46 protein-coding genes (1 of these 46 running past the window's edge) are annotated in these 57,671 nt (G+C 36.1%); 29 read left to right on the forward strand and 17 right to left on the reverse strand.

Features of this window, described 5'->3' with window-relative positions:
* From AC220I_RS00005 to AC220I_RS00080, 16 genes are all read right to left on the reverse strand, one after another.
* On the reverse strand, positions 1-2,037 hold a 2,037-nt coding region (locus AC220I_RS00005), incomplete at its 3' end, for a hypothetical protein (RefSeq protein WP_486721780.1).
* A 106-nt stretch (positions 2,038-2,143) separates the two neighbouring features.
* Positions 2,144-2,359 (reverse strand): hypothetical protein, encoded by a 216-nt coding sequence (locus tag AC220I_RS00010; protein ID WP_486721781.1) that lies wholly within the window; start codon positions 2,357-2,359, stop codon positions 2,144-2,146.
* A 54-nt stretch (positions 2,360-2,413) separates the two neighbouring features.
* A complete protein-coding gene (locus tag AC220I_RS00015) occupies positions 2,414-2,641 on the reverse strand; it encodes a hypothetical protein (RefSeq protein WP_486721782.1) in 228 nt (75 codons plus the stop codon).
* Positions 2,642-2,730: 89 nt separating this feature from the next.
* Positions 2,731-2,958 carry a hypothetical protein gene (locus AC220I_RS00020; RefSeq protein WP_486721783.1) on the reverse strand — a complete coding sequence of 76 codons (228 nt, stop codon included), beginning with the start codon at positions 2,956-2,958 and terminating at the stop codon, positions 2,731-2,733.
* Positions 2,959-2,960: 2 nt separating this feature from the next.
* Positions 2,961-3,263, reverse strand: a complete 303-nt coding sequence (locus tag AC220I_RS00025) for a hypothetical protein (protein ID WP_486721784.1) — start codon at positions 3,261-3,263, stop codon at positions 2,961-2,963.
* On the reverse strand, positions 3,263-4,228 hold the full coding sequence (locus tag AC220I_RS00030; protein ID WP_486721785.1) for a hypothetical protein: 966 nt from the start codon (positions 4,226-4,228) through the stop codon (positions 3,263-3,265). Before AC220I_RS00030 ends, AC220I_RS00025 begins: the two co-directional genes overlap by 1 nt.
* A gap of 98 nt (positions 4,229-4,326) precedes the next feature.
* A complete protein-coding gene (locus AC220I_RS00035) occupies positions 4,327-4,821 on the reverse strand; it encodes a hypothetical protein (protein WP_486721786.1) in 495 nt (164 codons plus the stop codon).
* Entirely contained in the window at positions 4,814-10,750 is a 5,937-nt protein-coding gene (locus AC220I_RS00040) for a PKD domain-containing protein (protein ID WP_486721787.1), read from the reverse strand. The genes AC220I_RS00035 and AC220I_RS00040 overlap by 8 nt, the downstream gene beginning before the upstream one ends.
* A gap of 2 nt (positions 10,751-10,752) precedes the next feature.
* A complete protein-coding gene (locus tag AC220I_RS00045; protein WP_486721788.1) occupies positions 10,753-20,520 on the reverse strand; it encodes a PKD domain-containing protein in 9,768 nt (3,255 codons plus the stop codon).
* Between the two features lie 71 nt (positions 20,521-20,591).
* Positions 20,592-23,663 (reverse strand): baseplate J/gp47 family protein, encoded by a 3,072-nt coding sequence (locus AC220I_RS00050; RefSeq protein WP_486721789.1) that lies wholly within the window; start codon positions 23,661-23,663, stop codon positions 20,592-20,594.
* On the reverse strand, positions 23,663-24,037 hold the full coding sequence (locus tag AC220I_RS00055; protein WP_486721790.1) for a GPW/gp25 family protein: 375 nt from the start codon (positions 24,035-24,037) through the stop codon (positions 23,663-23,665). The genes AC220I_RS00050 and AC220I_RS00055 overlap by 1 nt, the downstream gene beginning before the upstream one ends.
* Positions 24,038-24,081: 44 nt before the next feature.
* On the reverse strand, positions 24,082-25,527 hold the full coding sequence (locus AC220I_RS00060; protein ID WP_486721791.1) for a phage baseplate assembly protein V: 1,446 nt from the start codon (positions 25,525-25,527) through the stop codon (positions 24,082-24,084).
* Between the two features lies 1 nt (position 25,528).
* Entirely contained in the window at positions 25,529-27,334 is a 1,806-nt protein-coding gene (locus tag AC220I_RS00065) for a hypothetical protein (RefSeq protein WP_486721792.1), read from the reverse strand.
* Positions 27,334-27,666: a baseplate wedge protein 53 gene (locus AC220I_RS00070; protein WP_486721793.1), complete on the reverse strand. Its 333-nt coding sequence runs from the start codon at positions 27,664-27,666 to the stop codon at positions 27,334-27,336. Before AC220I_RS00070 ends, AC220I_RS00065 begins: the two co-directional genes overlap by 1 nt.
* A gap of 9 nt (positions 27,667-27,675) precedes the next feature.
* On the reverse strand, positions 27,676-28,278 hold the full coding sequence (locus AC220I_RS00075) for a hypothetical protein (RefSeq protein WP_486721794.1): 603 nt from the start codon (positions 28,276-28,278) through the stop codon (positions 27,676-27,678).
* Between the two features lies 1 nt (position 28,279).
* Positions 28,280-28,870 carry a nucleotidyl transferase family protein gene (locus AC220I_RS00080; protein ID WP_486721795.1) on the reverse strand — a complete coding sequence of 197 codons (591 nt, stop codon included), beginning with the start codon at positions 28,868-28,870 and terminating at the stop codon, positions 28,280-28,282.
* A 146-nt stretch (positions 28,871-29,016) separates the two neighbouring features.
* On the opposite strand from AC220I_RS00080, the gene AC220I_RS00085 reads away from it, so the two are divergent.
* The 13 genes from AC220I_RS00085 (at position 29,017) to AC220I_RS00145 (ending at position 37,253) form a co-directional block, all read left to right on the forward strand.
* The gene (locus tag AC220I_RS00085) at positions 29,017-29,529 is read left to right on the forward strand and encodes a hypothetical protein (RefSeq protein WP_486721796.1); all 513 of its coding nucleotides are present in this window, start codon (positions 29,017-29,019) and stop codon (positions 29,527-29,529) included.
* Between the two features lie 38 nt (positions 29,530-29,567).
* A complete protein-coding gene (locus tag AC220I_RS00090; RefSeq protein WP_486721797.1) occupies positions 29,568-30,626 on the forward strand; it encodes a metallophosphoesterase in 1,059 nt (352 codons plus the stop codon).
* Positions 30,623-32,428, forward strand: a complete 1,806-nt coding sequence (locus AC220I_RS00095; protein WP_486721798.1) for a hypothetical protein — start codon at positions 30,623-30,625, stop codon at positions 32,426-32,428. The genes AC220I_RS00090 and AC220I_RS00095 overlap by 4 nt, the downstream gene beginning before the upstream one ends.
* Entirely contained in the window at positions 32,428-32,808 is a 381-nt protein-coding gene (locus AC220I_RS00100; protein WP_486721799.1) for a hypothetical protein, read from the forward strand. The genes AC220I_RS00095 and AC220I_RS00100 overlap by 1 nt, the downstream gene beginning before the upstream one ends.
* Positions 32,809-32,854: 46 nt before the next feature.
* A complete protein-coding gene (locus tag AC220I_RS00105) occupies positions 32,855-33,346 on the forward strand; it encodes a crossover junction endodeoxyribonuclease RuvC (RefSeq protein WP_486721800.1) in 492 nt (163 codons plus the stop codon).
* Positions 33,346-33,648, forward strand: a complete 303-nt coding sequence (locus AC220I_RS00110) for a hypothetical protein (RefSeq protein WP_486721801.1) — start codon at positions 33,346-33,348, stop codon at positions 33,646-33,648. The genes AC220I_RS00105 and AC220I_RS00110 overlap by 1 nt, the downstream gene beginning before the upstream one ends.
* On the forward strand, positions 33,645-33,938 hold the full coding sequence (locus AC220I_RS00115; RefSeq protein WP_486721802.1) for a hypothetical protein: 294 nt from the start codon (positions 33,645-33,647) through the stop codon (positions 33,936-33,938). The genes AC220I_RS00110 and AC220I_RS00115 overlap by 4 nt, the downstream gene beginning before the upstream one ends.
* Positions 33,938-34,126 carry an FmdB family zinc ribbon protein gene (locus tag AC220I_RS00120; protein ID WP_486721803.1) on the forward strand — a complete coding sequence of 63 codons (189 nt, stop codon included), beginning with the start codon at positions 33,938-33,940 and terminating at the stop codon, positions 34,124-34,126. The genes AC220I_RS00115 and AC220I_RS00120 overlap by 1 nt, the downstream gene beginning before the upstream one ends.
* A gap of 2 nt (positions 34,127-34,128) precedes the next feature.
* Positions 34,129-34,326, forward strand: coding sequence for a hypothetical protein (locus AC220I_RS00125; protein ID WP_486721804.1), 198 nt, complete (start codon positions 34,129-34,131; stop codon positions 34,324-34,326).
* Positions 34,319-34,759, forward strand: coding sequence for a cytidine/deoxycytidylate deaminase family protein (locus AC220I_RS00130; protein WP_486721805.1), 441 nt, complete (start codon positions 34,319-34,321; stop codon positions 34,757-34,759). The genes AC220I_RS00125 and AC220I_RS00130 overlap by 8 nt, the downstream gene beginning before the upstream one ends.
* A 2-nt stretch (positions 34,760-34,761) precedes the next feature.
* Positions 34,762-34,959 carry a hypothetical protein gene (locus tag AC220I_RS00135; RefSeq protein ID WP_486721806.1) on the forward strand — a complete coding sequence of 66 codons (198 nt, stop codon included), beginning with the start codon at positions 34,762-34,764 and terminating at the stop codon, positions 34,957-34,959.
* On the forward strand, positions 34,956-35,273 hold the full coding sequence (locus AC220I_RS00140) for a hypothetical protein (RefSeq protein ID WP_486721807.1): 318 nt from the start codon (positions 34,956-34,958) through the stop codon (positions 35,271-35,273). Before AC220I_RS00135 ends, AC220I_RS00140 begins: the two co-directional genes overlap by 4 nt.
* A 384-nt stretch (positions 35,274-35,657) precedes the next feature.
* Entirely contained in the window at positions 35,658-37,253 is a 1,596-nt protein-coding gene (locus AC220I_RS00145) for a helicase C-terminal domain-containing protein (protein WP_486721808.1), read from the forward strand.
* Between the two features lie 247 nt (positions 37,254-37,500).
* On the opposite strand, the gene AC220I_RS00150 is transcribed toward AC220I_RS00145, so the two are convergent.
* On the reverse strand, positions 37,501-38,295 hold the full coding sequence (locus AC220I_RS00150) for a T4 family baseplate hub assembly chaperone (RefSeq protein ID WP_486721809.1): 795 nt from the start codon (positions 38,293-38,295) through the stop codon (positions 37,501-37,503).
* 97 nt (positions 38,296-38,392) lie between these two features.
* On the opposite strand from AC220I_RS00150, the gene AC220I_RS00155 reads away from it, so the two are divergent.
* The 16 genes from AC220I_RS00155 to AC220I_RS00230 all read left to right on the forward strand — a co-directional run.
* Entirely contained in the window at positions 38,393-41,029 is a 2,637-nt protein-coding gene (locus tag AC220I_RS00155; protein WP_486721810.1) for a hypothetical protein, read from the forward strand.
* 59 nt (positions 41,030-41,088) lie between these two features.
* Positions 41,089-42,681, forward strand: coding sequence for a portal protein (locus tag AC220I_RS00160; protein WP_486721811.1), 1,593 nt, complete (start codon positions 41,089-41,091; stop codon positions 42,679-42,681).
* Between the two features lie 49 nt (positions 42,682-42,730).
* A complete protein-coding gene (locus AC220I_RS00165; protein WP_486721812.1) occupies positions 42,731-42,910 on the forward strand; it encodes a hypothetical protein in 180 nt (59 codons plus the stop codon).
* 16 nt (positions 42,911-42,926) lie between these two features.
* On the forward strand, positions 42,927-43,559 hold the full coding sequence (locus tag AC220I_RS00170) for a hypothetical protein (protein WP_486721813.1): 633 nt from the start codon (positions 42,927-42,929) through the stop codon (positions 43,557-43,559).
* Positions 43,560-43,735: 176 nt separating this feature from the next.
* Positions 43,736-44,671, forward strand: coding sequence for a hypothetical protein (locus AC220I_RS00175; RefSeq protein ID WP_486721814.1), 936 nt, complete (start codon positions 43,736-43,738; stop codon positions 44,669-44,671).
* A gap of 38 nt (positions 44,672-44,709) precedes the next feature.
* Positions 44,710-46,194, forward strand: coding sequence for a hypothetical protein (locus AC220I_RS00180; RefSeq protein WP_486721815.1), 1,485 nt, complete (start codon positions 44,710-44,712; stop codon positions 46,192-46,194).
* Positions 46,195-46,276: 82 nt separating this feature from the next.
* Positions 46,277-46,999, forward strand: a complete 723-nt coding sequence (locus tag AC220I_RS00185; RefSeq protein ID WP_486721816.1) for a LamG domain-containing protein — start codon at positions 46,277-46,279, stop codon at positions 46,997-46,999.
* Positions 47,000-47,029: 30 nt separating this feature from the next.
* Positions 47,030-47,248, forward strand: coding sequence for a hypothetical protein (locus tag AC220I_RS00190; RefSeq protein WP_486721817.1), 219 nt, complete (start codon positions 47,030-47,032; stop codon positions 47,246-47,248).
* Positions 47,236-47,721 carry a CYTH domain-containing protein gene (locus tag AC220I_RS00195; protein ID WP_486721818.1) on the forward strand — a complete coding sequence of 162 codons (486 nt, stop codon included), beginning with the start codon at positions 47,236-47,238 and terminating at the stop codon, positions 47,719-47,721. The genes AC220I_RS00190 and AC220I_RS00195 overlap by 13 nt, the downstream gene beginning before the upstream one ends.
* Positions 47,722-47,754: 33 nt before the next feature.
* Positions 47,755-48,093, forward strand: coding sequence for a hypothetical protein (locus AC220I_RS00200; protein ID WP_486721819.1), 339 nt, complete (start codon positions 47,755-47,757; stop codon positions 48,091-48,093).
* Between the two features lie 59 nt (positions 48,094-48,152).
* The gene (locus AC220I_RS00205; RefSeq protein WP_486721820.1) at positions 48,153-51,074 is read left to right on the forward strand and encodes a hypothetical protein; all 2,922 of its coding nucleotides are present in this window, start codon (positions 48,153-48,155) and stop codon (positions 51,072-51,074) included.
* A gap of 4 nt (positions 51,075-51,078) precedes the next feature.
* On the forward strand, positions 51,079-52,605 hold the full coding sequence (locus AC220I_RS00210) for a hypothetical protein (protein WP_486721821.1): 1,527 nt from the start codon (positions 51,079-51,081) through the stop codon (positions 52,603-52,605).
* The gene (locus AC220I_RS00215) at positions 52,605-53,348 is read left to right on the forward strand and encodes a tail sheath stabilizer and completion protein (protein ID WP_486721822.1); all 744 of its coding nucleotides are present in this window, start codon (positions 52,605-52,607) and stop codon (positions 53,346-53,348) included. The genes AC220I_RS00210 and AC220I_RS00215 overlap by 1 nt, the downstream gene beginning before the upstream one ends.
* Positions 53,349-53,423: 75 nt before the next feature.
* On the forward strand, positions 53,424-55,886 hold the full coding sequence (locus AC220I_RS00220) for a phage tail sheath C-terminal domain-containing protein (RefSeq protein WP_486721823.1): 2,463 nt from the start codon (positions 53,424-53,426) through the stop codon (positions 55,884-55,886).
* Positions 55,887-55,925: 39 nt separating this feature from the next.
* The gene (locus AC220I_RS00225; protein WP_486721824.1) at positions 55,926-56,513 is read left to right on the forward strand and encodes a hypothetical protein; all 588 of its coding nucleotides are present in this window, start codon (positions 55,926-55,928) and stop codon (positions 56,511-56,513) included.
* 101 nt (positions 56,514-56,614) lie between these two features.
* Positions 56,615-57,671, forward strand: partial view of a hypothetical protein gene (locus AC220I_RS00230; protein ID WP_486721825.1) — the 5' portion only. It continues 236 nt past the right edge of the window; 1,057 of the gene's 1,293 nt are visible here — the first part of the coding sequence; the start codon lies at positions 56,615-56,617; its stop codon lies off the right edge, out of view.

Here is a 57,671-nt window from a genome sequence, read left to right on the forward strand (position 1 = left end):
AATGATTGTCACATGGCTAACACCATCATCAGCCGCAATATGGATATGTCCATCAGGAGATACCAATGTTGCAGTTGCAGTACCAGACAAATCTGTGTTCATCTCTGAGACCAAACTTGTAAATGTTTGTGCTGCTGAACCTGTAACTAAAATATTTTTTGTGGTTGCGCCAACTTTAACATCTAATGCATAAACTGTTGCATCATTAGCAAATCCAGTAGAATCACCACCAGCTTTTACTGCTGTGAATCCTAATACTTGGTAAAATGCATCATGTGGAACTGTCCAGTTACTAAAGGTATTTGGATCACCTGATACAAATTCAATTAATTCACCATCACGGAAACCAGCAGTGAATAAACCATTCGAAGTACTTGGTAGGTCTAAACCCTCACCAGCAACAATGAAGCGATCACCAGCACCTAAAGTATCGATAATTATCCAATCTGTACCATTCCAATATAATACATCATTATCTGCAACCGCAGGAGTAGTTGTACCACCCCAAGGTGAATCTGTTAATGTACCAACACCTTCATATGCAATATAGACAGCGCCAACAACTGGTGAAACAGGTTCAGCTGAAACTATATCATATAAATTAGGATCAATGATTGGATCTTTCCAAACAACGCCAGAAGTAACCAAATTGTCAACATATTGTTTTGATGTTGCTTCTGTTGCAGCAGAAGGACTAGTTGGCAAACCTGTGATTGTACCACCACCAGAAAATACCAAGTTGGCAGCGGAATCCATTGTGTCACCAGAAACATTTACAAATGCGTTAGTTGCTTCTGTTGTGCTATAAACATCCATAGATGTGCGGGCAGTTGCACCAGATTCAACAGTCCAACCTGTACCTGTACCAACTAAGAAACCACCATCAACTTCAGTCAAACCAGCAATTGTTGTCAAATCAGCATCATACGCTTGTACTGTTACACCAATATCTGCTGAATTTAAGATTGTAGCATCATACGCTTGAACATCAACACCAATTTCCAAATTAACAGATTGTTGGAATGCTAATTCACTAGCAACATTCAAAATGTTTGTGCGTGCATATGCTGACAAATCAGTTTCTGCAGCAGTATCAACAGCCGTTGTATAAAGCATTTTATTTGCAGCAGTACCTAGAGTTGCAATTGAGGTTAAGAATGCATCTGAACCTTGGAATGTACCAGTAGTTGGTGTTAGATCAATATCTTGATCAGGCATTGTAATTGTACGAGTAGTTGCAGTTGTTAAACCATCAACTTCAAAGGCCAACAATTTAGTTGCATCAACACTACCAGTAATATTAAACAAGTTATCAGGGAATTTTTGTAAAGCACTAAATGTTTGTGCAACATTAGTAAATGCATTGTTCGCATCATATGCCTGAACATCGGTACCAATAACTAAACCTAAAGTAGTACGTGTTGAAGCTGCATCCGTTTCACTTAATAGACCACGGCCAAAAGAAGTAGTTGAAACTGTTGCATATGTATCTAATGCTGTAGTATAGATCATTGTATCTGCTGCAGTTGTTAAACCTGCGATACTTGTCAAACCTGCATCTAATGCTTGAATGCCAGCTTCAGTTAATGTGTAGTTAACCCAAGTATTTGCACCCGTAGTCATTAAAACTTCGTTTGCAGCAGATGCCGTGATAGTTACATCAAGCAATTCTGACAATTGGTCTTTACCACTTATTGCTGCATCTAATTGTTGTAATACATCATAAATGTCTGTCGAGCCTGTAACATTTGTCATTGCAGCATCGACAGTTGCACCTTGGAAAACACCTGATGAGTTAACCATTGCACCCAAAGATGTTTCAATTGCATCTACTTCAGTTTGAGATGCCGCCCCACCACTACCTGTAGCAAATGCTGTCCATGTAGAACCGTTGTAAAAACGATACTCACTGGAGGTAGTGTTATAATAAATTCGTCCTGTCACGCCTGTTGGATCCGATGCCAACTTTTCAATCACTGCGTTTTGTAATTCGCCTGATCCAAGCGTATGGAACTTAAGATTACCATTAATAACCATTGGTTACTCTCCTAAAAAATACTAACTAGTTAAAATTTTCAATTGATTTATTTATTATTTCTTATATGTAGACTAAAAACTCTAAGTTTTTGAATCTATTAGATTTTTATACAGCTGCAGTCATATCTGCTTCATCTACTATGAAGTCAGGAAAGAATGCATCAAATCTACCAATCATCACTGTATACACAGGCTTGACTTTATATTGACTACCTGCTAATACTTCAGTGACTACCCCATCAAATTCTGGTGACATAGGCTTCGTACCTGATTGACCACCCTTCTTCTGAATCTTGACATTATCATCAACAACAAAAGCCATTAGGATCTCCTCTTAAAAACTGTGAAAAATTACTTGGTATATTTATTTATGGAATCAGCTGGTTACCATTCGTCTAACGGTGGTAGTCAGCTGTTTTATCATATTATTAAAGGCAATTGGTTTGACGCGAATTTTATCTAGGTCAAATTGTTGGAGAAATTCATTATCCACATTATTAAAGAAAAAGGTTCCACGATTACCAATTTTTTCAATTCGGTCTAGTTCGTAACCATTTAATTTAAGGCATGCTGCTAAGATGATATCCTGTGTTTCGTAGTCCATTTACCTTCCTTGTATTACCCCTATATTTATCCTTAGGATTGAAAAAGGCGACTAAAAGTCGCCTTTCAATAAGTTATAGAATACCCTTTTTATTGCATTCTTCGAACTGATGTAGTTAATTGTTTAATAACATTATTAAACTGGATTGGACTAACATCGATCTTTTCTAAGTTATAATTGTTTAAAAATTCATTATCAACATTTTCAAATATAAATGTTCCAATGTTTCCTTTCTTTGTGATCTTAACTAGATCATAGCCATGAATTTTTAAGGATGCAGCCAAAACGATGTCTTGAGTTTCAAATACTTTATTCATAATTATACCACCGCAAAATAAATCAGATGTACTATACCTGACATCGGTGCACTGAATGTCACCTCGACTGTATCTGCATCTACAATTTTAAACTTATCTGGAATTACTTCTTCATAATTTGAGTCGAAAATACGATGTATTAGTTGTTGTGTACTTCCACCATGGGTAATAGTCCAAGTAGTTACGGGTGTGATTTGTTCGTGAACATAACCAAATGCACCTGTAGCACCGCCAATACCAGGAATGGGCTTAGCAACAACCTTACCAGAATCTTTGTCTATATGTAAGGGAACTAAGTTACTCATTATGCACCCTCCAAGACAATCATGTGACCTGTATCAAGAAAAATTGTTTTCTTTGTTAAAACATACCCGATTTGTTGAATTGTACCAGACTGTGGGACAGATAATGTTACTTGACCTGTAGCCCCACAAAATAAAGGAGTTCCAGGTGAAACATTCCAATTCCATTCTTCATGTGTAACAACACCTCTTGGAACGTAAGTAATAAATTGACCCGTTGAAACATCCTCACGTACCATACCAATAATTGGTGATGTTTGATTTAAGTGTGAAGCAACACCAACTTGATCTATTCCTTTACTTGTTATTAAGTAGTATTCAGGAATAGGCTCAACTGCTTGAACAATATGCAATGCTGTTTCGAAAGCAAAGTTAATTGCACCAGTTGATAAGTGTGTTGCTAAAACTGACTCTGTAGTTAAGAATTCACTTCGACGTCCACGACGGAACTTACGAACTGGATTCTCTTCATCGTCAAACATAATAAAACCAGGATAGGAGACTTGTAATAAACCCACTTGAGAACCAATAGGATAAGGTACCATAACTGTACCTTCATCATACTTAGCTGCAAATACACGGATGCATTCTTGCCATGCTGTTCCGTTAAAAAATTTCATCAAGTTTTCTTTTAGGTCAAACCAATGTTGACCTGTAACTGAGGCTGGTGCTGTTTGACTATAAACTGGTTCTAAGGTTGTATGTCCAAAAGAACGTAAACCAGTTAGAAGGTCTATATCAAAATATAACCAGTAGTCGTTACCTGCTGAGAATGGACCTTGCCATGCTCCAGTAATAGAAATTTTTTCTTCAAATAGATAGTTTGCCTCACGATGGGCAAAATTAATGATTGTTGGATCAGGTGATACGACTAGATTAACAGTCGATCCTGATGGTGCAAGAAATGTTGGATTATTCGCTATATCAGTCTGATAACGAACCAAGCCTTGACGAAATGGCACTCGCATAGTTATCCCCTATAAGTTTGTTATTATTTATTATGATATGGGTCATATATTTTATATTTTATATGAAATATTTATAGAGGCGATTGGACAAGTTACGTTTAAGGAGTAGGATCTACAGTAACGATTGGACCATCGTTACCATCCCATTCAGTACCATAACCACCAACATCATAACCAGGATCTTGTGGTTCTGTTATATGAACGAACATATTATCTGTTAAATCAAGGACATCAACACTAAAAGCAATTTGTTCTTTTAGTTCTATACCAGCTAAGTTATCTGTTGGATCGTTAACTGCAACCCAAGCAGTACCATTCCATTCATAAAGATAGCCTGTACTTGCATCTCGATATCTATCTCCAATTAGTGGATTAACTACTGGAGAGGTTGGTAAATCGATGTGAATTAACGGGGAAATTATTTCAGTAAAGCCAAGACCAATATCAATTTGAAGTCTTTCGGACATAGTAACTTTAAGATCTTCTTGATACAGGTATTGAACAAATACATCAAGCAATTTAGTATGATAGGGCTTAATTTCATGAATATATTCAATTAAGCCTTGAATTGGTTCTTTACTAAAACTACTCACCTTTAATTACCTCTTCTGTTTCTAACAGTCTGATATTCTGCAAAGCAATTAAAGATGTTTTAAATATGTCAGGATATTCATGTTTATCAGCTAATGCATCATAGAATACTTCAAAGAATATTCTATTTACTTGTCTTGAACTGAAATGTGCATAGATGTATTCCATCATTGCAACAGCATCTAATGGTATGTCTAGATTGTAGTTACTTAAGAACCATTCTTTATCAACAGGATATGTATCAAATGCTGGATCGGTTAATAATCCAAGAATAGTTGATTTTGCTGCTGATTGTTTGACAAACGCTTGACCATCACCTAACCCATATTGAGTTTGTGTGCCATGTTGTTCATCATATAAAACACGATCAGGTGTTGGAACAGGAATAAGAGTACCTTGTTGCAATTCGGCCAACTTGAATCCAACAATAGCTTCTACCATCTTGTTCCAAAGTACTTCTGGTACATTACCTGATTGTTTCTCACGGAAAAGAACCCATTCAGAATGTTTATCTTTTAATTCTAATGTTTGTGCTTCCCCATGACGAATCTTATAAGGTAAAGAATTATCTGTATCTAAATAATTGTCACGTAAAGTAAAATCTTGGGTGAATCTCATCTTCAAACGATCATCTTCACGAACACTATTACCAAGACCACGCACAACAGCTTGTGTATATCTGTCAGGTAAAAAGTAAGCTACATCTGCAGCAGTTAGAATTGTAGTTTCTGTTGGACCTATTTCTGTTGTACCAATATCCATTGGTGCTAACATTGGTACAGCATCTAACGTCTTAAGAAAAGCATTTTCTACATCAGAAGTACCAGGAACTGCTGTTTGTAATGATCCAGGATGATATGTATTCAATGTCGAAAAGAAACCACTATCACTTAATGATATTGTTGAGGTTGGACCTGTTGTTGGACTTGTCCAACGCAAATTACCATCACCATCAATTGATGCTGTAGAACCATCTGGTGCTAACAATAGAGGCAATAGATCATTAAAAGTTTCTGTTCCCGTTACATTAACAAAAATAAAGTGATTGATACCACCATCAACAACACAATTATATCCAAGCCCAAACGAGAATGGAATACCAACAGGATCTGTACCCGAAACTGGTGTATTGAATGCAAATACTTGATATCCTCCAGCTGGACCTCCACCACTACCCCAATTATAATTGTATGTTACAGGTGATCCTGAAGTATTTGGAGCAACACATGCTATTACATCACCAGTTGCAATGCTATCTTTAGCAATATCTGCATTGTTGTGTGCTACTGGTCCTGCATTATCTTGAATGTATGGTGTCCAGGTAGTTCCACTCTTACTGTATAGTACAGGAACATAGTTTGAACACATTATTGCAACATCCCCAGCATAGCTCAAATGGATTGATTGTCCAAAACGATATGGTGATGGCATAGGTGGTGGAATAGTACTATCATAAACATAACTACCACCAGAATATACATAACACCAAATTAAACCAGCCGATGTTCCATACGTTGCATCATCAGGAGCTGCTAATAACATAACATTACCATCGCCTGAAAGAGCCACAGCTCTAATTCCTTGTGCACTTGATGGGGTAGTAATAGTTTGTGTTAGTGTCCAAGTACCACCTGACTCTGTATATACATGAGCAGTCACATCTAGATAAGAAGGAAGCACTAAAACATTTCCAGCTGAATTTAATGAAACATCGTAACCAATATAATCTGTAGCATGTGTTATGATTTGCTGAATAGCCCATGTACCACCAGTTCGTTTATACATGAATACTTTCTTATTGCTTGCCGTAGATCCGATTGCTAAAACGTCACCATTATTACTAAGGTCCATCATATCGACAGTTGGATTCCATGTGAGTCCAGATGGAGTAAAAGATTGTTGTAAAGACCACGTACCACCAGAATATGTGTATACGTATATAACAGACCAATAATCACTTACAACCATTGTAAGTCCATCACCAGATAGAACAATATGTTTACCATATTGCTGAGCAACCGATGGTACAGGTGGATAAAGTGTATTAATTAGTGTCCAATATCCTCCCACATAGTCATACTGTTCAACTTTACCAGTATTTGTAGAAATAGTACTATCATTAAACTGGCCAATTACTAATCTAGTTCCATCATCAGACATAGAAATTACAGCACCAGCAGAGCCACCACCTGGGTTTTGTACGCTTGGAGTTTCAACTGTTACTGTAGTAGTTACAGGATCTGAATAATGTACACCATTAAATACCACTAACGATAAAACATACATTCCTGTACTTGCCCAAGTGTGTACTGGACTTTGACCTGATCCATTATATCCATCACCAAAATCCCAAATATATGTTAGTGTACCAATACCAGATGGATTCGTTGATGCACTACCATCCATTGTTAATGGTTGACCTTCTTCAATAGTATATGGACCCCCAGGATCAGCTATTGGTTTAACACTTAATCGAACTTCTCGTACAGCAGCTGTTGAATTAGAATAACCATTACTAACAATTAACTGTGCATAATATGTACCTGTTGATGAATAAGTGTGAGAAGGATTTTGTAACGTACTCAGTTCAACACCAGGATTAGAAACGTCAAAATCCCAAGCATACGTAATTGGTAAATTGCTTGGATCATAAGATGCACTACCATCGAAAGCAACATTGGCTCCAGGTAAAGCATCTATTGGATCACTTCCACCTATAATAGCAACAGGAGGAGGTGGGGCTGTTACAGTTACTGTTGTATTTGAAGCAACAGATGTAGTTTGACCATTTGTTACAACTAGAGAAACATTTTTTGTGCCTAATGTTGTATAAATGTGTGTTGGTGTTGGTCCACCATTATTGTTCACATTACCATCACCAAAATCCCATTGATATGTTAAAGGTAAGCCGTTTGGATCTGTACCAGATCCAGCAAATACCAAAGGACTGTTAACTTGTACGGAATATGGACCACCTGCATTTGCAACCGGATCACCATATTCAACTGATACAACTGCTGTATCAGGAACAGAATCTTGTATACCATCATTAACTACTAAAGTTATTGTATACAGACCTGCAACAGTATATGTGTGTTTAGCCGATGCTCCTGTACCATGTGCACTATTATCTCCCCAATTCCAATCATAAGTTAATGGATTACCTGAGAATGATTGTGATCCTAGACTGCTAGGAGACAATTGTTGGTTTATATCAACTGTATATGGTCCATTTGCTTCTGCAACTGGTTCAGGATATGTAATTGTTGCAGTTGTGCTGACCTCAGCAGATAATTCACCATTGTATTCAACTGACAATGTTACTGTATATGTTCCAATATTATTATATAAATGGAATGGTGTAATTCCAGATCCTGAAACACCATCACCAAAGTCCCAATAGAATGTTAAATCGTTTACATCACCAGAAGGAGACACCGAACCAGCACCATTAAAGAAAATTGTCTGACCTAACCCTGCTGAATATGGGCCACCTGGATCAGCGACTGGAATATTTCCAACAATGTTAATATCACGAGTAGAACCTTCTAATAAATTCTGATAGAACATATATGGACGACCAATATTTTCTATCTCAGCCTTCAATTCAACAACCGAATGTGTTTTACCTGATGCTCTCGTATTCTTATTTGTTGCCCAGAAAAAGTATTCAGACTTTAAATTATTACTCGAATCTTCATACTGGTATTGAACATATGGATAATCTTCTTTATATTGAACTAGATTTGTGCCATCATCTTTAATAGTTGGATCAAACGCTAATTGTTCCGTAGTAGGATGATCTTTTTCACGAATAATCGTAAAGGTTTTTCCAATGTGTGTATCAGTAAATTTATAGGCTACACCTTCAAGTGTAGTCATATAGGCTAATTCAGGAACTTGATTAATATCAAGTTTTCCATTTTCATCTAGTTCTGCATCTGTAATGTAGATACCATTTACATAAACTTTAACAGTTTCACAAATTTCAATCTCAGGATTTTGACCTTTAACATCTAATAATGAAGACGGAATTGAACACATTCCAGCAACCCAGCTACCGTTTATAGTTGCTAAACATTCGTCTTGGATTGTGGCACCTGTATAAGGTATCAAGTCACCATCTACACCAGCAACAAAGGATGTATATAAATTCTTATCACGAACCCAATCAGTAGGAAAATCTTTGGCAACTAATCGATGCAAACCAACACCTTCATCAGTAACTCTAATTTCATTACCATCAAGATCATGCAATACCCAAGCACTAAGTTTTGGTTGAAGTGTATAAGTTGTTTCAGTTGCTAGTTCAGCTGGTAACGTATCAGCCGTAGTTAGTAATACTTCACGCCCAGCTGTAAATGGTATCATTATTAAATCGGTTGGTTCACATGGATCAATTTGAGCTGTAATTTCACTATCAACTCGAACATCAAATGTGGTTGAATCGAATGTTGATACATAGTTTGTAATTTCAACATTTCCATCATCAACAACGCTAGGTAAATTTTCTACAAATGTTATTGTAGTTATCGGACCATAAGAAACTGTATCAACTTCGTATGAACCATCATTATTTGATGATCCTACAATTGAGACCACACTACCAATTTCAACCTTTCCTGTTAAATCGGCTGTAATCGAAATTTGATTTGTGGCCACATATGTATAAGTGTACTGCAAAACTTCGGTTGTAGTTATAGCAGAAAGGAGATCATTTTCAACACCTTGATTTACTTCAATGTGTTCAACAGTTTCATCTTCAGTAGTAAATTGGATACCATTCTCAACAATTTCAGCCGTAACTGTAGTATTACGTAAATCTTCATTAATTGTATCGACTAAACCTTGATATGTAGAACCAATTCGACCATTTACAACAATTGTGTATGTTGTTGTATTGATTGTTAAATCGAAATCATAATCTGCTACAGTTAACTGAGTTTCATTTGAACTTCCCAATGCACCCGTAATACTAGTATCCATAACAATCTGAGCACTAGCATACGCAGCCACATTGATGCTAAAATCGACATATTCTCGACGTTTCTTATATAATTCTTTTAGTGGAGTTCCTGATGCTTTATCGTTTGAATCAATTGAAGTATCCGTAGCTTGACTTGCAACTAATGTTGCATAGTCAGCAGGTGGAACAGAGGATTTTGTCCACTGATACACATCAACACTTGCCCAATCAGTTAACGCTGCCCAATATTTAATACGATCTTCTGTATTAAACATTTGATCGTCATAATATGGTACATAAGCTAAATCATAGGTATCAAACCAAATTTGATCAATATGATTATTAAGCCAATAGTCACCATCAGCATTAATATTTCCATCTAATGCATAACTATATTGAGCAATATCACCTGGAATTTGAAAATCAACATCTTTTGATGGAAGGGGTGAATGATGATGTCGAGCTGGATCCCAAACAGGAACATCATGTAAAACAACTTCACTCTTAAAGTCAATAATCTTGCCTGGACTTAATTTTGTTTTTGCAGGATTAAGTGAATACATTTTGACGTATGCACCATCACGTGTATCATAGCAAGCCCCATTATAATATACGTATCCATTCTGTTCACACATATCTTTATCGCCATCATACACCTGTGAGGCGGTTGTGTGAAGAATTAATTCTTGAATAATTTGATCATATTCAGGTACTCGATAATGAGTTGCATTTATTTTTTCTGGAGATTGCAAAATACCTGGACGTCTAACGACAACAATCTTATCCAATGTTGTTATTGGATCATTAATTTTGACTACATTAGATACGATTGAACCTGCAGTCCCTGCAACTTCTTCAAAATTCCATGTCAGTTTACCATTGACAAAAACAACAATATTGTTGGTCCCAATAATATATTCAGGAGCAATAACATATGGATTGACTGCTGTTGGTGATATTGGCATTATTAAACCTGTAATACTCTAGCGTATACTGTACCACCGCTAGATTGATAAAAAATTAAAACTCTCGATGCATCGAGTCTGAATAAATGTGGATTTTGATATCCACCAAAATAATTGCTACTTAACGCAATTTCATTTAATGAACTATTGAAAACTCTCAAATACATTGATGTACTGCGACGATATGCAACCAAGCGATCAGATGTGCCGACTTGGCAAGCAGCTGGACGCATAAAATATGCACCACCATCATACATTCCTATAGTATCACAAATTTTTAGTGAACCTGTTTTCGCACCACTACTATTTACTGATTGGATTCTAACGATATTATCGTCACCTTCACCTATTACTAATGCAGTTCCACTCTCCAATGGATCAATGCCTAAATGATCTAAATTGTGTCCAATTGTTGAGGAAATTGTCGATTGTGTATTTACACCAACATTTGTACCACTAACTGTGATCTGACCAGAATACCAAGTTGTAGAACCACCCGGATTATCAACGCGATAGGTCATTAATGCTTTACCACTACCTTGAGCCAACCAAATTCGATGATCACTACCTGTATTACCAACAGTAACATAATTGGTACCAATATCTTGACCAGTATATGATGTTGGACCGTTACCCATACGACATACCCGATTTGTACCAGTTCCAGACATATTTAATGCAATTGCAGCACGAATATTACTATCTAAATTCGTAAATCCTAACACACCTTGTGTACTAGACGTGCCAATAATATCCGTATAGGATACACGTCCACCTGGTGATGTTGGTCCAAGATATGTAGCTAATGTTTTGCCCCACGTAAATGTTGGTGAAGCAAAATCTGCATTTAATTCAAACGGTGCTAGAGTAGATAATACTCCACTTGATCCTATTGCACCTAAGTGGAAAGCACCAACATTACTTGAAAAGTTTCCAATGCTAACATCACGACCATATTCCATTCCCTGCCAATCTGTTCGCTGAACATATACATCTGATCCATCAACAGCAATTATAAAGAAAAATAATTGAGCATTTGTTGAGATCCAAGCACTCTCTTTTTGAGTGCTATTCATTATAACAACAAATCTTGGCAATCCGTTCTTTGTACCAGAAGGTGTAACAACATTATTTGCTGTACCTAATGGAACAACATCATATAAACCAGCCTTCAAAGCTACAGGAGTACCTTGACAAGCCGTTGGTGAGAAATTAGCCCAGTTTCCTGAGCCTACTGCAATACCAGTAGCATTTAGTGTACCTGTAACTGCACCCAAAGTTGCGGAGATGACAAATGGTGTATTTGAAGAAATAACATTACAATCTACACTAAATTCATTATTAATATTTGATACCCAACCAACATTTGCAGACCATGTTACATCATTTGTAATATTAGCAGTTGAACCGTCATCATAGTGACCAGTTGCTGTGTATGTACTTGCATTTCCACACTCACAAAGATCTGTATTTCCTGTGACATCTATAGATGTTAATACAGGTGGCTGATTAACAATATAAACTGTTCTACCTGCAATTAATGTTTGTCCATTACCTGGATATACATACGTTGCACGAATATAATCCCCAAGTTGTGGGTATGTTGGTGGTAAATCTAATGTTGTAATAACACCAGTATTTGCATCAATTGGACCATAGTAATTTGAATTTGTCCAAGAAGCTTCATCACTAATTTGGAATGTTGAAGCATCTGACATTGTTACTGTACAAGTGAAGTCCCAAGCATTTGGTGTCAAATCAGGAAGTTGGTCTTGGCTATAAATTCCACCATAGTTAACAGGATCAACAACCATACTAACAGGTACTACAGGTGCTGCTACAGTTACTGTGCAAGATTGGGAATCTGTACTAAAACCATTATTAACCGTTAAAGTAGCTGTATATGTTCCACTTGCAGGATATGTATAAGATGGATTTGGACTTGTACTACTTGCACCCCCGTACCCAAATGTCCAATAATATGTTAATGGTAATGAAGATGGATCATATGAGCCTGTACTATCGAAATTAATTGCTGTACCTTGAATACCACTATATGGGCAGTTAGCATTTGCTACTGGTGGAGGTGGTGAAATTACACTTACTATTGCTGTATCAATATTTGTATTTGTACCATTATCTACTTGTAGTTTTGCTGTGTAAGTACCAACTGAAGTATATGTATGAGCCTGTAGACCAGGATCTGCACTAACTGTGTAGTCATATGATCCATCATTTGTAACATCCCAACGATATGTTAATGGTAAATTACTTGGATCGTATGATCCAACACCCGTTAAAGTTAAAGGTGTATTAACTTGAACAGTATATGGGCCATTTGCTTCAGCGTGTGGTACACCAACAGAAACAGTTGCTGTTGTTGATGCTGGTAGAGAATCATTTAAAGAGTCATTTACTATTAATGTGACAACATAATTACCTTGCGAAGTGTAAACATGATTTGGATTGACACCTGCTCCTAATGAACTACCATCTCCAAAATCCCAACGATATGTTAATGGATTTCCAGAGAATGATTGTGATGCACTTCCATCCATTTGTATATTTTGATTAACTAGTGCTGTATATGGACCACCTGGATCAGCAACAGGAATTGGATATCCAATCTCAACAGTTGTAGTTACTATAGTTGATTGTACAGGAGAACATTCGGCTCCCACATCCTCTGTCACACGTAAAGCTACAATATATGTGCCTGCTGCAGAATATGTGTGGTTAGGCAGCACACCTGAACCTGTGGGTAGAAAAGTGGAGCCATTATAATCAAAATCCCATTCAAACGTGATTGATCCACCATTAGATGCCATTGATGATGCACCATTGAAATTAATAGTATCACCTTCAATACCATAATATGTCCCACCAGTATTTGCTGTTGGACGATCATAAATTCGAACTAACGATGAGGTTGAAATTGACTGATAACTTCCATCATCTACTTGTAATGTGACACTATAAACACCAGGAGCTGTATAAGTATGAGTTTCAATTGCTGAACCACCAACAATAGCATCACCATCTCCAAAGCCCCAATCATATGTCATTGTTGCTGAAGGATCAATACCTGGCTCTGATGCTGTTCCATTAAATGTTACAACCTCATTCGTAATACCACAATATGGACCACCAGTATCAGCAATTGGTAAAATAACTCGTTCGTTTCCTTGAAAGAATACGATACGAACATCATCAGCTAATACATCAGATTCAAAAATTACAGACCCTTCATATTTTGGTCTTGCATCTTTGACATCTGTTACTTCAGCGTGGAAGAATAAGTTATCAGCTCCTTGTACAAACTTCTCAACTTGGTCGGGTTGTTCAAACCAACGATCTTGATCATCACCACGAACTTGAATAAAACCAGTTTGCAGTGGATCATCAACATTAATAAGTGGAACAATACTCTCCATTGATCCAAGAGCTGTTGTACTAAGTGATGCGCCACCAACTCCACCTGTGCCACCTGTCGTTGTGGTAGCATCTAAGTTTGTGAAATGAAGCTTTAGTTGATCAAAATTAACATCGTTATAGAATAAGTTAATTTCAGGATATTCTTTACGATCAGAATCTCCAAACTCTGCAATCTTATAAGCCCAGAATTCATCTAGTTCAGCTTCTTCAAACTGTTTTGAGTTTATGAGAGCTGTAAGTGAATTAACCGAACCTTTGTGTTGGATTAGACCACGCCAGAATAAGAATTTAGAACGATCATTTATACCTAAGTTATCAAAGTAGCTAGGATCTTGAAATCCGAGCAATCTTTGAGCTTCACGTGCCAATAAAGTATTGCCTCCAACTTTAAGGGAGTCGTACATTGTTTGTAAAGATTCAACACTATTTTCAAAATTTGGTACCAAAGAATTATTGTGTAAGAAATAACCACCAGCATTTGGACGTTGGGTTATTTCGCCTAGACGATCAAACTCAACTGCAAATGTTGTTGCATCAAGTCCAATGAAAGGATCATACAATAAATTATTATCTACTGTGTAATCCCCCAACAACATAATATGTTCATATCCATCAACAAACAAATGAATACCACCAATGTGTAAGTATTCATACATTGTTCCTTGAATGTTTGGATCCAAATCATTTGCTAACTCAGGGATAATTGTAATATGGCCTTTCTTATCCTCACGATAAACACGAATGTGGTCTGCAGTTAATGGACGACCATATTGGTCATATATTGTTTGTTCTGTAAAAATATCTTGGTTTGGACCAGTACGAATATTTGCAATTATACCTTGATCCGTTTCAAACCAAATATGATTACGTAAAGGATTCAATTCAAACGATGGATTAGCTGCTAATGTTTCAATTGGATCATAGTGCACACTACGTAAGCGATACATATAGTCAATAAAACGTTCAGTTTCTGTTTGCCAATTTACTGTTCGACCTGTTTCTTCATCTGTTTCGGAAGCATCCGAATCATTAAATATAAATCCTTGTCCCTTTGCATGAGCTACATAACCATCTATAAAATTAATAACATTTTGCATTCCAGTAATTTTCAAAGGAAATAATACCGACTGCTCTTGTGACGTATCAAGAATATTATGCTTCCAAACAGTAGATGCGTGTGCTGCAGATAAGGCTGTAAATTCATTAATATATTTTTGACGATACTGATCAAATCCAATTACATTTGGAAAAATATTATCATTGATGATTGTAATATCTGTACCAATTCCTGTATCAGCATGTTCGATGACAACACTTCCATTCACAATTGATGCCACAACAGTTTCAGTAGAATTTGCAACTATTTCAGCGTTAATGGCATTCATCAAATCTTGCATTGTTTGTGCATTTTGGCCTTGAATAGATACAGGAATTTGAATATCATCACCAACTTTAATGGTCATGGTATATTCATAAATTGTGTCGCGCAATCCGGTGGGCGTACCGAAAGTTATGGATTGTAAAAAGTCAATAACCAAATAACGAACTATATCATAATATTTAACAACACGACTAACTGATGTTGGAATATCAACAAGAAATTCCCAATCGGATCCACTATCAGAACTAATACGACGTGGTCCAAACTTAGTTGTTGTAATACGTAATGAATCTACCCAACGATCTAATAAACCTGGAGAGCGTTTCAAAACAAAACTATAGTCTTGATCTGTTAAATCAGCTGAACGTGCAGCTATTTGAAATGAACTTGTTTCAACAGCTGATCCAAACTGATAAGCTAATGTAGGTTCCCATTCAGTCCACACTGCTCTAAAATCAGATGTCTTATTATCAATTGAATTATATCGATTAAAATTTGTGTACCACTGACTAAGTCCAGGAACAATGTATACTTCATTGTCTATTAAATCACCATGGAAATTTGTATCAACATGACTAAAAACTTTTTCGGTTCGTAAATCAATATTTAATCCACCAACAGAAATATAATCATTACCCCATACTTGATGCATGAATCGTACTGGTTGCATTTGATACGCAATTTTTAATAGATCATAAGCAAATTGACTAGACTTGTGATATTCCCATTCTGTTGGTCCATTTTGTCCATAAACATAATCATGATAGATTAATGTTACACCAGGAAATGATGATGGGTTAGTTGGAATAGTACCAGATTCATTTTTAATTAACGTACGATTAGTAGTTGTGGATAATGATGGATAAATTGTTTCATTTAAGTATGGTGGTAATAAATCATCTGGACCATAGCTACCATGTGCCACATCATCAATATTAACACAGAAATAATTGTATGTTGTTAATTGTTGACCATCAGCTAATGCATTACCTGTACTAACAGTTCCATCAGGATACGTACGGCCTGCAGGAATTTTTCCAATACGAATGTTTTCCCACATTCCTGTTGTGGTATTATGATCATAAATCCAACGTCTAGCACCTGTTAAATCTTTATATTCCTCATCCCACCATACTGGTTTACTAACAAAACCTTGCAGTTTCCATGGTTCTAAATGTGGGTATGGAGTATTAAAGATTTGTTCATAAATTGTCCACCAATTTGCGCCCCAAGGCTTTGTTGTGTTAGCCGCTGAGGTAGGCCACGTTGTAATACCAGTAAGACCAATTGGAGCATCTGGAACACCACTATAGTTCCAAGAGAACGGATCTGTAGCACTGTAAAAACCAGTAGCTGAAAATGGATCATCAATTTCACTACGTTGAATGTAATCGTAAAAAGCTTCTTCAACTAAAGAAGCAAATACTAATGGTTCGGCTGTTTCTAATGCCTGAATATCAAATATTGGTGCTGGAATTAACGGAGCAGCATCAAATAATCGGCGCTCAACTTCAAGCAATTGAATTTGAAAAGTCTGTTCAATATCAATCTCTTTCCAAGCTAGACTTATATCTCCACCCGTTGCAATAGATACCCAAACATTACTTTGGAATTGCCATAGTTCATCTGTATCTGTATTATACCATAAAGCCCCTTCTAAAGCTGTTGAGGCTGCTGGTTGACTTGCACTAATATAACTAGCACTAAATCGATACAATTTGCCAGTTGAAGTATTATACCAGTACTTACCTTTACGACCAGTATATGTTGTAAAATATGTATTGTAGTCCGTCTCTGGATCAATTGTTCCTGAGTAACACCACACACCTTCAATAGTTGAATATGCTGTAGTTGTCAAATAATCAATAACATCTGCAACTAATGTTGAATCCATTAAACGTGTCGATACATGTCCATCATGATGTAATATTTCAGAAACACCTAACTTATCATCACCTAACCACACTGGAGCAACTTTATTTCGCATTCTAATAAATGGCAAAGTTGCAATCCAACCACGAATACCTTGACTAGTTTGTGGATTAAACGTATTACTATCACCATATACTGTAGCATTAACATCATTTTGCTCAAATGATTGAATACCAAAATCCGATACAACTTTTGCTAGATCGACTAAATGAGCATCATCCAAAATAGTTAAATGATCCATGAAGTTTTGATCAAATCCTTCTTGGATTGTATTCAAGTTTGTTTCATATCGATTTTGGGCAAACTCAATTATTTGTAATGGATTACTACTATCAATAAACAAAGATGACAAAAATGTATCATAACTATCATTATGTTCTTTAATTGTACCACCAATACCATAATTTGGGTTAGTTAAAATTCTCCACATTGAAGATGAATAACGAACAATATTAGCTGGGGCTTGTTGACCAGCAATAATAGTATTGAAATGTGTTAGTAATTGAGAAAATGTTATTTCTTGACGATCCTCATGTGAAGCATTGTAGTATAATTGGTTTGGTATTTCCCAATCTGCAATTGTATTTGACGTAATGATGCCATCACCTTGTGTTGCTGTACCAATACCTTCTTCTACAACAATATGTGTATATAACCCATCATAACTAGATGATGCAACTGTGTACAGGCCATCATCAGCTGTACTATCTGAAACTGTTAATGTTGAACCAGCAACAAAAAGATCAGTCCAGTCACCATGCTTAATTGCAAGTGAGAATGTCTCTGTGTCTGCATCGCTAAGTGCAATTTTCAAGTCAACAATTCGATGGCGATCAGCTGTCATTTTTGCAGGGACATACTGTTCTGCATCACCATAACCTTTACGCCAAATAGTTTGCAATCCTGTTAAATTGTCAATATCAATAGTAGCAATATCTTTGTAAGCATATACTCGACCTGTATTATCAACTAAATGTTGCTGGAAATGATAATTAGTACCGAAGTTTGATGTTACAATACGTTTGTTTAAACGAGAATTAATTTCAGCATCGGATGATTCTAAGAATTGGAATAATGGTGATACTCCATAGAAATCACCTGTAACTGTAAACATATTAAATTGTGGATAAGTGTGAACACCAATTGTTTTAGTCTGTTCTACTTTACGATAATTTACTAATGAAACTAGGGTAGGTTGAATAAGTGCTAACTTCTGAGTTTCATATTCAGTATTATCTTCAACAGTACGAACACTAATCAATTCATTCCCAACATCTTCTTCGGCTGCTGCACTTAATTCAATACGAACTAAATCAAATTCTGCTTTTGGATCAAAAAATTCAATACCACGAACATAAAAATTATCCCCACTACCATAGATGTCAAGTTCAGTTAATTCTTGATATGTTACATATTCACGAATGCCATTAACATAAACTCTAATATCATCAGCACCTTTAATAACTTTATTTTGATTTCCAGCTGTAAATTCAAAACGCTGTAAGTCTAATCCAGATGCACCAAGTGGAATTAGATATTGATCTGCTAGTACTGATGTTGCTTCAATTTGATGTTCTACAGGAACAACTTCTTTAACACCAACATATAACCACTGGTCGAAAAAGTCTAACCAAGCATCACCACGTGAGGTAACTGCAAACGGTAGAACAAAATGGCTTGTAGTAATAGTTGTAGTAGGCTCCACAACTGTCACAGTTGTTACATTACTAGCAACAGAAACATTGGTTACAGTTAATTGACTAATAATATTGCTTGCATTATCACGAATTAGTATTTGTGTATTAATTGTAAATTCTTCTGAATAATCACCTGCAACAGTAAACTGATTTGTACCAACACTTTGGATTGGATAACCATTTGCAATTTCGGCTGATGTTGGTTCTGTATCTACTTCAACCCAAGCATTATTTGTTAGGGCACGATACTTCCAACGAAAAGTTGTTTTACTCCATTCATTCAACTGAACGTCAGGTAAGTATTCGATAATTGGACCTTCAGCTCTTTTTGCAATTGATGTGTTTGGTACATCAGCAATATGTACCCATTTATTTTCACGCGACCATGCATCATTCTGCATTGGACAACTATCTGATTGATCCCAGTTATGGACTCCATCTGGTGTTGGATAGTCTACAGGATATCCAGCTGGGATTGGAGAATTAAATCCATCATTATCATCCCAACCTTCTTTATCCCAACCTGATTCACCATAACACGTACAATCACGATTTCTGAAATACTCTTCAAAACGTGATGAAATATTAACACGACCCCAATCACCACTATTTGTGACTGATTCATTTAAACGAATAATCGTATTATTACCATCATAGATAGCAGAGTTAACTGTATATGCACCATCATTAATAGTCGAAAATTCAATATTTAAAGACGATCCTGGTTCAAATGCACTTTCAAAATTATGTGCAATTGTTAGTTCATTTGTAATTTCATTTAAGCCAATTATTGGATGAATAAGTTCACCACCAACATCATCAATAGCAGCATTTAAGATAGCCTGTGTTTTAGTACACTTATTCTGAATAGTAATATACTGGGGAGTTGAACCAGGATTTTCAGGATCATACCAATAGTAACTTGTATAATTGATTAACTTATCAATATCAATTGGTGGGATAAAATTAAACTGTTCTGTATTACCCCATAGTGGTAGTCGTTCACGATCTACACCAAGACGTTCAGCCTGTTGTAAGATATCATAGTAAGAAGACGCATGATCTACTGTTGCAACTTTTTTGTACAATAATGGTTGCAATTGCCATGCTTGACGATGAGTAGTCTGTTCAGGAATTAAATTGACATCCACGTCTGTTGGTAATTTCTTACCAATCATACCGACAACCTTCTCCAATTCTGTTTTTGTCAGGAAACGATTATGGAGATTCTCGAGAATCCCTTTATTAACATCTGACTGATAGACACTGGGCAGAAGGTCGAATAAATTTATACGTGGTTTTTTGTAATCACTATTGTTGGCCATAGAACTGTACTCTTATATTTGTATTATTTATCTGTACGCTCTCAACAGTTTTTTGTTGAGATATTACAGGGTTATCGGTTTTGCTTGAGTACAGTAGAATTGAAAGAATCCACCATTTCAATATCATCAACAGTGATACTGGGTAAGAATAGTTCATCTTCACGAGCATAGACTTGAAATAAATCACCAAACACATTAGATTCCTGTAATGGAACTAATACAACAGAATCAATTTCTGAAGCTAGTTCAGTTTGAATTGTAGCCGCTAATTCTGTGAAATAAAACGTTTCTCCAAATTCCCATTGTGTTATATCAAAAAAGTTTCTAATAATTGTGACCATTTTTAGTTTAACTTGGTTATCTGCTAATTTACCATTTGAAGATCGGACTACAACAAATTTAGCACGAAGTTCGGCAATTGCATCACTACCAAAAAGTACTTTGAAAACACCTGGATGTAATACAACTGTGTCAGAAATCATCTTGTTTTCCAACAGTGAAGCATACGTATTGCGAAGTTCAAAAGGTGTAGGTTCATCAGGTTGAATAGTACTTACCTTATTCAAATATGATTTGTAATTTGAATAATAAGCTTTTGGAATAATGAACATATCAATAATATTTGATGTAGCAGGGTCAACTAAATTATAGCGAGATGTGAAATGTGTCCATAAGAAATTCAGATCACTGCGTCCACGATGGCGTTTATAATTTCCATCTGGATTAGATCCAGACCCATCTTTTAGTAAAGCTACTTTTTCAACATCAGCTGCAAATAGGGCTAACGTACTAGGCTCTGTAACCATTGGAGTCCATTCGCTTGATGCTGTTTCACGATAAAAATATACAAAATCTCGAACTTTAACTCGAAGTAAATCATTTAACACAGGAGCAGCATTATCAATACCACTGAAACTAACTGAACTAACTACATCACCTTCAGTACCCTCAATAATATCATTAATGGTGTAAGTCCATCCCTGGGTTAAATTTTCAATTGAAATTAAATCTCCATACCCAGCTACGTATGATTCTGTTAATTGTAAAATTGCTGCCCCATCAGCTATAATTAAAAATTCACGATCGACAAGCGATGCCAAATCAACACCATCTGGAATACCATCTTCATTCGTATCATTTGGAATAATTTTCAATTTATGTTTACTATCTAATCCAGATGGTAAAGCAACTCGACTTAGAGACTCAAATAAAATGTTACTTGTTAGAACTGTACCATCAGCACCAACGTTTGCCTTCAATACAATCATCTCATCATCATTGGAAAGCATAGAATCATATGTTAATGTAGTATCACCATTATTTGTATGCCAAAAATCTGTATCAGTGCTTTCTGCAATCATACGTGTTTTATATGTTGTAATGGTATATTGTTGTGCTGTTACTTTTTCAACTTTAAAAATAACATTGTTTACATTAACAGGAGTTGTTGCAGCATGCCACCACAAACCCGAATCTTCATAATGTTCAATGTAAACAACTTCACCAATAACCATTGCATCTAGCACAGCTTGCATTGCTGCAAATTCAGCATTTAAAAATGTTTTTGTAATCTTCTTCGAATCTAACAGAGCAATTGATAAAAATACTTCTAGTTGTACTAAAGAAGCTTCAATAACACCTCTTAAAAATGTTTCTGGATCAACGTTTGAAACATTTTCAGCTTCTTGATATAGCTCATAATAAATGGCTAAATCATCACCAAACTGCTTAACATTACGATAAACATCACTAGGATCATTCCATGTAATATACTTAGACTCTCCAGCAAATGTGCGATTGACCGCACGCATTTTAACAATTGAAGGATCTTGTAACATAAACGTATTGTAGTCACGAGAATTAACCATTCGATCTTGCGAATAGTAAACTGCAGGGGCTACTCGACGAATATGCTCGATATCTTCCGAAGCAGAAGAGTTCTGCATGGTACCAATTGATGAGTAAGTAAACGTAAATGTTTGTGAGTTTGCATCACTGTCTAAATATGTTAATGATGCATCAACATTGTTAATAGCATTTCTGGGAATAACTATATCATCGTTTATAGATGTACGGAACCAAAATCTAAATGTTCCAGATGGAACATCTGCAAATTCACCATCTCCAAATACAAGCCGAACATTGTCATCTTCAAGAGATTCAATTTCAACTTTAAGACGATTTGTGTTAGTATTGAAGATAATATTTTGGGCATGAGCTTTGTCAACATTTTCCCATTCAGCTAATGTCTCACCAGTATCTGGATCAATATTATTCAACCATGTATCAATTTCATTAATGTTTGTATTATCAACACTCCAGGTTTGGTTTGGAGTTATACCATCAAAAGAAGAGTCTACAGATTGTAATGTTCCCTGTTTTGCAAAGACGAAAAAACCTGTTGTATCGGAAGAATCTCCGAGACCATCTGTTCCATATAAAATTGAGAATGATGCGTTTACTTCAGGACGTCTTTCGACTGGTCCTGTATCTTCTAGAGTTACGGGAACTAATTCCATTGGCAAAGTCTGACCTGAAACACTAACATTAAAGTTTAACACTCCATTTGTTAATGATGATGGAACATTTTCTAATTGATATAGCTCAAATAATACGTCATCAACTTGGATACGATCATTTGGTGCAACAGTACCAAAATTTTGTTCCATGATACGATTCATAACTAAAATGAATTGTTCTTTCCATCTTGGATTATTTGGATCATTCCAAATAATAACACGATTTTGTAAATCTACCCCTTCAGAATCAATTACAGACTCTGAACAACTAACCGATGTTAATTTGACTAATCCACGTGCAGGTAAGTTACGTGAAGGATTATAAGAAATTAATTTTGCTAAACGTAATACATTTTGTTTTCGTTGAGCAGTTGTTAAGAAATTTTCATGAGCATTAATATCAATGCGATAGGCTAATAGTTCACCCAAATAAGCAAATAATTCCAATATTGCAATGAATTCACTAGACTCAATATAATCATTAAAATTTTCAGGAAAATACAACTTAATGTATTGAATCATACTTTCCTTGATCGTATTGTAGTCAAATGCAGCAAAATTAACTTGTTGGAATGCTTCGTATGCTGCTTCAAATCCCTCAGCTCGAGATATTAATCTACTCATTATTGGCCACCTTCTAATTCAATATTCAGATTCATTGTATCAACGATATTTAATTCAATATAACGTAGTTTTGCTGCAACAGTAATTGCATTCTCGTCTGGTGTTGGACGCACATCCATCGTTAACAATTCTACACGTGGATCAAATCGAAACACTTCTTCAAGATCTGAACGAATGGTATCCAAGGTTTCTAAATCAAGAGGTTCAAAAACCATATCAGGAATAGACGTTCCAAAGGTGGGCATCATCACACGATCACCACGTCGAGTGAATATATGATTAAGCAAATCAAGCTTAACTGCTTCAATATCGGTAACTTTAAATGTACCGTTGGACTGAAACTCGAATGTTGAAAACCCTTTGTAAAGTGTCATATTAATCTCCAATTACAGTATTTATTGGAGGGTATCTGGTGAATTTATCGGTGCCAATTATCACCTCTATCTTGATCTTCACCCAATTCAATTTTACCAACTGAATCACTGTCCTTTTCAAATTCCACTTCTTGTTCAGGGTTTTTGTCTTTATCAGACTTCTTCTTATACATCACGCGTGGCCAAGGCTCATGTTTTGGCTCACGATTTGGTAAATTCGCATCATTTGGCTCTGTTAGGGATGGCGGCGATGCTGGTGCTGCAGGTGGACCATTTAAGTTTAATGGTGCACCTGTCATTGTTAAAGGACCGTTTGCCAACAAGTCTAGTTTTCCACCAGTTATTTTAACATCACTACTTCCTTGAATATTCATGGCTTTTGTGTCAACCTTCATCTCTTTTGCAGCTTTAAATGAGACTTTTTCCTTTGATTCAATATTCATATCCTTTTTCGAGTACGCATGAATCTTTTCGTCTGTCTTTATTGTGATGTCTTTCTTTGTTCTCAAACGAAATTCTTCGTCAGTTTGAATATGTACACCTTTCTTACCATACATTCTAATCTTTTCATCTGATGTAATATTGATATCATTCTCAGCATGGACTGAAATTCGACGTTCGGAATAGATGTCAATATTACCATTCAAATCCATTTCAATCCAACTAGCCCCTTCTGCAGTTGAAACATAAATTCGTTCATTAGAATCATCAAGAATTATTTGATTGCCTGATGTGGTACGGATTCTAATACGACAGTTCTGTTTTCTATCATCCATTGATAATGCATGAAATCCAGGAGTTGTTAGACTATAGACCTGAGAATCGTAATTATTGTCTGTGTAATCAGAAGTATGATTACTTTCAGCACGTGAAATTTCATATCCTTGACGATGTTTTTCTTCTTTGTCATCAGCTTGAGAAGTTTCAGCTATTTTTACATTTCGCTCTTGAACACCTGCAACTGTATAGTCCCCTGCTCTAGTACGAAACTCTTTAGAATCCAATTCATCATTAAAAGCAATATTCAAATTATCATAATATGGTTGAACAAAATTACCACTTGAAGAATGTGGACCTTGTAAATTATCACCACCATTAAAACGACCATGTGGCATAGTGTGTGGTGTAAATTGATCATACATACAACCCAACCAAACTCGCATGTTTGGATCGCCATCAAGACAAGCCACCAAAACTTGTGCACCTACTTTTGGAATAGCCCATAAACCATATGCGACACTACCATCATTTGAATTTGTGGGATTCTTTTCTGGTCCACGCCCAATACCACCATTTGCTCCACCAAATGGTGTAATATATAATGCCCATGGTAATTCAGCTACTTTTTTATCAGGTGTTTCACCCCAGCCTGGACAGCGAATACGTAGTCTACCCATCTGTTGTGGGTCGTTAGCATCAACAACTGTTCCAATTGTCATATTAGTATATTCCATACTAACATCATCAAAAATTTCATTATATATGCTCATATTAACATCCTGACTGTTGTGGATCTGCATTAGCATCACTAACAACATCACCTGATTTTAAATCTTCTTTCTTCGTACCTGAGGATGATCCATCATGTGGTGTTTTTTGATCTTTTGCCCCATTTCCAGGTTTAGTCTTTTCTTTTTCTTTTTCTTTGTTAGGGATTTGAAAATCAACAGGCAGACTTATCATTTCAATAGTTTGTGTAAACCCACCATCTTCAAATAAACTGTCTACACCAAACATATAATAATAACCTTGATACCAAAAAGGCTCTTGGTCGAACTCAGTAACTGAATCTGTTGCAGGCATAAAGATGTTTACTTTACACAATGCTGGTGTTGTATCATAATTTTTCATTATTCCACCATTTTCACCAAACTCTACAGCTTCATTGTTTTTTGCTTTTGATGGTGGACGCTGTAAATTTGCCATCATTGCAGGATTGCCTGCGATGGTAATAGATGCATCTAGTCCTTCTATACCAGCAAATCGAGACAGCATTTGCTGAAAGTTTGCTGACGAAGTTGGATATTTAGAATGTTTCGCTAAAGTAGTTTTATCAACATTTGAAAATGGTAGAACCACTTTTCGATTCTTTGAATTTGGTGATACAGTTGCTTGAGTTGCAGATGGCTTATTATCAGAATTATGGTCTTTTGGTGTATCTGCAACAGAATTTGTTGGTGTTAGTGTTGAAATAAAGACTATGCCTAAAGCCATTTTAATATCAAAGTCTAGTATATCAACATTCTTTCCCGAAAAAATATAATCAAGTTCTAAAACATTTCCAGGCTCAGCTGTGATAGATTGTCCTGTAGATAGAGCATCAAATACTGAAATAGGAACTTTATATCGATTAATCACATAGGTGATAGTTACTTTATCATCTTTTGGTTCAACAACAGAATTAATTTTAAAAGAATATCGGTCTTTTGCGTTACCTTCATCAAGAACTTTCTTTGATGCATTCATTATTGTTTCAATAGCCGATTCGATCGTAGCATTTTTTCCGAATCGAATTATTGGATTATTTTCTGCAGTATCAGTTGTTTGATCTTTAGTTGCATCAATTTTATATTCATCGCTTGTGTATGGATCTTTTAGATCAAATAGATATTCTACTTCTTTAAATTCAATATCACCTAATTCATTTGTAATACATTCTTTAAATTCTGAATATGCAAATTTCAATGTTGACTGCAACGTATCAATAGCCTTTTTGATCGTAGCATCTTTTTCTAATCGCAGAGCTGCAATGTTTTGGATTGATGAACTATATGATGGCATAAATGCTGCACCATTAACAAGTGGCGCAAAACGAATATTATACGTTGCACCCGTAATATCGAAATTGGCCGTTAGATCATACAGAATGAACATTGCAGCTGGGACATTATTGATTTCTTCACGTTGATTATCTTTTGTATAACCAACAAACATTGTTTTTAGTACATACACTGCACTTGTTGAATCAATACCAAATTCTGTATAAGCCTTTTCTAATTCATTTAAGAAACGAACACCACGAGGTTCTTGGATAACAACTTCACCTTCAGTCATAATAGTACCTGAATAATGTTCACCAGGAATATTAGGTGCTATAACAGTTGACAGTTTTACCTTATTGGCAACAAAACGGGCATTCTTGCGACCATCAACTAATATCTTATAACCACTTCCACTTGAATCAAATCTATTTGAATTGACTAAACTTTCAGCAACACTTGTGTTTTTACATACTGCAAGAATATGATGATATGAATATGTTCTAAAGTCTGCTAAAAGATTTTTTGGTTTTGACATTATACTTTATTTCCACCTGTCGAACTAATTAGAATTTCACGTGAAGTACGGGATTGTGTTGGTAGTCGAATTGTTTTCCCAACTACAAATTCAGTAGTTACATCTAAGATTGTATTATACTGTAAAACTAACCAAATTAAATCTCTGTTTCCATACATATCGTATGCAACTTTATCTGGGCGTTGATGATACTCAGCAGTAATCTCTATCACAACATCATCATCTTGCCATTCAAAAATATTACGTTCCCACCAACCTAGACGTTGACTATATCGATCAGTCACTCCACCTTGCACATAACGTGAATTTCGTTTATCTGTTGAATTTGCCATTATCTATCCTTAGAAGTTTGTCAAGTCACCTTTACGGTAAGCTGCTAAATCAAAATTTGAATAAGCTGTTGGGGAATGAGTTTCTGTTAAGTTCATATCAACTGTCATTATTGTTGGAAAGGGTTCACCTGTAGATGTTGCAATGTAATCAACATCAGCTGGATATGGTATACTTAATTGATTAATTATTACAGGAACTTTATAAATGTGTCCACGTGAATTAGCATCCGAAAAGGCTGACAAATACAAAACTTCTGGTGGTGCACCAAATGCTGTTTCACTACCCCCACTTACATCCTTACCAAAATGAGGCATCGTCCAACCACGCATTGTATTTAATAGTTGCAAGTTGGACGTAGCTTCGGCTATAGTTCGTGAAACAATTTTAATGTTACTAATATTAAAAGTTCGTGACGATGAAGACTGAAATGTTTGAATATTTCCAGGCATATGAACTGGATCCAATGATTTATAATTTACATTTCTATTTTCAATAAAATCTGGAACTACGCGAAATACAACACGATATCCTGTTTTTGATCCAACCAATCGAATTTTGAATGGATTATCTTCTGTAGTCTCACTTGTTGGAGACTTTCCACCTAAAGCCATTTTATACTCCTAATCCCTTTTTAACGGCATACATTAAACGACGAGCAAATGCGCCAGTCCAACCCGTTGCTGCTCGAAACATCCCTATATCTTCATGAATAGCAGCATCACGAGCCTTAGTCGAGCTCATTCCAGCTGCATCCGTTGCATCTGGATCTCTATATCCAGCACTTACTATTTTAAAGTTTTCGATATGTTGTTGTGCAAAGGGTGTTAAACGACGTTCAAATTCATCAACACGATCAGCCCCAACTATAAATGTTAAATCACTGTACCCATGTTCAACTAGCCATTCAAAAGCCTCAAATGGTGTTCGAATACTCTCTTCAACTATAAAATTTGTATCAGGGAAACATTCGTTTAAGAATTGCATCTTAGTATTAAAATCAAGTGGATTTTTCTTTTTATCATGAGTTTTAGATGGAAAGATATAATAATCGCCCATCTTTGCATATTGCTTCACTTGGTTAATTAGTTTAGCATGTCCCATATGAGGAGGGTTAAATCGACCAAACGTAAACACTCCAGTCTTGATATCCAATTGACTTCTTGGGCGTTTTGCTGCTTCGTATAAAAATTTTAGCGTTTTCACACTATCTCCTCAAAATTAGTGAATTTTATAATTTGTATTTATATAGTGTTGACCTTCGGCAAAACACGGGGTATAGTCACCAAAATAAAATAAAAATATACGGCCCTCAACCATATATAATATGCTTAGGGTAACAGGAGAGTTCAATGGCAAGTACCACAACCACAACTACTGAAAAGAAAGCTGCGCCAAAGAAGAGAAAAACCAATTATTTAAACAACAAAGATCTATTAGCTGAAGTCATCACAAGTAAAGCTCAAGGCGAAATGACAAACAAATTAGCCCACATGTTAGTTTTATTGTGTGCACGTTATGCAAAACGTGGACAATTTGCAGGTTACACCTTTAATGATGATATGCAGAGTTTTGCAATGTATATGTTGGTTAAAACTTGGTCTACTTTTAATCCTGAAAAAAGCCAAAATCCATTTGCATATTATACTCAATGTATTAAAAACTCCTTTCGACAATACTTGAATCAAGAAAAACGTCAACGTGATATTCGCGATGAATTGCTTGTTAAGAGTGGGTATTCACCATCATACACTTATATGACGGAATATGAACAAGCCCAACAAGAACAAAAAAATGATTTAAGTGAGAATATTATCGTTGAAGATGGGCTTGACTTATCCAGGGATGAGTCCGATAATACGTAATTAAAAAACACGTATAATAACAATAATAAAGGTGTTCAATGAGTAAAAATTCTCATCCCCTTCTTAAGAAGGGTGCATACTTTTCGGACATACATTTTGGAAAGAAGGCTAATAGTCATCTCCATAATGAAGACTGTATGAACTATATCACATGGTTTTGTGAAAATGTTCAGGATGATCCTGAAATAGATCATATTGTGTTCATGGGTGATTGGTTTGAAAATCGTAGTGCTATTAATATTGCTACAATGAAAGTTGCCTACTTAGCCGCAAAAAAACTTAATGACCTTGGATTACCAGTATATTTTATTATTGGTAATCATGATCTATATCACAGACACACCCGTGAAACTCACTCATTAATGGCTTATCATGAATTTGATAATTTTGAAATTATTGAAGAGTTAACTATTAAAGATAATGTTCATGGTGGGTTATTATTATGTCCCTTTCTATTTCATCAAGAATATCCTCAGCTAAAAAAACATAAAAAAATTAATACTTGGGCTGGGCATTTTGAATTTCGAGGTTTTGTTGTTACAGGTGCAGATATGCGAATGCCTACAGGACCAGAAGCAAAAGATTATGTTGGACCTGATTTTATTTTTTCAGGTCACTTTCACAAACGCCAAATTCAAGAACATGTTATCTATATTGGTAACACTTTTCCAATGGATTACGGTGATGCTGGTGATTTTAATCGTGGTATGATGGTCTATGATTATATTGAAAAAGAACCAGTATTTTATGATTGGGTTGAATGTCCCAAATATATTAAAACAACATTGTCAGACATCATTGATAAAAGTGTCCAACTTGTAGAACAAGCTCGTGTTCGTTGTGTTGTGGACATTCCAATCAGTTTCGAGGAATATTCTTTCTTAAAAGATAAGTTTCATGATGATTATCAACTTCGTGAAATTACAATGGAAGAGTCTCCTGAGATTGCAAATGCTTTATCTGAGACTGAAACTACAGTTGACACAAATTCTCTTAAGAGTGTAAATGAATTAGTTTTACAAATGTTAGGTGAAATTAAATCTGATCATATTGATAACACTGTCTTAACTGAAGAATATAACGCACTAAAAGCATGATTCGTTTTATTAGTCTATCAATTCGAAATTTCCTTAGTTATGGAAACAACACTACGATTGTCAATTTAGATAAATCTGGAACTACACTTATTCTAGGTGAAGATTTGGATAATACATCTGAAGGTCGAAGTGCGAATGGTGTTGGTAAAACTGTTATATTAAATGCATTAGTTTATGCTTTATATGACAAAGCTGTCTCAAATATTTCCAAGGAAAATCTAGTAAACAATATCAACAAAAAGCACATGGAAGTGTCCCTTATATTTGAAAAAGATGGAACCTATTATAAAATTTGTCGTTGTCGAAAAATGAAAGCTGGGGCTGCAGGTAATTATGTTAAATTGTTTGAACACAAAGGGAGTGCAAAATTTAATGAAGATGCAGATGACGAAGATAATGATGATATCACACCCGATAGTATCGGTAATACCAATGCTCTAATTGAAAAAATTATTGGCTTTCCATTTGACCTTTTTACAAGAGTTGTTGTATTTTCAGCATCCAAACAACCATTTCTAGAATTACCATCGAATCACACTACTCAGACAAACCAACGTGATATTATTGAACATCTATTTGGTTTGACTATTCTTTCTGATAAAGCTAATATTTTGAAGAAACGAATGAGCGACACTGAAAGTGATATAGAACGAATTAACATTCGTTTGCAGCAAGTCAAGCGCGAACACGATCGACACAATCAACAATTAACTTCAGCCCAAAATCGATTAGATAACTGGGAAGACCAACGTCAAGATGATATTCAAACTCTTGAAAATAAATTAAACCGAATTGTTGATATTGATTTTGATCATGAACGAGAACTTCACGATCAATTAGCTGAAGTTGATTCTTATATCCGAACTAGCATTGATGAGCAACGACAAATTGAATTAGAAATAGGTATTCAAAGTAAAAAGCTTAAAAAAGCTTCAACTAAGATTACACACTTAGTTGATGAAAAATGCCCATACTGTTTACAAAAGTTTGCTGATGCTCCAAGCAAAATTGCTGAAGAGCAAACAATTGTAGATACAGCTCAAGATCAAATTGATGCTTTATCAAAACATTTAGATATTGTTGATGAATCCTTAGAGACAGCAACCAAAAATCATAAAAAATTAAAAGGTGAGATTTCGGTTAACAATTTAGAAGAACTAATTGAAATCAAAAACCAAAGTCAGAATATTTTGGATCGAATTGAAGAATTAAAAAATATGCCTAATCCTCATATCGAATCTCTTGAAGAGTTACAAAAACTCGAATTAGATCCACTAGAATATGAAGAGATGAATGTTTTAACTAAAAAATTAGAACATCAGAAATTTTTATTAAAATTATTAACCAAGAAAGATAGTTTTGTTCGTAAAACACTGTTAAACAAATACCTACCATTTTTGAATAATAGGTTACAAGAATACTTGACAAAACTTGGATTACGACATACAGTACGATTTACAACAGATTTAAAAGCTGAGATTACCCAATTTGGTCGACAATTAGATTTTGGTAATCTATCAGCTGGTCAACAAGCACGTGTTAATTTAGCATTATCCTTTGCATTTCGCGATGTGCTTCAAACATTACACACAAGTGTAAATATTATCATGTTTGATGAAGTACTTGATATTGGCTTAGATACACTTGGTATTCAAATGGCTGCAAAATTACTCAAGACAAAAGCTCGTGAAGAACAATTAAATTTGTATATTATTTCTCATAGAGATGAATTAGGGGCTGCTTTTGATAACTGTTTAATTATACAATTAGAAAAAGGTTTTTCATATATTAAGGAAACATAATGAAATTAGATGATTTAGAATTTGAATTAGACAAAATGTCATTCGATAAAGGTGATATTTTACTAGCAACATTGAAAGCAGGTAAACACTCACCTCCTGTTCAAGCACAAATGTTACGTACATTAAACGATAATTTACGTAATTTTGAACAATTGCATGATGTCGAAATACTAGTTATGACCGATGCAGTATCGTTTAATGTATTATCGATGCAACCGAACGATCGATTAGTTATTACAATCGATTGCCCTGACATGATGTTTGAAAATTACAAAGTTGATTTAGAATTTAGTGATTTTTATCAAAATCTAAAAGCTGAAGGTTTTGATATAATGATTACTAATAAAAATTTAGTTGAGAAGATTGATAATATAAATTAGTAACCTAAGACTAAACCCTTGTAAATAGTCCCTAAAGGAGGTGGCTATGATAGTAATGGGTTTAGATCAAAGTTACACAAAATCTGGTATAGTGATCTTGGAGAAAGGTAATCCAAATATGATTCACTATGAAAAGTATAGTTCAGATACCAACAAAGATATTTTTGAACGTGCATGGGATATCTCTCAACATATTTGTGAGCTTGTGAAGATACATCACGTTGAAAAAGTATATATTGAAGGGTTAGCGTTTGGTTCACGTGGAAATGCAACACGTGATCTTGGTGGACTACAATTTACAGTCGTAACACAATTACGATTTGCTGGTTTGCAAGTACCTGTTGAGATTATTGCTCCAACTACTTTAAAAAAGTATGCAACTGGTAATGGTGGGAAGACTACTAAAAAAGAAGATATGATAAATGCTTTACCACCCCATATAAAAAATAAATTTTTGGTTGATTTAGGGGTAAAGAAAACGACTGGATTAGATGATATGGCTGATGCTTTTTGGTTAGCCGATTTAGGAGTTAAATAATGTTAAAGGTAATAATTGATTCTAATGCTACACCTGTTCTACAGTTGCAAGCACGTCGAATGGAATTCTATGGTGAAATTACGCACTTTGGATTAGTATTTGAAGGAAATATTCCTGCGATTCAAGACTTTATAAAAGTACTAATGTATGAACAAGTTAAATCAACATTTGATATAAACATACAAGTAGATGACTACGTATTTGTTGATTGCAATCTTCTTGCAGCCGAGTGGGCTGATTTGTCATGTTTTACAGACGAAAGTGAAATTACTTTAACATTTTCAGCCGACAAAAAATTATGAAGTTTAAGAATTTTTCGGAACTACGACAATTTCTTGTTGATCAAATGATTGCTGAGCATGGAAAAATTATTGATATTGCAGCATGTTCAACTGTGATTGAACATCCAGACTGCATTAAATGGCAAATACAACGATATAAGCCAAATGCTGTCCGTGAATGTTTATATTATTTAGATCGACAAACAAAAACAGGCTATATAGATATCGCTTGTGTATATGTTGATCTACGTGGTCTTAGACCAAAGCTAATTTCAAAAGGTGCATACTTCTTAATGGGAGGAACAATTTAATGCCAACTTATAGTTATCGTTGCAAAGAATGTGGACACGAGTTTGATATTCGTCAATCCATGAAAGATGAGGCATTAACAACGTGCCCTGAATGTAAAAAGGAAGAGTTACAGAAAATACTTACACCTTCTGGAGGATTTCGAATTTTTGGAAAAGGTGTATATAAACCTACCAGTAGACCGGATTAATTATGAAAAAGATGAGCAATGAATTGCGAGAATTGAACGACGAATTATTACAACAAATTCAAGAGCAAGAACGACTACTTGAACAAAAAACTTTTAGTCCAGCTGAGCGACAAATGATTGAGCACAGTCTTGATTTGGTAAAAAATGTTTATAAAATGAATATTGAATTAATTGATTTAATGAAAAAACACAATGACTAAATGGGATTTACGATTTTTAGAGATGGCTAAGATGGTTGCATCTTGGTCTAAAGATCCAAGCACTAAATGTGGTGCGGTTATTGTTCGTCCCAACAAAAGTGTATGTTCTGTTGGATTCAATGGCTTTCCACAAGAAATGGAAGATAAGATTGAATGGTATTCGGACAGAAATGAAAAGTATAGTCGAATTATTCATAGTGAAATGAATGCAATATTATTTTCACAAGATGTAGATATGCAAGGTTATACTTGTTATGCCTATCCTTATTTGCCATGTGATCGTTGTACTGTTCACTTAATACAACTAGGTGTAAGTCGATTTGTTTGTCCGAAACCAACACCAGATTTAGAAACTAGATGGCATGATTCGTTACAACGAGTACGAAGTTATGCATCAGATACCTTTAAAATAGATGAGTATGATTGGAGTTAATAATGAGAGAAGTTACATTAGTTGATGGAAAAATTTTATTAGATGGTGTCGATACAGGCTATGTTTGGTCTGGAGATGCTCAAGGTCATTTGCGTGATGAAATGGCTTACACAATTATTGCAGATATGGAAACCGAATTTACGATGTCAGCCCAAGAAAAGATGTATTTGTTTGGATTACTATTTGAGGTTGCAGTATGAGTGGATGCTATTGTACTGGAGCTTGTCACAAAACTGGGAAGTGTCCAAATAGCTCAGAGCCAAGTATTGCAGAGCAATTAGATTTATTAGGCTATAAATTGCGATCAATAAGAGAAAATTATATATTTCCAACTGGCAATTTAGAAAAAGATAATGAATTTTTAACATTTGTTGTTCGTGGAATGCGAGTTAAGAAACATGAAGATTTTTATGACTGCTATGTACCTGGTATTGACTTGTACCGAGAACCAACTGAAACAGAATTGAAAGAAGCCCTAGAATTAATAAAAGAATATTTTTTACCACATTTATAAAATAACAATAAAAAATTAGCGGATGTGTTCCTGGCTATTAGATTAGCAGGATACCAGATGTTCGATACAAGGAGTGTTGAATTAGGTATGCTATTACTATCGGTGTATGTTGGCGACTAAATAACCAAACGTCCAATCTGGCAGTGAACCTTGCAGAGTGAGACCATGCCTTTAAAATTTATATTTTATAAAACCATTATGATGTTAGGACATTAGGTGGGCTTACCGTTTGCTCGCCTTGAAAAATTTTTTGATTTTTCTAAACGGGGGATTAGGACTATCACTATTTAAAGAGAAATGCGAAGCAGAGAAAAAGATAAGTAGTCATGAGAAATACGTAGTATTTCGATTGACTTGCGAAGCACATCTTGCTATAATTACTTAATGAAACAAGAAGAACTACAAACTAATATACTTGATTACTGGCCTATTTCCTCACCACCTCGTGATATCCAACTAAAGGCTTTTGCGTGGCTAGAATCTGAAGAAGTTAAAAATGCCAAATACTTATTCCTTGAAGCACCTGTTGGTTCAGGTAAATCTTTAATTGGCATGACATATTCTGGCTATCTTACATCTAGTAAAGGCAATTCTTTTATCCTAACACCACAAAGAATACTACAAACTCAATATGAGAATTCATTTCGCAATGACTTGTTGTTTTCTTTATATGGCAAGTCAAATTATTCATGTGCAAATCACAACACAACATGTGATATAGGTAGTTTATTAAAACCTACATGTGAGGCATGCCCACAAAAAATTGCAAAACAAAAAGCTCTTGTTTCTCCTAATGTTGTCCTTAATTACTCACTAGCAATGCTGCATTTTGCATACCTAGATCATTTTAAACCACGCAAATTGCTAGTTGCAGATGAATGCCATGTGTTGGAATCCCAACTAACAGAATTTGATGCTATAGGAATAACTAGACCTAAAGCAATGAAACTGGGTGTCAAATGGCAAAAGCACAAAGATATTACTTCAGCTCATTCTTGGGTTGTCACTCAATACCTGCCTCGTTTAGAAGATGCATTCGCTGATTTAGAAGAAATTTGTAAGCCTTTAGTTCTTAAGCATAATCTAACTCCAGATGAAATTTACTTACTTCGTGATTTGAATAAAACCGAAGAACACCTAGCTGAAGTATCTGAATTGAAATTTATTCAGCCTAATACATTAACTTCTGAGTACGTATTAGTTCATGATAACATGTCAGTCAAATTCAAGAGATTATCTGCAGCTAAGTCATTCAATACAATTATGAAACCGATGGCTGAGAAATTTCTATTCATGTCATCTACAATTTTAAATCACAAAGGCTTCTGTCGTGATCTAGGCATTAATCCAGATGAAGCTGCATTCTTATCACTTGGCTCTGAATTTCCAATTGAGCATAGACCCGTGTTTTATATGCCAACTATGAAGATGAATGCTCAGTGGAAATCAGATGATAACAAAGCAAATCGGGCTCAATATATTCAAGTCATTGAGAATTTACTGGATATGCATGCAGACGATTCTGGTATAATTCATACAGCTAATTTTGCAATTGCTGAGTGGTTAACTGAAGAGCTAAATGCAAAACACCATCGAATTTTTCAACATAATCCAGAATCCAATTTAGATCGCAATCGAGTGATTAATTCATTTCAGGATTGTCAAAAACCCAGTTTGTTGATTAGTCCAAGTAGTACCGAAGGTCTAGACTTAAAAGATGATTTAGCGAGATTTGCAATATTTGCAAAGATTCCTTTTGGATACTTGGGCGATCAATGGATTCACGCTCGAATGAGCCTTTCGATGGAATGGTATCAACGACAAGCCCTAATACAGTTAATTCAAGGTTGTGGACGTATTGTTCGATCATCAACTGATTGGGGTAATACTTACATCCTCGATGGTTCATTTGGATACTTATACAACCAAACAGCACACGTTCTTCCAAAATGGTGGAAGGATGGCTATAAGGTTATGTAATTATTTCAACTGCTGAGAAGTTACATTAACGATAATAAGTTTGGCATTTTTGATATTTCTTTTAGTCTCTCTGAAACAAATTCATCTATCAAATATCGTTCACCGTAACTTTTCAGTAACATCTCATCATACGAACATCCATGATACCAATGTGATAGCCTAATACAAGATTTTACAATATCTTCTGCATCATGTTTAAGACGATTAAACATCTTAATTATTTCAGTATGATTCCCACTTCTCAGCACTAAGAAAAAAAACTTAATGGATTAATTGGTGTTGCTGCTGTAAATTCTTCCTCACAATCCTTACAAACCATTTGAGCTTCAAATACAACACCCCAATCTGATGCTTTATCTAAATATTGAGAAATTTCATGAATCCAAGGTGATGGAATAACATTTAACCATTCAGCAATAAAGTGTCTTTCAGTCGTGCCATCTACAGACTCAATAACATCAATTAGTGATGCAGTAATCGAATCACGAATTTGTTCAGGTGTGGATAGTTTGCTCTCATCAATTTGAGAAGCCCGAATATAATCTGCAAATCGTAATGGCTTAATTACTACTTTCTGACCATCTCCAACTGTAAAGTTATAGGATGTTGGATCAATATGTTCAAGAGTTTTCGCTCTTTGTAGATAATTATTGATTGAAAACATATAACTATGTTTCTTTGCATCTTTACATGAGTGAGTGTATTCTAATTCAATATCAGCGCCAAATGTAACTTTTCTAAGGCAGACCATTAGATAATCTACATCCTTAGTGAATAGTCTCATTGGTTTGAGTATTGAAGGAATACAGCGACTAAATACTTCTTGAATAGCATCACCATTCAATAGTTTATCAGGAGTCTTTAATACGATTTCATCTAAGGCAGTTAATGGATATACATGCACTTCCCCATTTTTTACAGACGATGCAAGTTCGCCATCTTTATATAGGGTACCCCCAGATGGAAGTCTAAAGGTTTCTCCTGGAATACGAACTTTTTCCAATAAAGGGTTCACAGGTGGTTGGACTATGTCTTCTGACATTTTACTCTCCTCTTTATAATATCTTTATTATGTATACATATTTACCTCTTTAAAAATCAGGGGTTGAAAGGTAGTTTACGGTTAATAAATAGATATTATGGCTGCTACAAACGACGACTTATTACGAGCATTTAACGAAGTTGCATCACAATTGCGAAAGCAAAGTGATGTGCTAAACGGCATACTGCGTAATAATAAAACACAGCCAAAACAAAATACTGCTCAGCAGCCCACAGCTGCTCCAAATATACGTGCAGCAACAATGCGTCAAGCACAAGCATTAAAATCTATTGAACGTTCTCAATCCCAATTTAACAAAGCAATTGGAACTCTAGACAATATTCAACTCGATAAAGTTCCAGATATGCTTAATGCAGCAATGAAAAAATCTGGATCTGTATTTGTTCGTGAAATGAGCGAGAATATTAAGAATCTAGAAGATGTATTTAAAGCTCAAGATCAAGCAAAGGGTCTAAAAGAATTATCAGCATTAATGCATTCTATGAAAGCAGGTGAGTTAGAGAAAGAAAAGTTTCTAGCATTATTCAAACAAAAAGTAGAAGATGCTAATATCGACCTGACTAAATTTACATATACTTTACAAGATTTTGCTAAATTTGCAATTGTTAATGATAAAGCTAAACAAGGTATTAAATTAACAAAAGAAGAACAAAAACTTCAGAAAGAATCAAATAAAGCAATGAAATCCTTGAATAAGGAAGCAGATGAGCTTAGTGATTCTTTTGAAGAGGCTAGTGATAAGATTGCCAAAGCAGCGGATAAGTCTAGTAGTGGATTAGCAAGAGGTGTATGGAATTTTGTTAAGTCTATTGGTGCAGCAGCTGTTGTTGGTGGAATACATTTAGGAAAAGAATTAAAAGAAGCTGGTGATGCAGCTAATCGGTTTGGTGTTGAAGCTCACTTTGGTGCTTTCTCAATGGGAATGGTACCAGAACAATTATCTGAATTAGCTGCTGCAAACCGTAAAACTGTAAATGCTTTGGGTGGTGTTGATAAGTGGCTTGGAATTGTAGGTAGTGGATCTAAACCAACAGCTGAAGCAATTCAAGCATTGGGATTTTCTGCTGATCAAGCCAAAACGATTCTAAGTAAAATTCCAACTGATATGCCTGGTCGCACTGTTGCATTAAGAGATTCATTCACAGCATTAGCTGGTGGTTTAGAAGCAGGTAGTCGTGTTTTGGCAGGATATACTTCGAATGTTCGTGTAATGGGCTCAGCCTCTATGGATAATGCTAAAGCGATTGATGAAGAAGCATTAATGGCAATGAGATTCAAATATCAACTTGGTATGACTGCAGATGCATTTGGTGACTATACGAAAGGATTATTAAAAGATAATGCTTTAACCGCTCAACGTGTTCGTATGGGTGCTAAAGAACAAAAAGGTATTATCGATTCTGTTCGTCAGCGTCGTCGTGAACTTGAAGTGATGGGCTTATCCGCCGAAGCCGCAGAAGAAATGGCTAAACAGTTTTCAAAATTTGCAGCCAAGTCTCCACTCGAAAGATTAAAAGAATCTATTAGAACTCGTGCTTTTGCTTCAGCAATGGGAATGGGCAAACAAGGTGAAGAACTATCACAATTGAAAATGCGTGAACCTTACATTAAAGATGCCCAAGAACGTGAAAAGGTTCAAAAACGTATTATTGAACTTCAACAACAGATTGCAGATAAAACAGCTAAATCTCAAAGTTCATTTACAGGTGATTTAATTACATCAGCATTGATGCAGAAAACAAACATGCAAGAACAATTTGGTCTAGATTCAGCTGCAGCCCAAGCACGTGTTGCCGAAGGTAGAAAGCAAGATGATATGACAGATAAGCAAATTCTTGCAATGAATAAAGCCTTTTCTCCATTAGGTAAATTTGGTGACACTATTGGAATGACTGGTGAAAAGTTTGTTTTATTTTCTGAAAGTGTAGATAAATTTGCTGCACTAATGAAAGGTCCAGGTGGTGCTGCCGCATCAGGTATTGGAACAGCTGCATTAACTGGACTTAGTGGTGGCGCTGGTGGGTTATTTGGAAGTCTTTTAGGTGCACTTGGCTTAGGTAAAATATTTCCTGGTCTTGGTGGCGGAGGTGGAGGAGGTGCCGCAGCAGGTGGTGGACTAGTCAACAATTTAAAAGGTGTTGGTATGAAAATTGGTCGTGCTGGTGCTGTTGGCTTAGTAAGCTATGTTGGATATAAAATAGGCGATACGATTGGAACTGCTATTAAAGATACTTGGGAAGAAACAGATCCTGAAAGCTTCATCAGTTTTGGCGATACGTTAGGTGGTACAATTGATACTGCTCTTTCTTGGATGGGTAGTGATGCAGCTCAACGTAGATTAGACATTGCAGAACAACAAAAAATTCAAGCAGCTGAAGAAAAATCACGTCAGGAATTTCTAGCAAGACGTCAAGCCCAAATTAAAGAATCTAAACTTAATGGTGATAAACCTGATCAGGCTACTAAACTTGAAGAACTTAAAGCCGAAATGAAAAAGGCAGCTGCTGAAACTGTTGCTCAACGACAAGCGAAAGCTGACCGTATGAATGAGATATTTCAACAAATGATCGAAAACCAAAAGACTCAAGGTACTACAGTTGAAGAGCAGGTACAATTACTTGAACGTATTGCAGATACACTTGATGATAGTAATAATGTTCAACGAAAACAATCCAAAAAACCTCAACTTACACGTCTTCCGGGTCGAAAGTAATCCCTCGTTCTAAATATCCATAAATAGCCCAAACCACAACCAACAAGTGAGAACCAAAGATGGCTAAATTTAAAGGATATTTTAAGGTAGTCAAGCCTACCCCTGCAACTGAAATTGTTGCAGATAATCAAGATACTACGGGTGGTAACGAGTATGGAAACTACACTTGGTATCAAAGATTAGTTCAAGGATCGTCAACGCGCCTAACTCGCTACAAAGAATATGATTTAATGGATCAGGATGTGGAAGTAGCACGTGCGTTAGACACAATTGCTGAAGAAATGACTGGTAATAATACACGTACTGACTTACCAATTAATCTTGATATGCAAGTAGAAGAAGGACAAGAAGTAGCAAATGCTGTTGTTATGACATTACGTGCTGCTATGCGACATTGGTGTGATATACACGATTGGGAAAATAGACTCTTCAAAGTAGCACGTAATACAGTTAAATATGGTGACATATTTTTTAAACGTCAGGGTGCACATAAGAAATGGGAGTTCATGCATCCTAAGAAAACATTAGCTGCTCTTGTTGATAAAGATGATGTTACAAAAGTTATTGGTTGGCAATTAAAAACTGGTACTAAACAAGCAATTCCTGGTGGTGGGGGTCTAAAACCTTTAAGTTCACCACAAGTTTATGATTCAGAGTTGGTAGCAGCTGAAGAGATTATTCGTTTTTCGTTGAATGATGATATGTCAGATACAGCACCATTTGGTGAATCTATTTTACGTTCAGTATTCAAAGCCCATCGTCAGAAAGAACTATTAGAAGATGCAATTATCATATACCGTGTTCAGCGTGCACCTGAAAGACGTGTCTTCTATATTGATGTTGGTAAAATGCCTCCCCAACGTTCAAAACAATATCTTGAACAAATTAAAAATGAAATTCGTCAAAAGAAGATTCCAACTAATGTTAATGGTAAAGATGCTATAGATTCTGTTTACAATCCACAATCTATGTCGGAAGACTTCTTTTTTGCTTCTCGTCCAGACGGTCGAGGATCACGCGTTGAAACTTTACCAGGTGGTCAAGGCTTAGGTGAATTAGCTGACCTAGAGTACTTTCAAGATAAAGTATTTCGTGGTCTTCGTGTTCCAGTTTCTTGGATGAAGTCTAGTGCTGATAATGCCCTATTCAATGATGGCAAGGTTGGTACAGCGTACATTGAAGAACTGCGTTTCTGCCTTTATGTTATGCGTTTACAAGGCTATCTAGAACAAACTCTTGATGATGAATTCAAACGTTTCTTACGTGATTGTAATATTCAAATTGATGAAACACTATATCGCATTCGTTTACCAGAACCTTCTAACTTTGGTCGCTATCGTGAGCAAGAAGTTGATGCTCAATTACTTGGATCTTATGGTTCAGCTGATAGTGTCACACATCTATCCAAACGCTTCATTCTTAAGCGTTATCTACAACTTACTGATGATGAAATTCTTACCAATGAACGTCTATTGCGTCAAGAGCGTGGACTTGATCCAAATGGCGGTGATGAAGATTTACCAACATTGTACGGTTCAGGTGAAGAACTTGGTGGTGAAGAAGGGCTAGGTATGGAAGCAGGTGGCGAAGGTAGTGAAATGATAGCTGGTGGTGGAGGAGAAATGGGTGGTGAGCAGGAACTCAGCATTTAATTCTGCTAAATACTTCGTAACTATATAAATATAAGATAGGAGACCTAAAATGGCCGACAAGCAAAAATTACACGACATGTTAGATGCATTAACTGATAAAAAGGGCGAAGAAGCTCAAGTTTCTTTTCATGGTTACGCTCAAGAAAAGATGAAAGAGTTAATTCATCCAACTGTCGAAGATGATCTCACACCTGACTTTACAGATGATGATGGTGATGGGGACGAATAAATTAAGGAGTTAAATCATGGAATTACTCTTCGAAGAGTTGTCACCACAAGAAGCTAATATCATTTGTGAAGAATCTACATCTGGAACAAAAGATGTTTGGCTTTCAGGCATTTTTATGCAAGCAGATATCAGAAATCGTAATGGACGTAATTATCCATTATCAGAAATTGCAAATGCTGTATCAGGTGCCCAAAATGCAATCAAATCACATAATGGTATTATGGGTGAGTTAGATCATCCTCAAACTCTTACCATTAATCTTGATCGAGTATCTCATATTATTACTGAATTGAAAATGGATGGTAGTAATGCAATGGGAAGAGCAAAAATTCTTAATACTCCAATGGGCAATATTGCAAAACAACTTGTTGAAAGTGGTGTTGCGTTAGGTGTTTCTAGTCGTGGGGCTGGTGCCGTAAATGAAAGTGGTGGTGTTTCAGGTTTTAACTTTGTTACTGTAGATATTGTTGCTACACCTTCCGCACCAGGGGCTATGCCAAATACAATATACGAATCTTTAGAAATGGCTAAGAATGGTAAAGTTGTAATGGATTTGGCTGAAGCCGCTCGTTACGATTCTCGTGCCCAAGAATATTTTAAGAAAGAATTTTTACGCTTTTTGTCCAGTGGGTTATTCCAAAAGAAATAATTCAAAACCAAAAAACGAAAAAAATATAGAATATACGTTATTTTATAACTAATTGATTATTAAGGAATTTTACAACTCTCATAGTTGTAATTTTTCTTGATAAGTCAACTGGTTATAAATATCTATATCTAATTAAAAGTTATTTTACTCAGATACATTATTTGAAGGAGAGTGTGATGGAAGAGCTTTTAGCTAAATTGATGGAAACCGAAATCCTTTCGGAAGACACCAAAAAAGAGCTTGAGGATGCTTTCAATAAACAGCTCGAAGAAGCCATTGAAGCAGCCCGTAAAGAGACTGAAGAAGCTGTACGCGTTGAATTGACTGAAAAATGGGTTGCTGAAAAAGATGCCCTAATTGATGCAGTTGACGTTAAAGTAACTGAATATCTTGCTGATGAAATGAAAGAATTGACTGAAGATATTGAACGTTATCGTGACCTTGAAGCTGAATTTGCAGAAAAGTTAGTCGAAGCCAAAGCGGCTATGAAAGAAGAACTTAAAGGTGATATGAGCGAATTGGTCGAAGCAGTTGATGCATTCTTAGAAATGCGTCTTGCAAAAGAAATTGAAGAACTTCATGAAGACATTGAAGAAGTTAAGAAATTAGAATTTGGTCGTAAGATTTTTGAAGGTATTGTTGCTGAATACCGTGACAATTTTGTTGATGGTGAAGGTGTTGAGGCTGAGCTTCATGAAGTTCGTCAGCAATTAAATGATGTTACAATGCAACTTGCTGAATCAGAAAAAGCCCGTGACGAAATGGAACGTAATGCTAAGTTGGAAGAAGTTTTAGAACCTCTTGATGGCAAAGCACGTGATGTTATGGAAGCAATTTTGGGTAATATCCCAACAGATAAGATTGATGAAGCTTATAGCACATTCATCGGTCGTGTATTAAAAGAAGCTGAAGAAGACAGTTCAGAGAAGGAAGATAAAGTACTAGCTGAAGGTTCTCAAAAAGCTGAAGAAAAGAAAACATTGGATGAAGCAGACAAAGTCACTGGTGACGAGATTGTTACAGAAGATGTTGATAAAAAAGACGATGACAAGATTGGACTTTCCGAATCTGCTCGTTCGAGTTTGAAACGTTTAGCTGGTCTTGCTAAGTAACTTTAGCCTAACCATTTAAAACTAAGGAGTTTATTAAAATGGAAGAACTTTTTGAAAATTGGTCCGAAACCAAAGACGCTTTGTTGGAAGGTTTGGATGCAAATAAAGCTAAGATCGTAGAACCTCTTTTGGATAACCAAAAAGACTACCTTCTTTCTGAAACGGCTGCAGCAGGTGCTACACAGGCACATGACATTGCTGGTTTCCGTAAGATTTTAATCCCAATGATTCGTCGTATCATTCCTGGTACAATTGCTACCGAACTTGTTGGTGTACAGCCTATGCAAGGTCCTGTTGGTCTTGTTTACTCTCTACGTTACAAGTATGGTGAAGATGCACAGCATATCAATGCTGGTGATGAAGCATTTGGTAACAACCCACGTATTGAACAGTTCTATTCTGGTACAATTGGCTCAACACAAGCTGCTGGTGCTTCTGGTATTGGTCCTGGTGCACCTGGTGATATCGGTGACGGTCTTGCTGCTCCAATTGCTGATAACGTATTAGTTGTTGGCGTTACATATGTAATCGCTTCAGTTGGTACAGGTGATTGGCGTTCTGTCGGTGCCCAAGACAATAATATTGGTACTGTGTTTGTTGCAACTGGAACAGATAATGGTGGTGCTGCTTCTGGTACTGCTGCTGAAGTTCTTGGTGGTGGCGGTACTTGGGGTTCAAGTTTAGACATGTTCGACGTAACCAAGTTCGGTCATACCGTAATGGGTGGTTCTGGTTCCTTCATTGAAGGTTCTGGTGGTCGTAAGATGAACATGGAAGTCTTGAGTCAACCTGTTCAAGCAGGTTCTCGTAAGTTGCAAGCTGGCTGGACCATCGAAGCAATGCAAGACTTAAATGCTCAACACGGTCTTGATCTTGAAAACGAAATGACACAGGCATTGTCTGCTGAAATCGTTCAAGAAATCGACAACGAAATTATTCACGACTTGTTAGCTTTGGCTGGCACAGTTGCAACTTTTGATTACGCTGGTCTTCCTGCTGATTTGTCTCCTAACTACATTGGTGACAAGTTCGCTAACTTGGCAATCGTAATTAACTGGGTTGCTAACGAAATCGGTCGTAAGACTCGTCGTGGTGTTGGTAACTTCATCGTAGTTTCTCCAATGATCGTTTCTGTATTGCAAAGTGCTGCTAAGTCAGTATTTGCACCAGCAGTTGAAGGTTCCTTCAAAGGTCCTAACAACACAATGTTGGTTGGTACATTGAACGGTTCATTGAAAGTATACAGCTACTTGTGGAACCAAGTACAACCTGGTGCTGGCTCTTCTGACCAGATCTTGGTTGGTTACAAGGGTGGCAACGGTGAAACCGATTCTGGTTACTTCTACTGCCCATATGTTCCTTTGATGTCTTCTGGCGTTGTTGTGAATCCTTTGACTTTCCAACCTGTTGTCTCTTTGATGACTCGTTATGGTAAGACAACTTTCACTGATACCCAAACATCTCTTGGCAACAGTGCAGATTACTACGGTAAGATCACAGTTAACAACATTTCGTTCGTATAATTGTAAATCTTCCATAGGAAGTCGTTTAGAAGCCCAACATATGTTGGGCTTCTTTTTTGCCTGAAAGAAAATAAATACTACTATGCCAAATTTACTGAATAAACCTTATTATGCCCCACCACCTGTATTACCTCCTGGTGATCCAAATATTTTAATGTTATTACATGGTGATGGACCAGATGGATCTAATGTTATTACCGACAGTTCAGTATATGGTCATGTTCAGCAAAATCTTGGGGCTGTAAATACAAATACTGATGGAGTGTTTGGTGGTAGCTGTATCAATTTTGCTACTGGTGGAACAGATTTTGTGTATGATACAGAATTTACACTTGGTACAAGTGATTTTACATTTGATACATGGTACAAACCAACAGGAAATTTTGGTAGTACAGGGTTTGAACAAGCAACTAATACATTTTCTCTTCCTGGCAGTTCAACACAGGTAGGTTTGTATATGTACCGAAGTTACAGCTGGTTTTATGGTTATAACTATACTGGTATAGGTATTGGATACTTTTATAATGCTGGTAGTGGAAATTCATTCTCTGGACAAGCTAAAACATGGATCAATCTATCTGGTTGGCATCATATCGCAATGGTTCGAAATGCAGGAACTGTTACAATTTATCTTGATGGGGTAACAGCTAGTACATTTACGAATACTGCAAGTATTGGGGACTTAGCTAGTAATCCATTGTTTGGGGGTTCATATAATAATTATTTAATGGATGAAGTTCGTTTGACTAATGATGTTCGATGGACTACAGACTTTACGCCGCCATCTTCTCCTTATACAGTTTAACTTTTTCATTTAGTTGTGTATAGTTGTGGGATGTTAATACTCGCACAAAAACACAATTTTGATTTTGATGACATGACGATTATTTTTCAGCATGTCACTGATTTTTTAGAAAAATATGCTAGTTGTCCAGATGAGATAACCTATGTGTATTCCTCACTTACCCTTCACAATATAGAATATCAAATTACTGTTGATTGTGATGTTGATGGTAAAATAAATGAAATAAAGGTGAAAGAATGCAAGAAATAGAACGTAAATTTGTACTTCATGAAGATTTATTTCAACTTATTCCACACCATGCCCGCGAATCAAAAGTTATCATCCGTCAAGGCTATCTATCTACAGATCCAGATCTTAGTGTTCGTATTCGCTTAACAGATCCTTGGAGTATTGCTTGCTTGACTGCTAAGTCACCTGCATGTGGTTTAACTCGTGAAGAAACAGAATGTTATATTGAATATACTGATGGCGTTAAATTATATCGTCTTGCTAAACATGTAATTCTTAAACATCGTTATCGTTTTGAAGTTAATGATCTTGACTGGGAAATAGATGTATATGCTGATGATAATACAGGACTTGTTATTGCTGAGGTTGAGATGGATGCTGAACACCAATATGTAGACCTACCACATTGGTCTATGACTGAAGTCACTGATGATCCAAAATACTCTAATATGAATTTAGCTCAGAATCCGTACCTGAACTGGAACTCTGCATAAATAATAACTGGGTTATCATACTGAGGATTAATCATGGAATTATCATTCAAACAATACTTAGCTAGCAAAGAAAAGTTGCGTGAAGCAATTAAACAGACTCCTATTCAAATTATTGAATATACTGTTAAGCGTTATAGTAAGTTGCCTATTGGTGAAAGCAAAGCAACTCGTGAATACGTTGCTTTGTGCCCAAAACAAAAAATCTTTGTTGAGTGGGAATATACTAATATTGATGATACTCCTACCCCTTTAAGTGTTAGTTTTGCTGGCGTTCGTGACCTTTTAGAAGGGGAACAACATTCTGTATTGTGGGATGGAGATAAACTTCAAGAATGGCTTAGTAAAAATACTGCTGAAGTAACAAAAATCTGAGCTACCCACCGAGAAACCATCTTTTGTATAAATACTTCTACGATAATTGGGAGTAATTTATGCCTACTTTTGAACCATTTAAAGACAGTCCTGCTGGTAATATTCATACAGAAGGGCAACAAATTTCCCTGTCTCTGGTTAAGACAGGTCCAACAACTGCGCGTGTTTCTTGGGATATTCCAACTCCTTCTGCTGGCTGTGATAGTACAACCCAAGCATATAACGGTATTGTTATTATGTTGGATACCACACCAGAAAATATTACAAAGGTTCCTGTCGATGGAACCAAATATTCAGCCGATCCAACAGCTGACTATGATTTACATGCTGGTGATAGAATTGGAACAGCTTTAGTTGTTGGTGCTTTCTACGATGATAAAACAACTTTATTCTTAGATATCACAGGCTTAGATCCAGATACTCCATACTATGTGTCAGGTCATGCAGTCGATAATGTGCTTAGATACCACTTAGAAGGTGTTCATGCTTATGTCCTAGGGTATGGTAATCAGGACCGAGCTGATACAAATGGTTACCAAATTCTCGATGCTGGTGTTGCTGGTACAGATTTGACAGGACTATTAACTGGTACTAATTATACATTTAAGTTTGACTTAGATGATAGATTTTTTGACCATCCTGCAAATGAACAATTAACAGTACAATTATCAGGCACAACACCATCATTAGATCATACAGATGATCCAGTTATTACAATTGATGGAACATTAGCTCAAACATATGATGAGTTAATAGCTGAAATTAATAAACAATTTGCATTATTAGATAGTCCACCTCAAAGTACTGGTGCTCCTAATTTAGGATCATACTTTTATGACAATGGTACATTATATCAGTGGGATGGAATGGTACATAATAGTCTAGATGTAATTGTACAAAATGATGATCCGACTGTTATAACTCTTGGGGCTTTTTGGTATGATAGTGATGATGATATCCTATACAAATACAGTGGTACATGGGATCCACAAACCGTAATACAATATAGCACTGATCCAACCCAACCAGAATGTACAGACTTTTGGTTTGATGGTTTGAATGGTTATCAATGGAATGGTACTGTATGGGAATTAAAAACTCTATACAACCAAGAAATCGATCCTTCTTTGCCACCTGTGCTTACTTGTCCATATTATTGGTATGATGAGAATTCATTATACCTATACGAGTGGAATGATGAAACCGCTGCTTGGGATCAGGTTGATCCAGTAATGAATGCTACCGACCCAACAATTGTTGCATTGAATGATTATTGGTATGATACGGTTAATGGTTTGGTTAAACAGTGGGATGGTCTAGTTTGGAATACCTTAACAGTATCAAACACAACAACCGAACCAACCATGCCAATGAATGGTGATCTATGGTTTAATCCAAACACAGAAGAACTAAAACAATACAATTCAACAACTTTAGTTTGGGATACACTGAGTATTCTTGTTTCACCATTCGAACCAAATAATCCACCTTCGGCAGCTCTGTGGTGGGATACTACATTGAATGTTATTAAGGTTTGGGATGTTACCACAAGTCTGTGGGATGTTGCAGCTAACTTTGTAGAGTCAGCCATTGATCCTTCGGCAGCTGAAGTAATGGTTACAGGTGATTTGTGGTATAAGCCAAGTACGGACACTTTGTATCAATGGGATGGTACAAATTGGGTTGCTGTAGAATTTATGTTTTATGCAACGGACCCAACATTACCTAATATTGGTGATTATTGGCAGAATGGTACACTATTTTATGAATGGACTGGTGCTTGGACTCCTATCACATATACAAGCACAAAAACAGATCCATACACACCAACTGCTGGTGATTTTTGGTTTGATGCTGATGGTAGTACATTGTATCAATGGAGTGGTACTGCATGGGTAAGTATGTTATATTCAACTACACCATACACACCAACTAAAGGTGATATCTATTTTGATCTTGGTACAAACCAACTAATGAAATGGGATGGTACTTCTTGGGTTCAAACAATACCAAAAGCAATTGTTTCCTTATTAGATGGTGACTTAAAGTTTGCTAGTACATCCACAGGTAGTAAGTCTGGTATTGCAATTGTTGAAGATGAAGGTGATTTGTTTCCTACTTTAACAGCAGGTATTACATATAATCCACCAATTGTTGGTACGGATGGATTGAGTGGAACACCATCTTATGCAGAAATAGGTGTAGGTAATGATGGTTCACCTGATGAACGCCGTGAGTTAATTGATAGTATTCGGGCTCAGTTAGGTTATCCAGTTATTGATGTTGAGTTAACAAAATATCAATGGGATCAATGTATCAATGGTGCAATAGAAGAATTTAGACGCAGAAGCGCAACAGCATATCGTCGAGCCTATTTCTTCATGGATATTGAACCTGGTAAACAAATTTATACTTTAACAGATGAACGAGTTGGATTTCATAAAATTGTTAACATTATGGATATCTATCGTACTCAATCATCATTCTTAGGTACAGCAGAAGGTCAAGGTGTATATGGTCAATTGTTATTGCAACATTTGTATCAACTAGGTACTTTTGATTTAATTAGTTACCATTTAGTCAATGAATATGTTGAAACGATGGGACAAATGTTTGCTGCAGGTATCCAATATCATTGGTATGAAGATACTCGTCAATTACTACTCGAACAAGCTTTCTGGCGTCCAGAACGTATTTTGCTTGATGCAGAGATTGAACGAACTGAACAAGAATTAATTAAAGATAGATGGTCTAAAACATGGATTGAAAATTTTGCTATGGCATCAGCAATGTTACTCTTAGCACAAATTCGTGGAAAGTATGCTTCCTTACCTGGTGCAGGTGGTGGTGTTGCATTGAATGCTGCTGACCTAAATCAACAAGCTGAAATCATGTTTGAAGAATTATATCAGGAAATGGATGACTTTTTAGTAAGTAATAAGGAATGGGTCGGAATGGGATCTGACTTTATTATAGGATAATACAATGGCATGTGATGAGCGTACAGGTTGCCCACCAACTACTGATTGTAAAACAGAGTGGGATTTAACCAGATCAAATGATAAATGTTTTGTTGACAAGGTAGTCAATGAAGCTCTAAACATTGCTGGTGCTCAAATAAATGTCTTTAAGTTGCTTGGTATTCACGAGCAACAACTTTTAATGGACCAAGTAGGAAATGGCTCACCACTAACGAGTGGAAACCCTAGTGCCTTTCCAGTTATTAATGCTTTTACGAATAACAGCTTGGAATGGAGATCAACTCAAAAAGGAGCCGATGTAGTAACATCTGCTTTTATTGGTTATGACTTTGGAACAATTAAGCTTTCAAGTGGACGTGAACGTTATGGAATTGATACATCAATTCGTAAGTTAGTTTCGACCATTGTTATAAAGCAAGGTGCACATAGAGTTACTAGAGCACGAATTGAACGTTCTGATGATGGTTTAAAATGGTATGGGGCTGCAATTATCGACTTAGAAGATGATGCAGCTGAACATACAATAAGTTTTAAGCGCTCCGTTCCATCACGTTATTGGAGGATCCGTCCACTTGAATTTCAAGGTGGGACTGCAGATCCTTGGAACGTTGAGCGCTTACAATTAGTTTTTTATAACGATACGAGACTAGAAAATTTTGATGAAGATCCATTATTCATTGAATTACGTAATCGTGACTATGCTAATGAAACTATCGAAATTAAAGGTAGTTATGATTTGATTGATGTTCAAGCAGAAATGAATAAAATTGGATTCGATGTACCAGCACAACAATTGTACATTCAAGTTGCTTTTAGTTCAGTTGTTGAACTATTGGGTCGTCCATTAATTATTGGTGATATATTAGAATTACCTAACGAAACTCAATATGATGCTCACATGAATCCAATAAAGAAATATCTTGAAGTAACTGATGTGGGTTGGAGTACGGAAGGTTATGGTCCGAGCTGGCAACCAACAGTGTTGCGTGTAATAGCTCAACCAGCCCTTGCAAGTCAAGAAACACAAGATGTATTCGGTGATCTTAAACCTAAGTTAGGGGCTGATGGATTTCTTGACCTTAATACTGATAAGTATGCTGATCTTACAGATGCTACTGATCGTATCACAAATGCTGCAAAAGATGCAGTGCCTGAACGAGGCACAGACTTGGCTGATGTGGCTGAGATTTCTCAAGAGGTTATTCAAGCTAATCTTGATGCAACTGGAAACGATTTAAGTAAATTAAATATTAACCCCAAAAGCCTATATACAGAAGATGCTCTTCCTCCTAACGGTGAAGAATATACAGTTGGTGATGATTTTCCAACAAACCCTATTGATGGTGCATACCACCGTATGACTTATTCAGGTCTGGCAGAAGATGTTCCACCTCGTTTGTATCGTTGGTCAATTATAAAGAATAGATGGTTATATATAGAAACAGATAGACGTTTCCAATATAACAAGACGAAACCTACCTTACAAGAATTCTTGGAAAGTGGAGTGTCGCTTAAAAAGGTTGAAAAATAATGTATTACTATGATGAACAGATCAAAAGTTACTTGTTGCAATTTGCATCTATTTTTACTGAGATGCAAGTTATGTTTGGTAAGACTGAAGATCGTGATAAAGGACTAGTACCAGTTAAGGTTCATTATGGTTCAAAAGATAGAGTTGCTGCTGCAATATTACATAAGAATACTCAGAATGCCCCAATTAGACTACCGGCAATTGCCATATATGTTTCAAACATTGAAATGGCACCAAATCGTAGAAAAGGTGTTGGGGGAACTGATCGTCATACACATTTACCTCGTGGTGGTTTGATACCTGATGATTTACAGGTTGTTCATCGTTATGTACCAATTCCTTATGACTTAACAGTTGAACTATCCATCTTTGCTAGTAACCAAGATCAACAAATGCAAATCTTAGAACAGATATTAATGCTTTTTGATCCTATGTTACAGATTCAAATTTCAGATGGTCCATTCGATTGGACCAAAATAACACAGGTTGAATTAACAGGGGTTCGCATGGAAGAAAACTATCCTTCTGGTGCTGATCCCCGACTGATTCATACATCTTTGGACTTTCAAATTCCGATTTATATAGCCCCTCCAGCTAACTTAAAACATGATTTTGTTGAGAAAATTAAGATGAGAATTAGTGCAACAGACTTATCAACAGAACTTGCTGATATTGTTGCAGAATTTGATGCTCAAGGTATTGAGTATACTACAGTAACATCAGTCGATGATATTGTAACTTAATAATTAAGCGGATTTAGGTACCCAAAGATAAATAATACAAGGATTTAACTAGATAGTAATTTAGGGAGATAAAAAATGGCAAACCTAGTTTCACCAGGCGTATCAGTAACTATTACGGATGAAAGTTTTTTCATTCCTGCTGCTGCCCCTACAGTACCTCTACTTTTCGTTGCCACTGCCGAAGAGAAAGTCCAACCTGATGGCATTTCGCCAGCTGTTGGTACATACGAGCATGATGTTGTTCGTACTGTAACTTCCCTTTCTCAGAGTTTGCAGTTATATGGTGTTCCTCGTTTCTTGGAAGATTTTCAAGGTAACCAACATCATGGTGATGCACGAAATGAGTATGGACTATTTGCATTGAACCAATTCTTGGGTGCTGGTAACAGAGCCTTTGTTGTTCGTGCAAATGTTAACTTAAATGATAATTTAGATGATATTCGTACTTCTTGGACTTCCAAGATGAATGATGCTGGTTTTGTTCTTCAAAACTTAGTTCAAGCATACATGGACGAATATAATGTTGCAAATGGTTTAATTGTAGGTTCTCCTGGTTATAAGACAACTGTAACATCTAGTGAGTTGATCTCCCTTGCTCACCAAGCCACAGCAGATGTCTGGGATAGTTTTACGTTTGCCAATCTTGAAACAGATTTCTTTGATGATAATACAAATCCAGCAACAGCATCGGCTGCATATCAATTAGTTGATGTTGGTGGCAATATTGCTGATACTGCTGGTTATCAAGTTGTAGATTTTGTTGCTGTCGAAGTTGGTACAAATCTACACAACTTGGGCACAAATACATATGACTTCACCATCACAGTTGATGGTGGTGCTGCACAGCCTATTAGTGTTGCAACAGTAACAGGTGGTACATTACAAGATGTAATTGATACAATTAACTTGGCAATGACTGGTGCGACAGCTGCACTTAATGTTGGTGGTGATTTAGTATTCACTAGTGCCACAACAGGTGTAAGTTCAACAATCTTATTAGCTGATGGTACAACTTTGCCATTCTTCAGTGCATTGCATGCAGTTCATCCTTTGACAGGTGGTTATCCATCTGGTATATTAACACCAGTTCCTGGTGCCGTTGGTGGTACTCCTACTGGTCTAATGAATGATGCAACTGTGTACACTGCAACAATTAATGTTGATGGTACAAACAAAGCAATCACCGTTACAGGTAGTGCTGCTCAAACATATATTTCATTAATCAATGAAATTAATACAGACTTGGCTGGTGCTGCTACTGTTACCACAACAGCTGGCAACTTAAAAGTAACTTCTGCTATTACTGGTTCAGGTGGTTCTGTTATTATTACAGATGTCGACTTATTCAGTTCATTAACACAGTATGTTAGCCTAGGTACACCAATTGGTGGTGTTGATGCAGATGCATTAATGCCTGTTTATGAAAATGGTTATGCTTTAGCATCTACTAACGACTTCTATGGTTTAGAAGGTATGATTGCTGATTGTGTATTGCAAGGATACTGCCCAACAGTTGCAAATGAATTTACAGCTTTGGAGTCTAAAGATGTTCTTTTAGATGCTGCTGATTTATTTGCTTACACAGTTGAATTTTTGAATAAGACAAGTTTGGGTGCTAATGATGCTGCACGTCGTGTTGCAATCGTTACAGCACTACAAGCAACAATTAACTCTAATACAGACATTAGAGCTGAAACTTTAGAATATAATTTAATCCTATGTCCTGGTTATCATGAAACTGTTGATGAAATGAAAGCACTTTCTGATGACATTGAACAAGAAGCAATGGTTATTGCAGATACTCCAATGAGTATGAATGCTGATGATGTTGTTACTTGGGCTGATACAAATTCAGAACGTCAACATGGTGAAAATGTTGCTTACTACTACCCACATGGAATTGCATCTAATTTAGATGGTAAGAATGTTTATGTGGCTGCAAGTGGTGTTGCTCTTCGTACTATCACTTTTAGTGACAATGTTAGTGATTTGTGGTTTGCTCCTGCAGGTACTCGTCGTGGTCTTGTTTCTGGTGTAGCTCAAGTTGGTTATGTTTCAGGAACTCTTGGAACAGCAACTAAATTTAATGAGATTGCATTAAACAAAGGTCAACGCGATAACTTGTATAAATACACAACAAATATTAACCCAATTGTATTCTTCCCAGGTCGTGGTATTCTTATCTGGGGTCAAAAGACTTCTGCATCTGCAGCGAGTGCACGAGATCGTATTAACGTAGAACGTATGTTAATGTATATCAAGCGTCAATTACGTAAGAACACATTACCATTCTTGTTCCAACCAAACGATCAGCTAACTCGCAATAACTTGAAAGCAGCTGTTGATGGATTCTTGGGCGATATTATGGCTAAGCGTGGTTTGTATGACTTCGCCACAGTTTGTGACGATTCAAACAATACACCTGATCGCATAGATAGAAATGAGATGTACATAGATGTTGCATTGAAGCCAACGAAAGCAGCTGAATTTTTATACATCCCAATTCGCGTAGTTGCAACTGGTGCTGAGTTGTTCTAACGGATTATAAATAATAAGGATTAAAGGGAGACATTTAAAATGGCAACAATTAACGACATTGGTATTCCTGGATTAGACGGTGCTGGTATCTTACAACCTAAGTCACGTAACCGTTGGAGAATAACATTCGCCAATATGGGTGGTGGAGTAGATTCTCAGCCAGTATCAGTCCAAGCAGTTACTGTTACACGACCAACACTATCTTTTGAAGAAGTGGAACTTCACCGTTACAATTCTCGTGCTTGGGTTGCTGGTAAACATATGTGGGAACCAGTCACCTTGACAATTGAAGATGATTTGACAGGTGGGGCTACTCGTGTAATTCAAGAACAATTACAGAAGCAACAATGGTTGATTGGGGCTGAAGGACAGTTTTTAGCAGCTGCAGCTGAAGGTTCAATTTATAAGTTTGTTACATACTTAGACATGCTTGATGGTAATGAAACAGTTGTTGAGAAGTGGACTATGGAAGGTTGCTGGTTACAGAACGTTGATTATACGGAAATGGACTATGCAGTATCTGAAGCAGTTCAAATCACAATGAGTGTTCGTTTTGATCATGCTCGTCAAGATGTTACTGGATACACTGCTGGTCAGGGTATTGGTACAGGTGGCGCTGGTATTTAAAGTTTAGCACAGGGACGTGCATTTATAGGAAAGGCTCGTTTTTACGAGCCTTTTTCTTTTCTAACTTCCTAATAAATACTAAAAATATTATTGGAGTCTAAATGGCTATTGATCCACGTAAATTTATTATTTCTTGTCCTGAAAAGGAGAAGCCAACTGACAAGTTCTCAGCATTTGATGCAATATCAAATGTTTCTGGTCTTGAAATTCAAAACAAAGCATTTGATCGACTACGTACACTTGTAAAGATTGGTAATACTGCTCAGAAGAATACTGTTGTTGGAGATGGTGTTGCTTGGGTCTTTGATAAAATGGGACTAAATTATGAGTTAACAAATTCATCAATATTACAATTTAGCCCAAGTGTTGCTAATACAGCAATTGGTTCTGCAAAGCAAATTGCAGAGAAAATCAAACAAGGTAATTTTCAATTAGAAGATATTCCACAATATCTTGCTGATTTTACCAATCTTGAAAAATTAATCAAAGGTTTATATACAGACCCAAAAGAAGTTAATCAGGCTATTGAAGTATGTCAGTCAACTCATTATGCTTCAGATTTGATTGGTTATGCACCAAAATTCAAATTCATGTTTGTAGTTGAATTTGTTTTAAATGGAGAATATCATCCAACTTTTTTAGCAAATGGTAATAGAAAAACTGCAGCCTTTTGCCAAACATTTGAACGACCAAATCCAACTTTTGAATATGAAATGGTTAATATGTATAACTTTCGTACAAGAGTTTTAACAAAAGTTACTTACCCATCAGCAACTATGACATTTTTAGATGATAGTCAAAATCATGTTATGGAATTCTTTCAACAATATATGCGTGAAATGAGCCCATTATATCGTTTAGAAGATCCTTCAGATTTTGAAAATAATGGGATGAATTTCTCGTCCAATGCTCGTTCATCTTCAATGAAACAACCATCGATCGCTCCACACAAAGATATCTTTCGTGAAATTCGTGTTTATCATTTGTGGCAAAGTGGTCGATATTTTAATCTGTATCGTTACTTCAATCCTAAAATTGAAGAGATTCAATTTGATCCATATGATATGGCTGACGGTCAAACAACCACAATTGGTTGCCAATTTGCATATGATAGTCTAAATGTTCAAACGGGTTTATATTTTGGTGCTCATGGTGAAT

Source organism: Fusibacter sp. (genome assembly GCF_057447755.1).

Coding starts and splice junctions, on each gene's coding strand:
- AC220I_RS00085 (WP_486721796.1), top strand. CDS start 29,017: ATGGCAAGTACCACAACCACAACTACTGAAAAGAAAGCTGCGCCAAAG.
- AC220I_RS00225 (WP_486721824.1), top strand. CDS start 55,926: ATGGCAACAATTAACGACATTGGTATTCCTGGATTAGACGGTGCTGGT.
- AC220I_RS00110 (WP_486721801.1), top strand. CDS start 33,346: ATGTTAAAGGTAATAATTGATTCTAATGCTACACCTGTTCTACAGTTG.
- AC220I_RS00155 (WP_486721810.1), top strand. CDS start 38,393: ATGGCTGCTACAAACGACGACTTATTACGAGCATTTAACGAAGTTGCA.
- AC220I_RS00150 (WP_486721809.1), bottom strand. CDS start 38,295: ATGTCAGAAGACATAGTCCAACCACCTGTGAACCCTTTATTGGAAAAA.
- AC220I_RS00065 (WP_486721792.1), bottom strand. CDS start 27,334: ATGTCAAAACCAAAAAATCTTTTAGCAGACTTTAGAACATATTCATAT.
- AC220I_RS00140 (WP_486721807.1), top strand. CDS start 34,956: ATGAGTGGATGCTATTGTACTGGAGCTTGTCACAAAACTGGGAAGTGT.
- AC220I_RS00115 (WP_486721802.1), top strand. CDS start 33,645: ATGAAGTTTAAGAATTTTTCGGAACTACGACAATTTCTTGTTGATCAA.
- AC220I_RS00195 (WP_486721818.1), top strand. CDS start 47,236: ATGCAAGAAATAGAACGTAAATTTGTACTTCATGAAGATTTATTTCAA.
- AC220I_RS00025 (WP_486721784.1), bottom strand. CDS start 3,263: ATGAGTAACTTAGTTCCCTTACATATAGACAAAGATTCTGGTAAGGTT.
- AC220I_RS00120 (WP_486721803.1), top strand. CDS start 33,938: ATGCCAACTTATAGTTATCGTTGCAAAGAATGTGGACACGAGTTTGAT.
- AC220I_RS00170 (WP_486721813.1), top strand. CDS start 42,927: ATGGAATTACTCTTCGAAGAGTTGTCACCACAAGAAGCTAATATCATT.
- AC220I_RS00020 (WP_486721783.1), bottom strand. CDS start 2,958: ATGAATAAAGTATTTGAAACTCAAGACATCGTTTTGGCTGCATCCTTA.
- AC220I_RS00180 (WP_486721815.1), top strand. CDS start 44,710: ATGGAAGAACTTTTTGAAAATTGGTCCGAAACCAAAGACGCTTTGTTG.
- AC220I_RS00100 (WP_486721799.1), top strand. CDS start 32,428: ATGAAATTAGATGATTTAGAATTTGAATTAGACAAAATGTCATTCGAT.
- AC220I_RS00125 (WP_486721804.1), top strand. CDS start 34,129: ATGAAAAAGATGAGCAATGAATTGCGAGAATTGAACGACGAATTATTA.
- AC220I_RS00095 (WP_486721798.1), top strand. CDS start 30,623: ATGATTCGTTTTATTAGTCTATCAATTCGAAATTTCCTTAGTTATGGA.
- AC220I_RS00185 (WP_486721816.1), top strand. CDS start 46,277: ATGCCAAATTTACTGAATAAACCTTATTATGCCCCACCACCTGTATTA.
- AC220I_RS00200 (WP_486721819.1), top strand. CDS start 47,755: ATGGAATTATCATTCAAACAATACTTAGCTAGCAAAGAAAAGTTGCGT.
- AC220I_RS00010 (WP_486721781.1), bottom strand. CDS start 2,359: ATGGCTTTTGTTGTTGATGATAATGTCAAGATTCAGAAGAAGGGTGGT.
- AC220I_RS00030 (WP_486721785.1), bottom strand. CDS start 4,228: ATGCGAGTGCCATTTCGTCAAGGCTTGGTTCGTTATCAGACTGATATA.
- AC220I_RS00060 (WP_486721791.1), bottom strand. CDS start 25,527: ATGAGCATATATAATGAAATTTTTGATGATGTTAGTATGGAATATACT.
- AC220I_RS00160 (WP_486721811.1), top strand. CDS start 41,089: ATGGCTAAATTTAAAGGATATTTTAAGGTAGTCAAGCCTACCCCTGCA.
- AC220I_RS00070 (WP_486721793.1), bottom strand. CDS start 27,666: ATGGCAAATTCAACAGATAAACGAAATTCACGTTATGTGCAAGGTGGA.
- AC220I_RS00050 (WP_486721789.1), bottom strand. CDS start 23,663: ATGAGTAGATTAATATCTCGAGCTGAGGGATTTGAAGCAGCATACGAA.
- AC220I_RS00135 (WP_486721806.1), top strand. CDS start 34,762: ATGAGAGAAGTTACATTAGTTGATGGAAAAATTTTATTAGATGGTGTC.
- AC220I_RS00210 (WP_486721821.1), top strand. CDS start 51,079: ATGGCATGTGATGAGCGTACAGGTTGCCCACCAACTACTGATTGTAAA.
- AC220I_RS00145 (WP_486721808.1), top strand. CDS start 35,658: ATGAAACAAGAAGAACTACAAACTAATATACTTGATTACTGGCCTATT.
- AC220I_RS00190 (WP_486721817.1), top strand. CDS start 47,030: ATGTTAATACTCGCACAAAAACACAATTTTGATTTTGATGACATGACG.
- AC220I_RS00165 (WP_486721812.1), top strand. CDS start 42,731: ATGGCCGACAAGCAAAAATTACACGACATGTTAGATGCATTAACTGAT.
- AC220I_RS00220 (WP_486721823.1), top strand. CDS start 53,424: ATGGCAAACCTAGTTTCACCAGGCGTATCAGTAACTATTACGGATGAA.
- AC220I_RS00130 (WP_486721805.1), top strand. CDS start 34,319: ATGACTAAATGGGATTTACGATTTTTAGAGATGGCTAAGATGGTTGCA.
- AC220I_RS00045 (WP_486721788.1), bottom strand. CDS start 20,520: ATGGCCAACAATAGTGATTACAAAAAACCACGTATAAATTTATTCGAC.
- AC220I_RS00075 (WP_486721794.1), bottom strand. CDS start 28,278: ATGGCTTTAGGTGGAAAGTCTCCAACAAGTGAGACTACAGAAGATAAT.
- AC220I_RS00055 (WP_486721790.1), bottom strand. CDS start 24,037: ATGACACTTTACAAAGGGTTTTCAACATTCGAGTTTCAGTCCAACGGT.
- AC220I_RS00040 (WP_486721787.1), bottom strand. CDS start 10,750: ATGCCAATATCACCAACAGCAGTCAATCCATATGTTATTGCTCCTGAA.
- AC220I_RS00015 (WP_486721782.1), bottom strand. CDS start 2,641: ATGGACTACGAAACACAGGATATCATCTTAGCAGCATGCCTTAAATTA.
- AC220I_RS00205 (WP_486721820.1), top strand. CDS start 48,153: ATGCCTACTTTTGAACCATTTAAAGACAGTCCTGCTGGTAATATTCAT.
- AC220I_RS00105 (WP_486721800.1), top strand. CDS start 32,855: ATGATAGTAATGGGTTTAGATCAAAGTTACACAAAATCTGGTATAGTG.
- AC220I_RS00090 (WP_486721797.1), top strand. CDS start 29,568: ATGAGTAAAAATTCTCATCCCCTTCTTAAGAAGGGTGCATACTTTTCG.
- AC220I_RS00175 (WP_486721814.1), top strand. CDS start 43,736: ATGGAAGAGCTTTTAGCTAAATTGATGGAAACCGAAATCCTTTCGGAA.
- AC220I_RS00215 (WP_486721822.1), top strand. CDS start 52,605: ATGTATTACTATGATGAACAGATCAAAAGTTACTTGTTGCAATTTGCA.